A 57,296-nucleotide genomic window follows, 5' to 3' on the forward strand; every position below is an offset into this window, starting at 1 on the left:
GAGCGACGCGACGTCCGTCTTCATCGACCAGGGCACCTGGGCCGCGCGCCTGAACTACACCGCGCCGTTGGACTCGAAAGTCACGCTGCGCCTGGGCGGCGACGTGGACCACAAGCGCGCCATCGTCGACTTCTACGAGCTGAACCCGGATGAGGAGACGGCCGAGTTCGCCCCGGTGGCGCTGGCCACCTTCCTGGGCGCGTGGGCGGAACTGGTGTGGCAGCCCACGCCCAAGTGGTCCGTGGTGCCGGGCCTGCGCGTGGACAACTACCACCTGTCCCCGGGCATCGACCGCACCGCGCTGGAGCCGCGCCTCACGCTGCGCCACCAGCTCACCGACTCGCTCGTCCTCAAGGGCTCCGCGGGCCTGTTCCACCAGCCGCCCACGTCCCTCATCAGCCTGCCGGTGGTGGACGTGGGGAGCCTGATTCTGGGACTCCAGGAGGGAGCGCAGTTCTCGCTCGGCGCCGAGTGGAAGGCCTTCACCGGCCTGGAGCTGGGCATGGACGTCTACGTCAACCCGCTGGTGCGGACGATTGAACTGACGCCCTTCTCCGACGAGGGCCTGGTGGATGACCCGGACCCGTTTCCCACCCCGGACCAGGACCCGGGCATCCCGGACCGCGACGACATCAACTTCCCCGACTTCACCAGCCAGGGCCTCGCGTACGGCCTGGAGCTGCTCATCCGCCACCCGCTGGGCGACAACTGGTTCGGCTGGCTCTCGTACACGTTGCAGCGCAGCGTCCGGCGCACGCGCTTCTACCGGTACGACCTGGAGGGCAACGTGCTGGGCGAGGCGCAGGCGGACCTGCCCTTCGCCTTCGACCAGTCGCACGTGCTCAACCTGGTGCTCAGCTACAAGTTCTCCAACAGCGTCACCCTGGGCGGCGTGCTGCACTTCAACACCGGCCGCCCCGAGTACGGGACGCTGGGCACGCAGACACACCGCGCGGGCCGCGACAGCTCCGGCCGTCCCTCGTGGGTGAAGGTGGACCGGGACTCCGTGGACCGGCTGCCGCCGTTCTTCCGCTTCGACGTGCGCCTGTCCAAGTCGTGGGTGTATGAGACCTTCAGCCTGGAGGCGTACCTGGACATGCTCAATGTCACCATCAGTCAGGAGACGGTGAGCTTCGAGTACGACGGAGGGAGCGGGCGACCGCTGTCCAAGGAGGCCGTGGGCCTGCCCATCGTCCTGCCCATCCTGGGCGTGAAGGGGCGATACTGAACCCGGGGAGTGATGGATAGCGCACGCTTGCCACTCCTCCCCGTGAGCGACCCCGACACGCCGACCGCCAGCACGGTTTGATTCCAGGGGAAGGAGTGTTGATGGGAGCCGGCCCCGCCCCTGGGCCGGATGGACACTCCCAGGCTTCGAAGGTGGACCGCGCCCGACATCCAGGTGAAGACTCCAGTTTCCACGAAGGGATAGCGACGATGGCGGAATGGTTGCGGTGGCGGGGAACTCCGGGGACGCAGGGGAGCTCCAGTGCCACGCTCTCTCCGGACGTCTCCTCCGACAACACCGTCCCCGTGGGCGTCGAGGCCCCGGGCGTGCTGCTGGTGGACGACAACCCCGCCAACCTGGTGTCGCTGGAGGCCATCCTCGAGCCGCTCGGCGTGCGGCTGACGAAGGCTTCGTCGGGAGAGCAGGCGCTGCGCTTCCTCTTGCGCGAGGACTACGCCGTCATCCTGCTGGACGTGCGGATGACGGGGATGAACGGCTTCGAGACGGCCTCCCTCATCAAGCAGCGCGAGCGCACGCGCAACGTCCCCATCATCTTCCTCACCGCGTACGGACGCGACGACTCGGAGCTCGTCACCGGCTACTCCACCGGCGCGGTGGACTTCCTGCAGAAGCCCTTTCCGCCGGAAGTGCTGCGCTCGAAGGTGAATGTCTTCGTGGAGCTGTTCCGCGCGCAGCACCAGGTGCGTGCGCAGGCGGAGCTGTTGCGACAGAAGGAGTCGGAGGCGCGCGAACTGGCGCACCGCGCGGCGGGCCACATCGACCGGCTGCGCGACTTCACCGCGCGACTGTCGGAGGCCAGCACGGTGGCCGAGGTGTGCCGCGCGCTCTTCGAGCAGGGCCTGGTGGCCGCGGGCGCGAAGGCGGGCGCGGTGAATCTCCTGAATGACGAAGGGGACGCGCTCGAAATCGTGGACGCGGTGGGCTACCCCGAGCAGGTGCTGGCGAAGTGGCGCCGGATTCCATTGTCCAACCCGGTGCCGCTCACGGAGGCGGTGCGCGAGCAGCGGCCCATCTGGCTGGGCTCGCTGGAGGACTGGCAGGGGCGCTACCCGCACCTGAACGCTTACGGCATCCACGAGTCCGCCATCGCCCTGCCGCTGTTGGTGAAGGGGCGTGCGCTGGGGGCCATTGGCCTGTCCTTCGCGCGGGCGCGGCTCTTCACGGAGATGGACCGGGCGTTCTTCTCCGCGCTGGCGCACGCGTGCGCGCAGGCGCTGGAGCAGGTGCGCCTCATCACCGAGGAGCGCCGCGTGCACGAGGAGCTGCGGAGGCGCGCGGAGTTCGAGCAGCAACTGGTGGGCATCGTCTCGCACGACTTGCGCAACCCGCTGGCGGCCATCTCCATGTCGGTGGGGCTCCTGGAGAAGAAGGGCGAGCTGTCCGACATGCAGCGGCGCACGGTGCTGCGCATCGGTCAGGCCAGCGAGCGCGCGGCGCGGATGATTCGAGACCTGCTGGACTTCACCAAGGCGCGGCTGGGCGGAGGCATCGCCCTGCACCGCCAGACGACGGACCTGCGGGACGTGGTGACGCAGGTGCTGGACGAGGTGCAGGGCGCCCACCCCGGGCGGCACGTGCAGGTGGACGTGGCGTCGGACGTGCGAGGGGAGTGGGATCCAGACCGCATCGCCCAGGTGCTGACGAACCTGCTCTCCAACGCGCTGGCCTACAGTCCGCCGGACGCGCCGGTGCGGCTGCGCACCTTCGGAGAAGCGGGCCACGCGCTCGTCAGCATCTACAACGGGGGGGACCCCATCCCCCACGAGCTCCTGTCGCGCCTGTTCGAGCCGATGACGCGGGGCATGTTGAAGGAGGGCCAGTCCAGCCGCAGCATCGGCCTGGGCCTCTACATCGTCCGGGACATCGTCCGGGGCCATGGCGGCAGCGTGGACGTGGTGTCCTCTCCAGAGGATGGCACCACCTTCACGGTGCGCCTGCCCCGGCTCCAGGGCTGAGGCTCGGGGGCGGGTGGGAGTCACGCCTTCCTGCCCCGTGGGGCAGTGGCGGTTGTCACCCAGGGTGCACTTTGCTCTCGGAGACGGGTGGGGACGGGGGACGTGGCGCGCGCCACACAGTGCTTACGGGTGAGCACTGCGGGAATCGCTGTACCCGAGGACAAGTTCGCGACACCTCGGACATGGCACTCTCTGCCAACGCGCGTTCCGCCCCTCAGTCTCCGCACGTGGACTGGCGGGGTGCTGGGCGCCGGGGGGAAGTCGATGGTGAGCCTGTCGTCGTTGCCAGGGAATGCCTTGGCACGGTCGCTCCATGCCGCAAGTCCCGCACCGTGCATGCGCTTGGAAGCGCTGCGGGGACCGGCGGGCGAGGTGCTCGACTTCCAGGGGTCGTCGCTCAACGCGGCCGCGGAGCACTTCGTCCATGACTGGGGCGTGCCCTCCTGTGTCTCTCGCTGGGTGCAGCAGGGCATGCGCGGCGTGGAGCTGGAGGCGTGCGTGCGCGTCTGGGCCACCGGCGTGCCCCTGTCCGCGACGCTGCGGCTGTCCCGGGACGGGCTGGAGGCGTGCTTCCAGGTGGTGGGCATCAAGGAGTCGGAGGGCCTGGCCCTGTGGCTTCTGGAGCCGTCGCCGGAGGACGCGGCGGGGCTGCGCGACACCTTGGAGCGGGAGCGCGAGGCTCGACGGCGCGCGGAAGGCGCACTGGAGGGCGCCAGGGACTTGCAGGCCCGCGAGGAGCTCCTGCGGCTGGCCCTGTCCAAGGCCCGCATGGTGGCGTGGGAGTGGACGGAGGCGCGGCGCGCGGTGACGTGGTCCCCGGACGCGGAGGCGTTCTTCGGTCAGGCGCCCGCGTCGCTGGGCACCTCGCTGCCGGCCTTCCTGTCCTGCGTGGTGGTGGAGGACCGACCCAAGGTCGCGCGCGGAATCGAGCAGGCGCTGGCCGTGGACGGGGCCTATGCGCTGAAGTTCCGCTGCCGTCATCTGGACGGCACCACCCATTGGTACGAGGCGGTGGGGCAGAGCTTCCACGAGGGGGAGCGGCCGCACCGCATGGTGGGCGTGGTGGCGGACTGCACGGAGCGCGAGCAGGCGGAGGCCACGCTGCGGGAGGCGGAGGAGCGCTACCGGCTGGCCGCGCGCGCCACGCATGACGTGCTCTGGGATTGTGATTTGGCCACGGGGCGGGTGCGGTGGGACGCGGGGCAGGAGGAGCTGTTCGGCTATGGACGCGACGCCTCGGACCATGACCTGGGCTGGTGGACGCAGCGGCTGCACCCGGACGAGCGCGACGCGGTGGCCACCAGCCTGCGCGACTTCACGGCGTCCACCCGGGCCGCGTGGCAGGCCGAGTACCGTTTCCTGCGCAACGACGGAACCTGGGCGCACGTGTTGGACCGGGGCGTGCTGTCGCGTGACGCGGCGGGCCGGCCGGTGCGGATGATTGGCTCGATGATGGACATCACCGAGCGCAAGCGCGCGCTGGAGCGGCTGGCGGAGGAGGCGGAGTTCCGCGAGCGCTTCATCGGGATTCTCGGCCACGATTTGCGCAACCCCCTCAACGCGATAACCCTGTCCGCCCGGGCCTTGCGCCGCCGCGCCGCCATCAGCTCCACCCAGCAGCAGATGGCTCAGCGCATCGAAGCCTCCGCGGAGCGGATGGGGACGATGATATCGGACATCCTGGACCTCACGCGGGCCCGGCTGTCCGGGGGCATCCCCTTGCAGGTGGCGCCCGCCAACCTCTCCACCGTGTGTCAGCAGGTGGTGGAGGAGCTGTCCGCCGTCCATCCGGACCGCTACATCGCCTTCGACGTGGACGGCCGTTGTGACGGGCTGTGGGACGCGGACCGGCTGGCCCAGGTGCTCAGCAACCTGGTGGGTAACGCGCTGGAGCACGGCGCCCAGGATGCTCCCGTGCTGCTGCGGTGTCTGGATTACGAGACGCGCCAGGTGGTGGAAGTCACGAACCCCGGGGCGCCCATCCCCGCGCCGCAACTGGCCACCCTGTTCGACCCGTTCCGTCAGGCCGGCGCCGCGCGCGAGAAGGGCCGACGGCGGGGGGGGCTGGGACTCGGGCTCTTCATCGTCCGGGAGATTGTCCACGCGCATGGTGGCAGCGTGGACGTGCGTTCCTCCGAGCTGGATGGGACGACGTTCACCGTGACGCTCCCGCGTGACGCGCGCCGCGCGCCGCGGTGATGTTTCAAGGGCGTCTCGCGGTGTGTCACTGACAGTGAATCAGCGTCAACCGTGAGTCGATACACGGCTGAAACGTCAGCCGTTTATCGAAAGCCTTGTCGGACGCACGACCCCAACGGAAGAATTGCACGTGAGTACACCTGTCGCCCTGGGCGGGAAGCACTACCCGTTGTCTTGGCCGCGAGAAACCGCGCGGTCACCCCCAACGCGGAGACAGTCACATGCGCCAGTGCTTCAGCCGTTTCGAGTCCCGTCCGTCCTTCCTTCGTGAATTGACCGCGTGGGGGTTGCCCGCGCTCCTGAGCATCACCATCGGATGCGGCCCGGCGGGGCTGGGAGGGGGCGAGCCGAGCGAGTCCCTGGGCGCCCACGAAGACGGCCTGGTGTCGATGAATGGCTTGTCGACGAACGGGCTGAGCACGAACGGTTTGTCGACGAACGGGTTGAGCACGAATGGCCTGTCGACGAACGGTTTGTCGACGAACGGGTTGAGCACGAATGGGGTGTTCAATACATGGTTCACCGCCAATCCAGCCGAGGCGGAAATGCTGATGCGGTATGTCGCCCGCTGTGCATTGTCTTCAAATCAATCCCTGACGTACACTCATGGCGGAACGACGTACTCATGGCCCGGCGCGTTGGGGCTGGCGCCGGGGTGGACGGGGAGCGCGTCGGGCTCGCAGCCGCAGCCGGCGACGGTGGCGGAGCAGCAGGTGGTGTCCGCGTGTCTGGCGGCGCACGCGAACAAGTTCGGCGTGCACGTGAACATCTCCGTGCTGGGCAAGGGCGCGACGAACGTGGCGATTCCCTCCAGCACGGAGGAGATGCAGCTGTTCAGCCAGAAGGAGGCGTGCTTCTTCGGCAACCTCTTCAACAACGAGGGCCTCTTCGCGGCCAACGACACCAGCTACCTGGCCTATGACCAGAGCACGGTGCGCACCTGCGGCCTGTCGTCGTGGAGTGGCGACTCCGCGTGCGCGCCCGCGATTACGCACGTGGGCTCCTGCCTGGACTACTGCCAGCTGGATGCGTCGCGGACGTCGTACAAGAGCTGCACGTTCAACGGGAAGGTGTACCGCCCCATCAATACCCGCATCCGTCCCCAGGACATCTACCAGTGCGGCGACGGCGTCTGCCAGATTTCGGAGAAGTGCGGCACGGGTGTCACCGCGAACAGCTGCGCGGCGGACTGCGGCGCCTGCCAGTAGGGGAAGCAGGCGGACTTCGGACCCGCGGCTCCCCCCGCCGCGTGGGTCCATGAAGGGCTGGCCGGAGCTCCTCCGGCGGCGATATGTCCGGAAGTCGCAGGCGTTCCCGCCCCGAAGCACCCTGGGGGCGGAGGTTCATTCCCGCCGCGACAACATGCCACACGGCGTTTGCTCCCGGGGCTGGTACTCCTGCAGTCCGTAGCGGTGCGCTCCTCGCATCCGCCCCCGTGGAGGTCGATTCGATGAACGCCGTCTGGAAGCCCGCGTCCTGGGCCCTCGTGCCCTTCCTCCTGCTCACGCAGGGCTGCGGTGACGACGAGAAGAAGAGCGACAAGACCTACACCGTCCGTTTCAGCCCCCAGGTGCGGCAGGAGGCCCTGCGGTGTGGGACCACCTACCCGGATATCGGCACGTCGCGCGGCGTCATCGAGCTGCTCGACTTCAAGATGTACCTGCGTGACGTCACCCTGGTGCGCGCCAATGGCGAGCGCCACGCGCTGACGCTGGCGCAGGATGGGACGTGGCAGCGGGACGCGATTGCCTTGCTGGACTTCGAGGATGGCACCGGGGCGTGCACCACGGGCAGCTCGGAGACGCACCGCGAGGTGGTGGGCACGGCGCCGGAGCACGACGACTACACGGGCCTGGAGTTCAAGGTCGGCCTGCCGCCGGAGCTGAACCACCTGGACGCGGAGGCCGAGCGCGCGCCGCTGAACGTGGCGCCGATGTGGTGGAGCTGGCAGGGTGGCTACAAGTTCGTGGCCCTGGACATCCGCTCCCAGGCGAACGAGAGCTTCTACTTCCATATGGGGGCCTCGGGGTGTCGGGGCTCGGTGCCGGACGGCTTCACCTGCACGGCGGACAACCAGGCGACCATCACCCTGGCGGGCTTCGACCCGGAAGAGAACCACGTCGTCCTGGACCTGGCGGGGCTGTACTCGGAGCTGGACGTGAATCGCGTCCCGAACGGAACGACGGACATGATGCCGGGGTGCATGTCGGGCGCGAGCGACCCGGAGTGCCCGGTGCTCTTCTCGCAGTTCGGCCTGGCCGCGGATGGCAGCCCCAAGGCGCTGCCGACGACGTTCTTCCGGGTCCGCTGACCTCCGGCGGGTGACATGAGGAGTGCCAGGATGTTCCACGCATGGAAGGTGGGCGCCGCGTTGGGCGCGCTGATGCTGGTGGGGTGTGGCGGCGAGGAAGGCGCGCCGCCTCCCGCGCCCTATGCGTGGAAGTTGCCGGTGGGCTTTCCGGAGCCCTTCGTTCCGGCGGACAACCCCATGTCGGACGCGAAGGTGGAGCTGGGGCGCCACCTGTTCCACGACAAGAGGCTGTCGGGCAACGGCACCATGGCGTGTGTGAGCTGCCACGAGCAGGCGCGGGCGTTCTCGGATGGCAAGCCGACGCCCCGGGGCTCCACGGGAGACCACGTCGCGCGCAACTCGCCAGGGCTGGCCAACGTGGCGTACCTGGCCACGTACACCTGGGCGAACCCGCTGCTGGAGACGCTGGAGTCCCAGGCGCTGGTGCCGCTGTTCAACGAGTTCCCCACGGAGATGGGCGTGGCGCCCCGGCTGGAGGAGGTCTTCCAGCGGCTGAGGGACGATGTGAAGTATCAGGAGCTGTTCCGCGAGGCGTATCCCGGCAAGGCGGAGCTGGTGGACCGCGAGACGGTGGTGAAGGCGCTGGCGTCGTTCCAGCGCACGCTGTTGTCGGGCAGCTCGCCGTATGACCGCTATCTGCGGGGCGAGCGGGAGGCGCTGACGCCCGAGGCGCGGCGGGGCATGGAGCTGTTCTTCGGGGAGCGCGCGGAGTGCTACCACTGTCACAGTGGGAGGCATCTCTCGAACTCGTTCCGTTCGAAGGACTCGGTGCTGCCGAACATGCAGTTCTTCAACACGGGGCTGTACGACTTGGATGGGCGGGGCGCGTACCCGTTGGACAACCCGGGCCTGTTCGAGTTCACCCAGCGGGTGGAGGACCAGGGCCGCTTCCGCGTGCCGCAGCTGCGCAACGTGGAGCTGACGGCGCCGTACATGCACGACGGCAGCATCGCCACGCTGGAGGCGGTCCTCGACCACTACATGGCCGGTGGGCGCAACGTGACGGAGGGGCCGTTCGCGGGAGATGGCCGGGCGAACCCGAACAAGGACCCGTTGGTGCGGCCGTTCGAGCTGACGGAGTCGGAGCGCGCGGACCTCATCGCGTTCCTGAAGAGCCTCACGGACGTGGAGTTCACGCGCGACGCGCGGTACTCGAACCCGTGGGAGTGAGAGAGGTCAGGCTTCGTCGTCGGGGAGCAGCCTGCGTAGAAGCTCGTCGTCGGGTCCGAGGGGACGCCATCCCGCGGGCGGTGGATTGGCGAGAAGGGCATCACCCGCCAGTTGCACACGGGTTTCATGCGTTTCTGGGACGATGCCGGACCAGAGCCCGAGCGCCTTGGCGACCCTGAAGCGGTTGTCGTCATCCAGCACGGCCGGCCAACCCTCAGGGAGGCTTCCCCACAGCTCGCGCACGAGATGTCCGCGAACCAAGCGGGTCACTTTCTTGCTGCGCACCGCTTCGGCCACCAATCCATCGTACACCTGAACTCCGGCAACGTCGTCCGGACCCAGTTCCTCGGCCAATGCCACCAACGATGCGGTGGGACGGGCCTCGGCAAAGGCCGTGAGTGAGTCGTAGCCGCGCTCACGGACGCGCTCATACAAGCGGGCCTTCCAGTTCTCCCGCCATGAACGTCCGTCGGTCATCGGCTCCTCCCCTTCGTGAACATGAGTGGGACTTTGTAGAACTGCATACGCTCCGCGACGATGTCCAGGACCTGATTCCGCGTCAACATCCGGCCTGCCCTGGACTCAGCGTCGCGTAGCGTCTTCATGATCATCCGGTTCCACTCACCGGGCCACACGCGCCCCAGCTTCCAGTTTCCTCCGCCGTGAATGGCCTCGTGGTGGGCCTGCTCCAGCCGGACGCAGAACTGGTCGATGTCCATGTCGCCCTTGAAGCCGCGCTGCTCGAACCACTCCCGGTGCTCCTTCGGGAGGACGTGGTGCTTCGGAGCGTCGGACATGCCCGCTCCTGCCTTGCCCGTCACCCGCATGCCCCGCACCTCCGGACTGTCCCCCAGCGCCTCGCGCACGCCCTCGGGCAGGTCTTGATGGGCCTGAGCCATCATCACCTGACCCCCGTGGATGCGGACGGCCGTGCTGACGGCGGGGAGGGAGATGACGCCCGCCTGTACGAGCCTTCGCATCAGCTCCACCCACTCGGCGGAGACAACGATGCGTGAGCCCGCCATGACACCCCCTGAACTCATCGCGAGGCCCACGCCGAGCGTCGCGGGTGCGGCCGGGGGAAGCCGGGGCAGCGACATCTTCAGCGAGGAAATCAGGGTGACCATCTCCAACACCTGCACGGCCACCAGAACCTTGCCGCCGTCCTCCATGGCCGACTGTCCATCCGAATGAATCGCGTTGAACTCCCGGGTCAATGTCCCCATCAGCTCGGGCATCGCGAGTGCCGCGGCCTCGACACGGTCCGGGTCCTGGGAAGCGAGGTCCGCCAACGGGGGCTCCACCAGACCCCGGACACGGTTGAGGTCCACGAACTGCTTCTCGAAGCTGCAGATGAAGCACTCCCGGAGCAAGGCATCGGTGAGCTGGAGGAAATCAACCCAGGTGGAGAGCAGCAGTGTGCCGAACATCGCGGCCTGGAGCCGTGGCCCCGTCATGCGCAGGACGCCCAGCTCCATCTCCGGGTTCTCCACTTCCGACGCGGCCCCAGCCATCACCGTCGCGCTTCCGAGCGCACCGCGAATCCACGTCACCTGTTTGGAGCCAAGGCGGAGAAAGCGCATGAACACCTCGCCGTTGATGGCCCGGCCATCAAAGCCGGGCCGACGCGTCGCAATCATGGACAACGCGGACTCGACCCTCTCCAGCGAGCCCTTCATCTCGTCAATGGACTCGAGGATTGCTTGTCGAGTCAGCGTGGCGCTCCGCGCTCCGCCTCCGATGGCTCCAGCCACAGTGCCAGGCCCAGCCCGCGTTGCGTCGCTTCGTGGCCCCCGATGCCGCCACAACCGTTGTCCTGCTTCGGGTCCCGCGATGGCGTGCGGGCGTTCGTCGCTCGGCTCCCCTTCCCAAGCGGGGGACGAGGCTGCACGCGGCGCGTGGTTCAGCGTTCCGTCGCGCCCGGGCGCATGAGTCACCGAGGCGCATCCCGTGGCCAGCAGCACTATGGCCAGCAAGGCGTTGGCGCGCATGGCCCACCCCCAACTTGAGCGTGCTGAACCAGCTCTCCATGGCCGCGTTGTCGTAGCCGTTGCCGCATCGGCTGATGCCGTGCCTCGCCAGAACGTGCGGGTAGTGCTCACCGGCGTATGTGCTCCCCTGGTCCGTGTGGTGCAATAGCCTACCAGTCCGCCGCGCTGTACGGCGACGCCGGAGGGGCGCATGAGTTGACGGCGCGGCGGCACGCCATGGCGCCCGTGCCTCGACGCAATACCTCCCGAGGGGGATGTCCGTCCCCGGAGTCTTCGGGTGTCATCCCCGGAGATGAGGCGCATCGCTCGTTGATGCGCTGACGGCTGTCTTCTGGGGCCATCCATGAGAGTGTTGGGAGTTCTTGCGCTGCTGCTGCTGGCGGGCGGCTGTGCGTCGACCCGTGTCGTGCGTCTGGATACGGGAGGGGGAAAGTCAATCGCATACACGCCCATCGAGACCGAGCCTGTCGAGATGGACGAAGAGGAGTTCAAGGGCGCCGTCGCGCGGCTCGTACCCGACCTGCGGCTGGACGCCGTGTTCAAGGAGGTCGACCAGGAGGACCGTCGCTCCTCAAGCGTGTCCCACGGGAGCGGCGGTGACGGGGCGCTGGGGCGGGCTGTCTCGTCGGCCCATGAGCGCGTCTGTCAGCGTCAGGAGGACCCAATGGGCTGTCTGGGCATGATGACCGGTGGACTCACACTGGGGCCGATGGAGCGCAGGATGCTCGCGCTCTACTTCGCGTTCGATGGCGCCTGGGACGACGTCGAGGAGGACCTCCGCGACACGGTGAATGTCGCGGCCCTGCGGGGCCTGGTGACGACGATGTCCGGGGCGGCACTGAAGACGCTGGTGGCTCCCGAGCCCATGACGAAGCCCATCTCGCTGGCCTGGGCGGCCTCGCTGATTGCGTATCTAGGGACGGAGCCCGTCTGGAAGCTCGGGCAGGGCTTCTCGCGGCTCGTGGAAGAGTCCCGGGACGCGGCGAGCTTCGAGGAACTGGAGCGCGTCGGACATCGCTTCGGTGATGTGCTGGGCGACAACGGGGCCCGCGTCCTGGTGGTCGTCTCCTTGTCGGTGCTCGGCGGGAGGAACGCCATGGCGGTGCGAGGACCGAAGATGCCGGGCTTCGCTCAAGCCGCGATACGCGCCCAGACGGAAGCGGGCTTTCAGCTCGCGGGTGCCCTGTCTGGAGACGTCCGGTCGATTGCGCTCACGTCCGGAGGAGAGCTGAAAATGACGCTCGCGCCAACGGCGGTCGCCGCGGTCGCGATGGGACCTGGCGCGGCTCCCATGGGGACAGTGGGTGGCATCCCGGGGGACGCGGAAGGCACGGTGCACCCCATCTGCGCGGGCAAGGGCACGGCCTCTGAATCGGATGGCGGCCCGTGGGCACAGCGCTGCCAGGAGCTCTTCATCAAGGCAGGGATGCGCCCGGAGGACCCGGCGAACCTGATTCGAATCAAGGGCCATCGAGGGCCCCACCCCGAGGCCTACCATGCGCGAGTCTTCGAGTTGCTGAACGACGCGACGGGAGGATGCCGGGGCGCTGGCGGGTGTCGGGCCGCGTTGACGCGCGAGCTCGCCAGGGTTGCGCGAGAGCTCGTCACGAAGGGAACGGAGTTGAGGACCCTCGTGACCCGAAATGCCGAGGAGTAGGCGGGAACGCTTCCTCACGAGCTTCAAGGCGCAGGCGTCCCCGCGTGGCTCTCGACTCCGTGGGAGTGCGGGCAAGGCCGCCTTCCGCTGCGGGGTTGCGAAGCATTACGTGGTGGACGCCTGCCCTGTCGCATGGGGAAGAGGCCCACGGCCCTGGTGGCTACGCTGAAGGTCTCATTCACAGGAGGCTTTCATGCGACGTCCGGTCGGTCTGTTGAACGCGTGTGTCCTGATGATGCTGGGATGTGGAGCCTTGGAGGAACCCGTGCTCACGGCGCCAGATGAAGGCTCCGTGGCGGAGACGTCGGAGGCGGCGCTGGACCTGGGCCCCGTCCTCGTCACCTGTCCGGTGGGAACGAGTCAGGCCTTCTACTCGCCAGGGCTGAAGAACACGCCCCAGGATGTCACGGTGTCGGGGCAGGCGACCCTGAGCAACTGCGTGACGGTGCTGGGTGACCCGGTGACGTCTGGCACCAACAGCCTGACGTCGAGCGTGGTGCGGGGCTTCTCATGTGGAGACCTCCTGCTGCCCAGGGCCGTCACCCAGACGGTGACGTGGAACACGGGGAGACCTCGACGATGGTCTTCACCCAGCTTCGCGTGGGCGTGCAGGGCACGCTGTCCGTCTTCGTCCTGACGGGCACCGTCCGCTCCGGAAAGTTCGTCGACGCGACGGCGGTCCGGACCATCTCCTATGTCACCGTCGACCTGGAGGACGGTTGCGCGTCCCCCGAAGGGCTCACCTCCCTTTCGGGCCTCACGACGCTCTCCCTGACGAAGGTGCTCTGAGCCCTCTACGAGCGTGAGTCGATGTCGTGGCGGCGAGCCCCTCGCCCCACGACGCCTCACGTGCATGGGGCTGTGTCCGTTGCGACAGGCCGCGCGTGGATGTTGGTGTCCGACACTTCCCGTGGCAGGTGCGGCACATCGCCCCGGTCTCGCGGGGAGGTGCGAGCGTCATTCATTGTCTCTTGTCGTCTTTCGCGGATGGGCTTGTGCGCGGTGGATTCCTATCTCGGCAACGGAAGCGTTATCGGGAGCGGAAATGCGCAGAAGCCTGTTGGCGGCGGTGGTGGTCATTCTTTCCGCACTCGCCCTCACCTCGACATTCGACGTGTCGGCGGGGAGTGGCGAGGAGGCCCCCGCGCCCCGGGAGCCGGCTGCCTTGGCCGCCGCGCCGCGCTCTGACAGCCCCGGCCCCGTCGTCGTCACCTGTCCCGTCGGCATCACCCAGGCGTCGTACATGCCCGGGTTGGGCGAGCTGACGAAGGACGTGACGGTGGCGGGGGCCACCACGCTCAGCAACTGCGTCACCATCCCCGCGACGCGGGTGACGTCCGCGCGCCTGCCGCTCGATTCGAGCCTGCTCGCGGGCTACTCCTGCGCGGACCTGATGACGCCGCGCACGGTGCGCCAGGTGGTGCAGTGGAACACGGGCGAGACGTCCACGCTGGTGTTCAGTCAGTCGAGAGAGCTGGCCCAGGGGCCGCTCACCGTCTTCACGCTGACGGGCACCGTGGAGTCGGGCGCCTTCGCGGAGGCCACCGCCATCTGGACGGTGACGTACCTCAACTCCGACATCGAGAAGGGCTGTGCGTCACCCGGTGGGCTCATCTGGCTGAGCGGGCCGTCCACGCTCGAGCTCATCCGCACGATGACGTGAGTCGTTGGGAAGATTGGAAGGAGGCTGCTCATGCGTGCGATGTCATGGAGTGTGAGGGGGCTCGTGCTCGTCGGGCTCTGTGGCCCGTTGGCTTGTGGAGACGGCGGAGGAGGCCCGGGACGTGGGGCGCTGGAGGGGCCGGGAGCGATGACGATTGAGCGGCCTCCGGAGAAGGTGCTCATCACCTGTCCCCTCGGTCATGGGGAGGCGAGGTACGGCACGGGCGTGAAGGCCGAGCCCCGCGACAGCGCGGTGTCGTTCCAGGCGACGGTGAGCAACTGCGTGACGGTGCTCGGCTCGGCGGTGAAGTCGGCGACGCTGGGCACGGAGGCGCCGAGCCTGATGCGAGGCCTGTCCTGCACGGACCTGGCGCGAGCCGGAGCGGGACGCCAGGTGGTGACGTGGAACACGGCGGAGACGTCCACGGTGCTGATGAGCCAGTCACACCTCTCCGTGCAGGACGCGACGACGCTCGTCACGCAGACGGGGAGGGTGCTGTCCGGCAAGTTCCAGGGCGCCACGGCGGTGAGGACCACCACGTTCCTGAGCACGGACATCGACAATGGCTGCCGCTCCGAGGAGGGGCTGACGTACCTGAAGGGACCGGCGACCTTCAGCGTGACGTACCCCTGAGTCCTGGCGCCGTGGGGACTGCGCGGGGCGGGTGAAGCATTGCATGATGGCTCCCGCCCGAGGTCGAGCGAGGAGCCGCATGTCCGTCCCCCGTGAGTTTCAGAGCAAGCCCCTCGACAGGTTCCTGGAGAACCGCCCTCCACTGGATTGCCTGGGGCAGTGGGATGAGACCGTCCACGACGCGTTCCTGCTGAGTGGCCGGCTCGACACCCCCGCCGAGACGGCGTGGTTGAAGGAGACGTTCCTCGCCCTGCGCAAGCGGGCCAGCGCGGACCTGGTGTCGTTCCACGACGAGCTGATGGTGACGCCGTACGGAGGGGCGGACGTCGCGTGTCCGGAGGGGTACTCGCCGTGGCGGGTGGAGTTCGGCCTGTCGCTGTTCCCCAAGCGGGAGCAGGGCTTCGCGCGCCTCGAGTGCGTCGTGGAGTTCAGTCTGTACGAGACGCGCCTCGACGCCTTTCGCGTGCTCAAGGTGTTGCCGGAGGCTGGCGCGGAGGTGAAGGCGTGCGCGGAGCCTCGGGGCACGCTCCAACTCGAGTCGCAGCGCCCGGCGCGGCTCATGCTTCCCATGCCCAAATCGCGGCGGGCGTCGGAGGTCGTCGTGGAGGTCTACGGGAAGTCGGGTCCAGGGCCCTATCTCCACGATGCGGTCCGGACGTGTGTGACGGCGGAGGCGCTCGGGGACACGGCGGCGCGCTGGCGGTTGGAGGGGCCCTCACCGAGCCGCGAGCCGGGCGCGGAGAGCCACACGCTCTCGGTCATCCTCGCCGTGAGGCCGGATGCTCCCGCCATCCAGGCCGCCGGGAGCCTGCTCGCATTCAGCAAGGAGAACTGGCTGGACGCCGTCGTGGGAGACCACTGGCGGCAGTTCCTCACCAGCGTGCGCGAGTTCCAGGGGAGCGGCGCGCCCGCGGAAACCTACGGCGAGTGGATGGACCTCCTCGTGCCGCCTCCGCCCAGGGCCTGAGTCACGAGAAGGGCGCGAGGCAATCCATGTATCCTGCCCCGCAATGCGCTCGACCCTGTTCCTGCTGGTGGTCCTCTCCGCCTGCGCGACCTCTCGTCCGACTGCGAAAGGAGACGCGGGGCCGGCTCCAGGCGAGCCCTCCACCGCGCCGCCAGTCGGACCTTTTGGAACGGCGCATCGCTTCAACCTGATGGAGGCGTCCGCCGACGGGCGGTGGTTGATTGCCTGTCAGGCGCGAGAGGACACGGACAAGAACGGTCGAATCGACGAGGACGACCACACGTTCGCTCACCCGAGGTTTGGCGAAGGGGATAGGGCCGTCACGTATCTCTTCCTCGATTCAGGCCTGGGGACTCCCATCGAGGACTTCCTCGGCGCGGACGTCTCCGGTCGCTACCTCGCGGTGGTTCGCAATCAGACCCTCATCCTCCTCGACGTGTGGACGCGAGATGAGCGGGAGTTGGTGCGATACAGCGTCCCTGATTCGACCAGACCTGACGCGCTGTGGCCTCCGCCTGTCGCGCGCTTCTCGTCCGACTCAAGGCACATGCTCTACCTGCGAGAGACGCAAGGGCGCGTGTCCGCCGTTGTGCGGGAGCTGTCCTCGGGCCGCGAGCAACAGGTGGAGTCGGGGGCGGGTGAGCTGCGGAACGCGGACTTCAGCGATGCCGGTGACTGGGTGAACCTCTGGGTCCACACCGAGGACATTCCCGAGGGTGAGCCTCGCGAGCGGCCGGTCCATTCGTCCTCGCGGCTCCGCGGGTCGTGCAAGCTCGACCCGAAGGGGGAGCGCTACCGCATGAATGAGGACATGCTGGTCTGGCGCGCGCGTCGTGTGGAGGGAGGGCCTTTGCATGAACTCAGGGGCGCGGCGCGCATCGATGAAAGAGAGCCCCTGACCTTGCTGCTGGGACGCTTCATCCTGCGGCGGGGAGAGGCCGGTGAGCTGTTCGCCGAGGACGGCTCGGGGCGGCGCACCGAGTGGGTTCCCGCCTTCTGCGAGGGCCGAATCCTGGTCGCGGACCCTCGGCGTGAACTCGTGGTGGTGGCGTGCACGTACAAGGGGCCTGAGTCGCTGGCCACCGTCGAGCTGCATGGGGCCGAAATCCATCAGCCGCTGGACTTCCACGTCACCTATCGAGACGAGGACTCAGCCTTCTCCCCCTTCCCGATTCCACGGCTCGTCTCCCTGCCCGAGGGGTTCCCGGAGTACCTCGCTCCCGACGGGCAGGTGGCTCAATTCATCGATTCGAGGCGCGTCCTCATCGACCTGGAGACGCGGGCCTTGCACCGCGTCGATGACAACATCGTGACGACGCGAGGTCTTCTCGCGCTGCTCTGGGCCCCGCTTCACTTCGAGCCCCATGAGGTGACGAGAGACCGTGTCGCCAACAAGGAACTCGTCAAGAGCCGCCGCCGCCCCCTGTCCTTGTGGGATGTCGAGACGGGCAAGCGGACCTTGCTCGCCGAGCATGCGACCCACTGGGTTTTCCAAGCGGGCTCGCTCGTCCTGGCCGGTGGCCTCGTTGTGGACATGGAGTCGCGACAGGTGGTGGGCAGGCCCTCCGTGATGGACACCACGGTGATGGCGCTCGACAAGCGGGGGCGCATCCTCCGTGGGAAAGCACCTCCGCGGGAGCAGGGCCGGCGTGAGCCCCTCCGAGATGTCTGGGGACCTGTCTCTTGGGAGCCCCTGGTCCGGTAGTCGTCTGATTGGCACTGGAGGACCGCATGAGGTGCTGTCATTGCTGAGCACGTCACCCTCCGCTGATGCGCCGGGCGTCCGATGGAGCCCTCCCCGTGAGGTGAGGGGCCGTGGGTCGCCTGATGACCGGGGACACTCGGCTGATGACAGGTGTCATCAGGGCGAGAGGCTCGGTTGTCCTCCTCGGGCGTGCGTCTGCTCGGAAAATCCAGGGGTTGTTCGTGCCAGGCCCGCCGCCTGAGGCTGGCACACGCGCTGCTATGGGCTCCCGGGACGCATCAATCCGCCTCCCATCCCCCGAGGGTCCCGCCATGAGCATCTCCCCCCTGCAGAACTCCTCTGTCCCCCGCTCCAGCGTCTCTTCAATTCGCGGCGGTGGCGTGGAGTCCTCTTCCTTCAGTCCGTCGACGGGCATGGGCGTGAAGAGCGCGCCGGGCCTGGCCGCGCTCCAGAAGGACGGCTTCGAGCTGGGGGGCTCGGGAGGAAAGGCGCACCTGGGCAAGCTCCTGGAGAGCACCCTCTCGGTGATGAACACGCTCGTGCAGGTGATGTCGCAGATCGCCGAGCAGGGCGGCGTGCAGGCGCCCCAGGGTGCCAAGGGCGCGTCCAAGAGCTCGTGCTTCGGTGGTGACAGCGGCTTCTCTCCGCAGGCGTCCTCGGGGCGGCCTCCGCTGGACCTCAATCCCACGCCGACGGGCCCCAGCGCGGCGCCGAGCTTCGATGCGGCGCCGAGCGTCGATGCGGCGCCGAGCGTCGCGGGTGGGAAGAAGCTGGGCGGCAACCTGCCTCCGGGGTTGGAGAAGCTGCGGAGCACCATCGAGTCGGCGGCGGCCAAGACGGGCGTGCCGGCGGAGATGCTGGCCGCGCAAATCTGGCAGGAGTCGCGCGGCAACCTGGAGGCCGTCTCCACCAACGGTGGCAATGGCCTGACGGACACCGGCCTGATGCAGGTCAACCCCAACACCTTCAAGGAGCTGCAGTCGAAGCACCCCGAGCTGCAGGGCAAGGACCTCTCCGACCCGGCGACCAACATCCTCGCGGGCGCCTGCTACATGAAGGACATGAAGGAGCAGTTCGGGAGCTGGGACCTGGCGCTGCGCGCCTACAACTCCGGCCCGAATGGCGTGGACCGCAACAACGCGAACGCGATTCCCGCTGGCACCGGTGACGCGACCTACGTGACGAAGGTGAAGGACTTCATGAGCACCCTCTCCACGGGCGAGGGCACGCTGCCGGCGTGAGCGACCGACGCCCACCATTCCACGCACCTCTGACACGCCAGGATTGCAGCGGCGCGTCGCGACATTTCCCCAGGATTTCCGTTCATCGGGTGTGCGGCTGAAGTGACATCGGATTTCACCTGTCCTTCGGCTGCATTGACTCAACGTGAACCAGGGCCACACCTGGTCGGCCGCCATGTCGCGGTCGCGTGCAACGGGAGAACAGGGACATGAAGTCCATCAATGGATGGTGGGGCGCGGTGCTCGTGTCGGGACTCATCGGCTGTGGGCAGGAGGCGAAGGAGCCCGCGCCGGAGCAGGCGGAGATTCGTGCCGCCGAGCAGGAGGCTCGCTTCCTGACGCCGCCCGCGGGCTGTACCGAAATCACCGTGGGAGAGATGGTCAACGGCATCGAGCTGACGCCGGTGCAGTACGAGCGGCAACCGACGTTCCGTGGCGACTTCTCGAACACGGGAGGCGCGCAGCGGGACGAACTGCGCATCCGCCTGGACATGAACACCCAGCCGGGGCTGTATGACTTATCGCTGGGCGGGGCGAACACCTTCACGTGCGACCAGTGCGTCTTCGGCTACCAGGACATTGGAACGACCTCGCAGAAGCTGTTCGTCGCCGACGCGGGAGCGCTGCTGCTCGCGCTGCAGGTGTCGCCGCAGCAGACGGTGGGCGCGCTGTCGAACGTGGTGCTGCGGGAGTCGGTGCTCGCGACGCCCACCTCGGGGCCTTACACGGGTTCGTCGGTGGTGTCGGGAGGCGAGTGCCGGTGGATTCGCTTCGCGACGTGGAACACGGTGCGCCCGGGCGGGTGTGACCCGCGTCAGGGTTCGCTGACGTCGAACCTGCATGACACCGCGTGTGTCTCCGACGACTACGCGGCGACGGACGGCACGTTGCAGCGCGCGCTGGGGACGAAGACGCAGGGCGAGGCCTGCACCGCGACGCCCGCGGAGAGCGAGCACTCGTTGACGACGACGGACTGCGAGCAGGGCTTCGCGTGCACGGACCTGCTGAGTGACGACGCGCAGTGCCTGAAGACGTGTGACTTCATGACGGCGACGCCGGGGTGCCCCACGGGCACGGTGTGCGGCGTGTATGGCCTGTGCATCGAGCAGTCGGTGCTGGAGCCGATTGGCTTCGCGTTCGACACCGCGCTGATTGGCGAGGCGTGCTCGGCGTCCTTCACCGAGTTCTGTGGCGTCGAGGGTGCGCGTGGAACGTGCTTCGACCCGGACGGCGCGGCGGGTCCGGCGGGGGCGACGTGCCACCGCTACGCGCGTGCGCGCTCCGAGTGCGGAGCGGGCGAGGAGCTGGGCTACATCTACTACCCGCTGTCGGGTGGCGGTGGAGACCGCGGCTACGGCTTCTGCTACTTCGACGGTCGCTGAGTCGGCGTGACATCTCCCCGTCCGGTGTGCCCGGACGGGGAGGGCGCGACGTGTGTCAGGGTGCGGAGGCCCTCTCGCCGAGGGCGCCTTCGTAGCCTCTCTGGAAGGCACCCCGCATCAGAGCGCGCTCACGAAGTCGAGCAGCATGCCGCGCTCGTCCCTGGACATGGCCTTGAAGCGGTCCCGGCTCGCGCTGCCCTGCCCGCCGTGCCACAAGATGGCCTCTTCGAGGGTGCGGGCACGCCCATCGTGGAGGAAACGCGTCCCGGGATTGGTGTGCTCGAGCAGCCCCAGGCTCCACAGCGGGGCCGTGCGCCATTCCTGCCCGGTGGCGACACCTTGCGGGAAGTTGTCTCCCAGCTCGGGCCCCATGTCGTGCAGCAGCAGGTCCGTGTACGGACGAAGGGTCTGCTCGCGCAGCTCGGCATAGCGGTGTCCGGTTCCCGTGGTCAGCGTCGCCACGTGGCACGCATTGCAGCGAGCCTGCGTGAACAGCACCGCGCCGGTGGCGACGCGCTCCTGCATCCGACGCTCGTCCGCTTCGTCCGCTCGCATCTGCGCCAGCTCGGCCTGGAGCTTGGAGGGGTCCGGGTCCTCGACCAGGTCTCCAAAGTCCACGGCGTAGTTGCGCAGAGGCTGCTCACCGGGGAAGTGGCGCTGGGGAGGAACCGCCAGCAGGCTGGTGTAGTCGACGATGAGGCGCAGGTGCTCGTCGCTGAGCTCCGGGGCGGCGGAGTTCGCATTGCGGCAGTCCTCGTCGTCCGTGGCCAGGCCGCAGTTGTGGGTGGGGAACATCGACGTCGTCACGCCCATGTCGTTGTTGAGGGCGCCCGCGACCTGCTCCTCCACGGTCGAAGCCGTGCCGCGCCAGCCGAAGCGACCCACACGGGTGATGGACGGGAAGCGCGGGTCCGGAATCAACTGAAGCTTGCCGACCGCACCGTCGGGGTCCTGTCGGCTCGCTTCGGCGAGGGCCTTCAACTGCTTCTCCGGCACCGCCTCCAGCAGGCCCATCCCCACCATGTGCGGAGCCGTATGCACCGACATGCGAGCAGGCAGCTCCAGCGCGTTGCCCTGCCGGTCCGTCAGCGAATAGACGGGTGCTTGCAGCGTGTACGCGGTTCCATCCGGGTACTGCCCCGGAGTCTCCCGATACGAGGTGACCTTCAGCACCGCGTTGCGTCCGTCGTACTGGGTCTTGCCGTCGTTCACCACGCCCTGCCAGAGGTGCCCGCCGAAGCGGCTGTCCGGCACGAGCTTGCCGGTGGCGTCCACGTCCGCGGTGAGCACCACCATCGTCGACAAGGGCGTGTTGAGCGCGGGAGAGCTCTTGCCGTTGTTCACATGGCAGTCGATGCATGAGGCCTGCTGGAACCGGGGGCCCGCCTTGTTCATGGCGGTCGTGACAGCCGGATTGCCGGGCTCGTGGTGGCCTCCCGTGAGGAAGGAGGTATGAATCAGGCGCCGCCCTTCGGTGAAGGCCTGGATGTTGCGACCCGCGATGTTGAGGCTCGCCTGCATGAAGTTGATGTGGGTGAACCCCGAGGTGTTCTCCTGGAGGGTCATCATCTTGCCGCCCGCCAGGGCGCTGTCCGGGATGGGCGTCGAATCCCAGGGAATCGCGGGGGCATCACAGCAGGGGCCCCGGTACCAGGGCACGATGCCGGGAGTGCCGACACGGTAGACGAGCGCGTCCGAGTAGTAGTTGAAGCGACCGAGCGCGTTGCCCTTGGGGCCGTCCAGGAAGATGCCGAGCTCGAACTCATACAGGTCGCCCTCGCGCAGGTCCCGATTGAGCGCGGCTGAGCGCGTAATCTGCTTCACCAACACGAACTCGCCATCCGCGAGCGGGACATTGAGGTCCCGAAAGCCGCTGGGGCTGTTGTTGTCCGGCAGGGCGTCGTAGTTCTTGATGGGAGTCTCCAGCTCCTGGTCCCTCCGAAGGGTTCCGGGGGGCAGTTGCTTCATGCCCCCGTTGTCCCCATAGAGCGCCACCGACATCGGCAGGTAGGGCTGCTCTCCTCGCCGCCCGATGTACCCACCGCGGAAGTTCGTCCCGTACAGCCACCACTGCGGACGCACGACGAGCGTCAGGATGCGGGTCCCGGGCTTCTTGGGGTCGGGATTGGGGTTGTCGTAGAGGGTGATGTCGTGGGTGCGGCGCTCGAAATAGTGCGCCGCGAAGGTCATGTAGTTGTCCCCGCCCAGTGGATTGCCCTTCGGAGGCATCTCGCGTGCGTGGCGGTCGCGTGTACGTCCGCCAAGCTTCGTCACGAGCGTGCCACCGGGGAGCGTGTAATGGGTCGTGGGCTGCGGGTCGGCCCAGGTCAGCTCGGCATAGCCATCGGGACCATTGCCTTCAGGTTGAGTGGGTCCGCCCGGCGTTGGCCCTTCGCCGACCTGCACGGTGCCGGAGTTGCAGGCGGCCGTCAGACATGCCCAGGCCACCACCGCGAGCAGCGTGGGCCGGGTGCTCACTGCCTGCTTCGGATTCCGACCAGGGATGGCCACCTGCGAGGAACTGCCCGCGGGGGCGAACATTTCAGGAACGCAGCTCACGGTTCGACTCCTTTCAAGAAGGTTGGACACAGACATCCGCTCAAGGTGCATAGAGGCGCTTGAGTGCCTCGTATGCGGGCCGCGTGTTTCGGTCGACGTCGACGATGCCCCACCACTCCTCATTGAAGGTGCTGTCGGGGTAGGGGCCACCGCCCGGGGCCGAGCCACCGTTGTCGTGCTGGGAGGGATTGCCGGCCTTCCACCACTCGTCCGACCACTCGAAGACGGTGCCGCCGGAGCACACGCCTCCTGTGTTCGCGGTCGAGTGGTCGAGAAGCTCCTGGGTCAGGGCGTGGGTCGCCTTGGCCTGGCTTTCGGGGTCGTATCCGGGGAGCTTCGCGTTGAAGGCATCCGCACCGTACTCGGCGAGGAACATGGGCTTGGTGCTGAGGTCCTTCCACTGGGTGAAGGCGTCTCCGAACGTGATTCCGCGATACATGTTCAAGCCCCAGACGTCGATGTCCGGCATGGCCGCGATGGTGGCCCTGGACGGCATCTCGCCATAGACGGTCGCGATGGGGTGCTTGGAGTCGAGCGCCTTGATGGCCGCGGCAATCTGGTTCAGGCGCGCCATCGAGTCATTGAAAGACACGTTGGTATACAGGCCGTTGTAGTTCCATTCGTTGCCAAGGGACCACATGAGGATGGCGGGGTGGTCCTTGAGCGCCGCGACGTGCTGGGAGGCGCGAGCAGCGGGGTCGCCGCCGTAGGAGTACACGCTCATGACCACGCGGATGCCCGCGGCGTGCAGCTTGTCCAGCACCACGGTGTCGCGGATGGTGTCGTAGGTGCGGACCACGTTGATGCCCGCGGCCTTCATCAGCGCGATATCCTTGTCGGCGAAGGCGGCATAGTCCCCCCTGGGTGGGTGTTCGCGCCCCTTTCCGACAGGGTTCCAGCAGACGCCCTTCATCTGGATGGCCTTGCCACCGACCTTGATGGCTCGCCCGTCCACGGAGACTTCACCGTCGCCCCAGTCGCTGGGGCCTCCATCCGGAGAACCCGCGTCAGGACTGCCTCCATCCGTGCGCGGGGACCCGCCATCCTCGCGCGAGGGCCCGCCATCTTCACGCAGGGGCCCGCCATCCCCGTTGAGGTCGCTCGGCTCGCTGGAGTCCCCTGAACAGGACTGGATTGCAATCATCAACAGGCTCAAGACAAGGCCACGAAGTTTCATGAACGCCTTTCAAAACGATGCGCCCAACGTCCAGTTGAGGCCGGAATAGCGCTCCTGGGAGATGCCTCCCCCGGTCCATTCCGTTCCCGCTCCGGAGAAGGTGTCTGCGTATTTCTGGAAGCGGTAGCGAACGCTGTACTCGAGCGGCCCGACGAGCTCGCCGCCGACTCCCGCCTCGAGCCCGAAGCCGCTGCTCGACACCTCGGGACCATAGCGGTCCTTCTGCTCGCGGCCCGGCTGAGGCCGGATGAAGTACAGGAAGCCCGCCTCGAGCCGAGCCAGACGGGCCAGGGTCACCGACACATCCAGCCCCACCGCCGCATGGGTGCGGCCCGTCTTGGGAAACAGCGCCTGGTATTCCTCGGCCACCTCGAATGCGTGGGAGATTCCGCCTGCGCGAAGCCCCACGAACGCGGGGAGGGGCGTGGCCGTGAACGACAGCGGGAAATACAAACGATAGGTGCCGAAGAGCGACCCATACGTGTCCACGGCGCTCGCGGTTCCCCCAGGTCCGCCTCCCTGGATACTGACCTGGGTCCAGCGACGCGACAGCTCGGCGGTGACGCCCAGGCCCTTCAGCGCCGTGTCTCCCAGGAGCGCCAGCGGAAACGCGTCGAGCCCGGCGCTGAAGCCCGAGTACGGACTGGGCGTTCCGAACAACAGGGAGCGCTCCGGCCTCTCCGCCTCCGGCTGCGACTCCAGTTGTCCGCACGACCGGATGCCCGGGCCCGCGCAATAGGACCGGAAGGTGGTGGCGCCACCGAGCCTCACGGAGACCCATCGAGGCCCCACCACTGGCGAGGGAGCCTTCACGAGTGCCACGTCCTCCACTGGCGCCGCCGCGACCTTGGCCGTGGGCTTGGGGGGAGGGGCGCCACTCGAAACCCGTGCGTCCGCCGTGGCCGTGGGCCTGGGGGGAGGGACGCCACTCGAAGCTCGTGCATCCGCCGTGGCCGTGGGTTTGGGGGAAGGGACGCCACTCGAAGCTCGTGCATCCGCCTTGGCCGGGGGCAGAGGAGCAGCGTCCTGTGACATCGAAGCGACCGGCTCCGCGGGCTCAACGGACTCCTGGGGGACGACCTCCGTCGCGGCTTCGTGCAACGTCGTCAGGATGGCGTCCGCGGCCCGGAAGGCGTCCTTCTTCGAGAGCCTTCCCTTCTTGAGCGGATACGATTCGGTTCCGAGCAAGCTCCCCGACGCGCTCACCACTTCCACGGTGAGCGCACGCCCCGACACGGCGCCCCGGACGGTCGCCGCGAGCCCGAGCTCCCTTGAGAGCGCGACGATGGCCGCATCCGTGTGGGCCTCGCGTCCCCGGAAACCCAACCGTCGCGCGCGGGTTGCATACAGCTTGCCCTTGATGACGTCGGAGCCCTTGGCCTGCAACGAGCGTTCGAGCTGTTTGCGAACCGCGTCCCGACGGTCCCCGGTGAGCTCGAGCACCGCGACCCGCTGCTCCGCACGCGCCCAGAAGGACGTCAGGAGCACGCACAGCAACATCACTGCATTCAACCACTGGCCGCGAAGAGTCACTTGTCCCATACCTCTGTCACGTCGACTTCAAGGGTGCACCGCGCTCGCCCATCACCTGGGCAGCCGCATGGTCCGGACTGCTTCGACGGTCGACGCCTCCATCCGGGCCGGCAATCCGGGGAGCAGCGCGTCGACCGAGGCGGGAACATTGAGCGGATGGATGAGCGCCAACTGGACGGTCCGGCTTGGAACGTCGAGGAGAATCAAGAAATAGCGATAGCCAGACACCGGACGGCGCAGGGCCGCACCGGGCCCACGGGCAGGGCTGGCGACCGCGCCCCTCGCCGCTTCGGCGCTCGTCGCTTTGTCGATGAGGTCGGCTTCCCCGCCCAGGGTGCTGACGTTGCACTTCGAGCCACAGGGGCCCTCGCCGACATAGCCGCCATAGCCAAACATGTTGGTGCTGAAGACGTCGAGGTTCCGGAAGTCGTTGTTGTCGTTCACGACCTCGAAGACATTGAACTGGCCGCAGCCGTCACCCAGGTACCACTTGTCAGGCTCCTTGGCGTAGCAGTGGCAACCGCCGAAGGCGCCCGCGCGCACGAGCTCTCCATGACTGAGGCCCACCCACGGGGCATCGAACCAGTTTCCGTTCGAGCCCTGCGAGCACGCCTGTCCGAGCGAGCCCGCGTGGGGCATGGTGGCGAGCATCACGAAGAGCTTCGAGCCCGACCAACCCCAGGTCTTCTTCTTTCCGCTCCCTTGCGGTGGGCAGTACGGCGCGCTTCCAGGACCGCACGTGAAGTCCTCGCTCGTCGAGACGTCGACCAGACACTCGGTCCCGATGACGCCGTCGAAGCCCTTCGCTTCGGTGTTGTTCCCCTCGAAGTGGAGGCCCTCCGGGCTCTTCGGGCTCCGTGCGTCCCAAGATGACACCAGGTTCCAGGGCCCCTTCGAATCGCCCTCCGGTTGATACACGGCGAACTGCTTGACCTTCATCGGGCCTCGCAGCGTCACGATGAGGTCCTCGTCCCAGGGGGTCAGCTCATTGCCTTCGATGGTGTGCTTGCTGAGACAGCACCCCGTGCCCTGATAGGCATCACAGGGCCCCGTCGCGGGGTCCCTCCGACTCGGATACCAACCCGGCGCGCCGATGGACTCGAAGGTGAGCGTCCCGCCGTGTGAGGCCGGGTCCAGCTCCGAAGGGTCCAGATCCGCTCCCAGGCCGCCATCGACGGGACCTGGCGTGGGACCGGGGTTCTCGGTCGAGGGACCGCCATCCGGCGACCGTGAGCCGGAGCCTTGCGAGCATGCGCAAAGCAGCGCCAGGAGCAGGCTCGTCACTTCGAGGCGCCGGCGGCGCCGACGACCCCGGAGGAGCAACACCGGAGCGCCGAGCAGAGCGAACGCGGTAGGCGCCGAAGCGGCCGTGCATCCAAAGCCATACTGGATGGGGGGCGCATCCAAGGGAACGACGCCCGGCGTGCCTCCATCCGTGGTCGACCCGAAGAAGAGGTCGGAGCTTCCATTCGAGGAGGCCACGTTGGGATTGCGGCCCGCCGCCAGCTCGTCCCAATCACCGGTGCCGTCGCCATCCGTATCCGCCCGGTCCTCTTTGACTCCGTTGAGCGCCGCCTGAAGAGACTCCGTGTCGAACGCTCCCGTCAGTCCGTGCTGCCGCAGCGTCTCCGCGAAGGGTTGGGTGGCGGTCCCTCGCCCGCCAATGGCGGTGGCGTGGCAAAGGATGCAGGGCGGCGTGTTCTCCATCGCCGTCGCCGTCCGAATCACCGAGGGGAAATTGCTGGTGGCCCCCGCGGTGGTGCCAAGGAAGAGCGCGACCAGCACCATCGGTCGGGCGAAACGGGAAGGGCAGAGGGCGCTTGGCACGATGGGACTCACAGGTAGAAGTGCAGCAGGAGGACGCTGCCCAGGTTGGAGATGGAGGGCTGCCCCTCGACAGGCGTCTGCCGGGCGAACCCGTCGAGCCGGACCTCAAGGCCTCGCGCGGCGAACCAGCTCAATCCCAGCCAGCCCCCGAGTTGTATCCCCGTCGCTCCGCGCTGGTCCTCTCGAAGGACCTCGACGGTGCCCAGCAGGTGCAGGCCACGGACGACCTCCAGGTCCGCCTGGGCGTACCCCACCACGCCCATCTGGGTCCCTCCCTGCTGGCTGCCGCGCACCAGCGCGTCCAGCTCGGCGACCAATGCGAGGTCGGGGGACGGCGCATAGCGGGCAAACAGTCCATGCGCCTGGCGCAACGTGTTCGCCTCCAGGTTCAGGCGGTCGAAGCGGGCGAAGGTGACCAGGCTGGACACACCCGCGGTCAGGTTCGGTGCGAAGGCGTACTCGAGGTAGCCGGAACCTCCCCGCTCGCGAAAGCCGTCCGGGCCCACCTGGAAGTTGCCGGCGATGGCCATCACCTCGGTGCGGAAGTTCTCCGCCGACCAGGCCACCGCCACGCCGTGCTGCTGGGTGTCGTTGAAGTCCGTGCGGGTCACCGCCCTGGCCCAGAGCGTGTGTTCGACGGAGCGGAGTCCAAAGGGGAGCGTCAGACGCCCGGCCCTGATGAACAGCGCATCCTCCAGCAGGGCGGCTCCCAGCCAATAGTCGCGACTGACGAGCTTCGGCCCGTCGATGTCGCCGACAGGGGTCAGGCTGGCCGCGAAGGCGCGGCGGGGTGCCACACCGAGCGAGGCCATGGCCCTGAAGGCCCCCACCACCACCGCTGCGCGGACATCGGCGGCCATCACCACGGGGACCAACACGTCGCGGACCTGCCCCTCGTTGCTCGTAGCTCCGAGGTTCACCGAGCGCGTGAAGAGGCCCCCCGCGCGCACCGACACCTCCGGCAGAAACCACTCCGGGCGCGAGGACCCGAGCGCGCCGTAGAGGAATTGGGTGTCGGAGTCCGCTTCACCTTCCGGGTTGTGCGCCCCCCATTGGGTTTCCAGGAGGGTCTGCTGCTGCGCGCGCCCGTAGTCCGTCATCACGCCGCCACCGCTGGGGTCGACGTGACAGGACTGGCAGCCCGTATAGTTGTGTTTGATCATCCAAGGGAACGCCAGGGCCGCCCGTGGATGGACCAGCAGGCACAACGCAAGCGTCCAGGTGAGCACTCGAACAGACACGTCTGGGTCCTTCTCTCAGCGCTCACGAACGGCATTGTCCGCCGACGCGCGCGAATGTTCTCAGGCCTGGGTGATTTCGAAGGCGACGTCGACGTCGATGTCTGGTTTGACGGTGATGCCCATGTAGCTCGGGACGGCGACGCCGAAGTCCTTGAAGTTCACCTTCACCTGCGAGGTCACCTTCGTCGTCTGTGTCGCCGCTCGCTCCGCTCGGTACTGCACGACGACTTCTCGCGTCTCGCCGTGCAGGGTGAGCAGGCCCTTGGCTTGACCGGACTTCGTCTCACCCTTGGCCGGCACCAGCAGCTCGCCGCGCTTCACCACGAGGACGGCCTGGGGGAACCGGGCCGTCTCCAGGTACTTCTCCTTCATGTGTCGATTGCGCAGCTCGATGCCCGTATCGAGGGAGTCCAGCGGCACCGTGAAGGTGAGGGACTGGCCGTCGTCCTCGAGCGACAGCTTCTCGGTAGCCCCCACCAGCTTGAATCCGGCGGGTCCCTTCCCGGTGAATGAAACCCGGCTCTCTCCCTGAAGGGTGAACCCAGCGGCGGAGGCGACCCCCGGAGTCCCCAGGAGAAGCCCCAGCGACAGCACCACCAGGAGCGCGCTCACGCGAGAATCTCCGTGAGCTCCGCGTTCGCCACGCCTCGCACGTCTTCTCCGAACGAGGTCACGGGCATGCCGAAGACGCGCCGCATGAGCGTGAACCACAGGTCACGGAGCTGTCGGTCATTGCCCACCGAGTCATAGGAGATGTGTGTGTTCTGCTTCAGGATGCCGTTGCCGCCGACGATGAGGATTGGCAGGTCGAACGCATCGTGGTCGTGCGTGCGCATCTCGCTGAGGAACACGAGCGTGGTGTGGTCGAGCACGGTGCCATCGCCTTCGGGGATGGCGTCCAGCTTGAGCGCGAGCTCCGCCACCTTGCGGCCCATCCAGGCGTTGATGGCCGCAAAGCTGCGGTTGCTCGGCTTGATGATTTTGTACTGACCATTCTCCACCGTATCGGCGAGCTCGCCCTCTCCGTGCTGGCTGCCGTGGTAGTGGAGGCTGGAGCCCGCGTTGTACGAGAGCCCCACGCGCGTACGGTCCGCGGCCGGGATGTTGCGGTATTCGAACTCGGAGCGCGCGTCGTCGAGCAGGTGGGTCACCACGCGCGTGCGGTCACACTCGAAGGCGAGGGTGATGAGGTCGTTCATCACATCGGCGTGGAGCTCGTGGTCGTACCCGTCCTGTCCCTGGGACAGCCCCTGCTGCGGGCCGGGCGGCTCGGGCACCGCGCCAGGCGCGGCGAGCGCGCGGCAGGTGGACGAGACTTCATCGGCGGCGAGCTCCAGGCTCCGCACGGTCGTCAGGTACTGGTCCAGCACCTGCTGGTCCCGGCTGCTCACGCGCTTCTTGATGCGGTTCATGTCCTCGCGGACCGCGTCCAGCACGCTCTTCTCTCGCGCCTTGAGCCTGGCGAGTTCGGTCGGAGTCTGCGCGTTGCCGCTTCCGACGAGCGCGTCGAAGATGACGCGGGGATTGACGTTGCGCTTGAGCGGCTCGGTCGGCGACTTCCACGACAGCACCTGGTTGTAGGCGTAGCTGCGGTAGTCGAAGAAGCCTGGCTTGACGCCCAGGCCGGTCTGCATCGAGTTGAGGCCCGTCTGTCCCTGGAGGGTCTGCGCGATGAGCTGGTCCACCGAGGTGGTGCTTCGCACCGCGGAGTCGAGCGGGAGCTTCGCCTTGCGAGCGACTTCATCGGCGTCGATGCAGGTGGTGACGGCCGACATGCAGCGCGCGTGTGACGGCTCGACGCTCGGGGACGGTGACTCGCCGTTGTGGCTCCACGTGTAGTTGCCCAGCCGGCTCACCATCATCAGCTTGTGCTTGAGGGGCTGGAAGGGCGTGAGCACGTTGGGCAACTGGAACGCGTCACCGGAGACGGACTTTCCGAAGGCGGGAGCCGTGCTCCACCAGTCGTGCGGAGCGCCGTTGGGGAAGGCGCAGACCAACAACCGGCGAGGCATGCTCCCGGCCGCGGCGCGGGCGACGCGAGGCGCGAGTGCCTCCAACCAGGGAAGGAACAGCGCGACACCTGCTCCGCGCAGCACGGTCCGGCGCGACATTGAAGTCTTCATGGAGCCTCCTCTGCGTGCCCACGGAAGGCGGGCGAAACCACGACGTGGTGAAGGAGCTCGCGGAGCGTTCCCGCCTTCCAGGTGGCTGACAGCCTGGCGACTCGCGGCTCGTCTTCCGGCACCAGGCTGCGGCGCATGGCGAAGCTGTACAGCTTCCTCGGCGCGCAATCGCCGAGCCGCGAATCCTCCGCGAGCAGCGGCAGCAGCTCCGACACGTTGGCGATGGGGATGCCCTCGTAGACGCCGCTCGAGTCGATGGGGTGCCCCTCGTCCAGGGTGCGGTAGCGGCCCACCGGGTCGAAGTTCTCCAGGCTGAGTCCGAGCGGGTCGAGCATGTTGTGGCAGCCCGCGCAGGACGGATTGCGCCGGTGCGCCTCCAGTCGCTCGCGGACGGTCCTGGGCGACTGGCCCTCCTCCGGTGGAAGCTCCGTGACGACTCCTGGCGGAGGCGTCATGTCGGTGCAGAAGAGCGACGTGATGACGCCCTTGGCGCGAGCGGTGGGCGAGGTGCGGTCGCTGTGTGAGCTGAGCGCCAGGTAGGCCGGCAGCGTCAGGAAGCCGCGACGCTGAAAGGTCGTCGGGTCGGCGGCGAGCAGCGGCTGGATGGCCGTGTTCGCGGGGTGCGGGGCCAGGAACACCTCTTTCCAGGGTGTGGTCCCGGTCACGAAGCCGGACAAGAAGGCGTTGGCCTGCGCCTCGACTCCCTTCGCCACCTCCGGCGTCCATTGGGGGAAGCGGTTGGTGTCCACGTTGTGGCTCGACAGGCGCACGGTGCCGAGCCACTGGCCGAGGAATTGGGAGACGAAGCGCTGACCTCGAGGGTCCTCGAGCATCTTGTCCGTCATGGCGATGAGCTCCGCGTCATCGTCGAGCTTGCCGCTCTCGGCGATGGCGAGCAGCGCATCGTCGGGCATGGAGCCCCAGAGCAGATAGGAGAGGCGGCTCGCCAGCGCGGCGGACTCGAGCGCGTCCTTCCGAGGTCCGGGACGTTCGATGCGCAGGAAGAACGACGGACTGCTGAGCATCACCCGGAGCACGTGTGCGACCGCGTCCACGTGGCCCATCTCCAGCGACTGCCTCGCCTTCTGGTAGGTCGCCAGGTACGCGGCCACCTCTTCGTCGTCGAGGGAGCGGCGAAACGCGCGGCGACCCAGCGTTGTCACGAGGGACTTCGGACATTCAGCGTCCGTGTCGCTCGCGGGAGTGCAGGTAACCAGACGCGCGGTCAGCTCGGGGGACTCGAAGGCCTTGGCCACCACGTCGCGAGCGGCGTTGAAGACCGCTTCACTTTGAACCTCCGACAGGGAGGCGAGCACGCCCACGTTCGCGTCGAACTCGGACGATGAGGCCGCTGGGAAGTAATCGGCCGGACGCGATGTGACTCCGAGCAGGTCCTGAACCGTCGCGTTGTATTCCGACGCGGTCAGCAGATGCGCCGGCATCGTCTCGCCCTCACCTCGGTTCGAGTCCGACAGGGAGAGAAAGGAAGAGCCCTCGCATGCCGAGAGCCCGAGAAGAAGACAGACCCCCACACGTTTGGAGGCTGAGTCGAGACGCATGGTCGCTCCTTGCAGAGACGCGGAGGGGGACGAGCTTCCTGGTTGTGGAGTCGAGCGGGGGATGGCCTCTGCAACGCTGCTGTAGAGACTCGGGCCGCGGATTTCGGCTCAACAAAAGCGACGAGACGGAGTCGCTCGTTCAAGGAGTGGAGGCAGGCGGCGCCTGGTGTAGGGGAAGGAAGCACTTGCCTCCGCCCTCGACACAGGCCTCCCTTTCGTCTTCTCTCGCTTGGCTGGTGTGAGCCGTTTTGGGCGGTAGTGTCTCTAGAGGGCCATGTCCGTACCCGGGCGACTCATTCCATTGCACCAGGACGCCGCCGAGGTGGAGGTTGACCCGGCCGACCTCACCGCCGTGGTTCGGGCGTACCGTCCCTATGTCGCGGGGGTGGTGAAGCGCATGTTGGGGCGTGACGACGAGGTCGACGACATCGTGCAGGACACCTTCGTGCGTGCCATCGATGGCCTCAAGCGGCTCGAAAACCCCCTGCGGGTGAAGCCCTACCTGGCGTCGACCGCGGTGCGACTGACGTTGAGGCGGCTGCGCAGGCGGCGGCTGCAGCGCGCTTTCGGCCTGTGGGAGCGTTGGCACCCCACGCTGCTCTCCACGCCCCGCGCCAATGGCGAGCACATGGCGCTGTTGAGTGACGTGTACCGGGTGCTCGACAGCAGGTCCGCGGATGAGCAGGTGGCGTGGAGCCTGCGCTATCTGGAGGGTGAGCGGTTGGAGCGCGTCGCCGAGCTGTTGGGCTGCTCGGTCTCGACGGCCAAACGACGCATCGCCGCCGTGGACGCGGCGATGGAGGAGGCGCACCGTGACTGAACGGCACCAGCGTTGGGCTGAGGCGGCGCGCTCGCTCGAACCGCAGTACTCGACCCATGAGGCGACGCTGTTCGAAGCGGAGGTGCGCCGGCGCTACCGCCAACGGGGGGTGCGCCGGCGGGTGGCGCTGTCCGGGGTTGGTGTCGCGGCGCTCGTGCTGGTCGCGCTCTTCGTCCCTTCGATGTCGAGCGGGCCCGGCGTTCCCGAGGTTGTGATTGGTGAAGACGCGCGGGTGGTGATGCCCATCGGCGCGCCGGTGCGCACCCTCCGCTCGGAGCCGGGACTCTTGTGGTTGGAGCTGGAGCGCGGCGCCATGCACTTCAGGGTCGCCCCTCAGCACGGGCGGCTGGTGCGGGTGTCGGCTGGCGCCGTGGAGGTCGAGGTGGTCGGCACCGCGTTTACTGTCACCCGCGAAGACCAGCAGGTGAGTGTGGTCGTCACCGAGGGCCGCGTCCGGGTGCGCGCCGGAGTCCGGGAGACGCTGCTGGCGGCGGGCGAGCAGGGCACCTTCCGCGTCGAGGCGCTCGTCCCTGAAGCCGTTGACGCGCCCGTTGTGCCTGATGAGGTGACGGCCGAGGCGAGCGGGGACGAAGGTGTGCCCGCGATGTCCGAGGCGCCGAGCGTGGCGCCTGCACCGCGGCCCCCGGGCAGGAAGAACGTGCGTCGTCCGGCCACCTGGCGCGCACATGCCGAGCAGGGCGATTTCCAGACGGCCTGGTCGGCGTTGCAGCGCGAGGGTGCTCCCGAGGACGAGCCTGGAGATCTGCTCCGCGCCGCCGACGTGGCCCGTCTCAGCGGGCACCCCGAGGCTTCGCTTGCCCCGCTTCGCCGGGTGCTGTCGCGCTTTCGCGGTGACCCGCGCGCGTCGCTCGCCGCCTTCACCCTCGGTCGGGTGCTACTGGATGACCTGGGCAACCCGCGAGAGGCGGCTGACGCGTTTCTGGAGGCGCACGCGCTGGCTCCGAAGGGCCCGCTCGCCCCCGACGCACTCGCTCGCGCTGTCGAGGCCCAGGCCCAGGCGGGAGACGTCGCCGCGGCCCGTGGTACCGCCGAGCGCTTCATCGAAGAGTTTCCGCAATCTCGGCGGGTCGACGCCGTGAGACAGTGGGGGAGGCTCGAAGCACCGTGATGTCCCTTCTTCCGTCCGGGTCCTCCGGCGCTGCGCAGGTGGCCCTGGCGTGATGGTCGCAGTGGTGTGGTGGGTGGCCGCCGTCTCGCTGTCGGGCTCGGGCAGCGTGGCGATGAGCGCCACCGGTTGCCCGCCCGGCGTCGAACCGGAGCTGCGCCGGCTGCTGGCGATTGAACTCAAGGTGCCCGTCGACGCGGCGTCCGGCGAGGGTGACACGCGGGTGACCGTCGACTGCACGGCGCCGCGCTACACGGTGGCACTCGAGGTGTTGGACCGAAAGCCCGAGCAGTTCGAGGTCGACATCTCCGACGTCAGCGCGTTGGCCGTTCCCCGGACGGTCGCGTTGTTGGTGGCCGAAGCCGCCGCGCGGCTGTGGTCTTCGCCGCCCGCCGAGCCGCTCCTTCCGCCGGTCGAGCCTCCACTTGAGCTCCCGCCTCCATCAGAACTCTTGCCTCCTCCCGAGCTCCCGCCTGTCGTCCAGGTCCCGTCCACGCTCGAGGCCCCGCCTGTTCCCATCGCCGAGCCGGGCCGGTTGCAGTTCGGTCTGTTCGGCGTTGGCCGCTTGGGGGAGTTGCCGTTGTTGGGGGGAGGCCTCGCGGCCGACGTGAGGCTTGGGAGTTGGGTGGGCCTGCGCTTCGACGTGGCGGCGCTGCGAGGGCGCGCACAGCGGGCCTCGGGCTCGGTGTTGGCGACGCTGGTCGATGGCGGGGTCACCTTCGATGTGCGGACGGAGCGAGAGAGGTGGATGGTTCGGGGCGGCGTCGGGCTGCGTTGCGGACTCGGGGAGCTCGAGGGCCTGCCGGCGGAAGGGCACGTGGGGGCAGTCACGCGCGGCGTGCTCTGGGGTCCCCAGGCGGGAGTGAGCGGCGAGTGGCGACCGTGGGGGTGGCTTGGACTCGGGCTGGGCCTCGATGGAGGCGTCTGGGTCCCGCGCCTGGATGGCACCGTGGTGGGCGAGTCGCCTGTTCGCGTCGTCGGCGCCTTCGGTGCGCTCTGGTTCTCGGTCGGCGTACGCGGGTGGTAGATTGGCGAAACCGATGCGCGGACGGTCGCCCGACATGTTGGTGCTGGCGCTGATGCTGGCGGGGTGCGAGTCGGTCACGCTGGGTGGCGCTGGAGTGGTGCTCGGTCCTGGCCCGGCGCTGTGTCGGCAGGCGTCACTCCCGCAGGTGACTCCGCTGTTCACCGAAGGTCCCGCTGAGACTGGCCCCATCGTCCTCCGTCGGGAGGACGGTGTCCTCGTCACCGAGGTCGCCGGGCGGGTGCGCGGCCGTCATGAGCGAGAGGATCGCTCCAGTTTCTTCACCACGCGCTCGTTCGAGAACCGGAGCTACAGGCTCGTGGTCGAAGACGCTGTCGCCGCTGGCCGTTCCGAAATCAAAATCACCTACTACCCCATCGTTGACGTCTCGATGTACGGCCCTGGCACCAACTTCCGCAGTTGGAAGATGTATGGCCTCGAGGGAGACCAGAACGGGGGCTACACCTTTCACGTCAACCAAGGGATGCGTCAGGTGTCGCCGCGGCAGCTCGAGCAGACGGTGACCGACAACGCCCGAGAAGGCCGGCCGTTGCGCGTGGGTGACATCCTCGACTTCGAGCTCGGCATCTACCTTGCCGGCGCCGATGCCATGGACCCCAACCCCATAGTCGGCGGGTCGGCCTATTTCTCAGACACCTTCCGCTACCAGGTCGGCCTCGGTGGGCTCACGCCAGAGAACTTCGACTCCACGGGCATGTTGGGGCCTTCTGTCGAAGCCCGTCTCGGCGGGGGCACCACCGTGCCCTTCGTCGCCCTTGCCGACGGCACCCCGGTCGCGCCGCAGTACGCGCTCTCGCAATTGGCGCTCAACATCCAGTGGCCACACCCGCAGGGGTTTCTCGAAGGCCGCCGGCTCTTCTACACAGCGCTCGACACGGGCGCCCACGTCGAGGCGGGCAATCCTCCCCTCCCGTTGCAGGGCGTTCTGGGGCCGCTGTTCAACGCAAACAGTTGCGTCGCCTGCCATGCCTTCAATGGCCGTGGCGTGTTGCCACCGGTGGGAGAGCAGGTGCAATCGCTGGTGCTCAGGCTGACTGGCGAGCCGGACTTCGGAGACCAGCTTCAGCCTCAGGAGGCCCCTGTATGGCTTTCGCGCATCGAGCCGCAATCGGTGACGCTCAGCGATGGTGAAGTGGTGACGTTGCAGCGGCCGGTGTTCGACGCCGGCCGGCCGTTGCGCGCGTCGGCGCGACTGGCACCGGCGCTGGTTGGCCTGGGGCTGCTTGAGGCGGTCGACGAAGCGACCCTTCTGGCGGCCGCCGATGAGAATGACTGCGACGGGGACGGCATCTCGGGTCGTCCTGGGCTGAGCAGGGGCTCGCCGGGTGAAGAACCACGGCTCGGTCGCTTTGGCTGGAAGGCCGAGTACCCCTCGGTCTCCGCGCAGGTCGACGCCGAGCTCGCGGCTCACCTCGGAGTGGGAGGGACGGCAAGCGCGTTCGGCGGCGAAGAACGGTCTCGCCTCGTCACGTATCTGCGGCTGCTCGGCGTCATGCCACAGCGTGTGACTTCGCCGGAGCAGGTCCGTCGCGGAGCCGAGGTGTTCGCCGCGGTGGGGTGTGGTGCCTGTCACCTGCGCGAGCTGACGACGGGGGGGCGGCACCCGTTCGAGGAACTCCGCGCGCAGACGGTGCACCCGTACACCGACCTGTTGCTTCATGACATGGGCGCGGGGCTGGCGGACGACTCAGGCCTGCCCGAGGCGAGTGAATGGCGCACGGCTCCGCTGTGGGGCCTGGGCTTCACGGCGCAGGTCTCTGGCGCCGTCAACCTGCTGCACGATGGGCGGGCCGGCTCGGTGCTGGAGGCGGTGCTGTGGCATGGCGGGGAAGCGCAGAGGGCGCGGGACGCAGTGGTGGCGCTGCCGCGAGAAGACCGCCTGGCGCTGCTCGCGTTCCTCGACAGCCTCTGACGCGCCAAAGCGTGCACTGGCGCTACGGGGCTGCTCCCACATTCACGAGGCGTCCGTGGTTGTGCCGCCATACTGCGCCGATGGCTTTCGTAGATGCCTTGACGCCTCTTGGACTGTTCCTCCTGCTGCAGGGATGCGCCACTCCAGCCGCGCCCTGGAAGGGTGAAGTGCCGTGGCCGGACGAAGGCTCGTCCAGAACCGTTGTCGAGCGCATGAACGCGGGTGCCGCGCTCGCGGCCGCAGGGGCCATTCGTGAGGTGGTGAGAACCCATCTGTTTCCCAACCTGTTCGCGGGATGCGCGAGTCCAGAGCAGGGCCTGGATGTTTCCGTCTTCGCGGGTCCGACGCCAGGCCTGTACTTCGTGGTGGTGGACCAGGGTTTTCACCGCTGCGGCGGTCCGAGTGGACGTGTCCTCGATTGGTGGGAAGTCTATGCGGTGACCAACCAGGGCGTTGTGGTCGATAAAGCCCCGACTCCGACTGGCGATGTCCCTGCCGATTCATTTCAAGCATCAAGATGGGCTCTGGCATGCACCATGAGCACTGCACCAAGACGTGCCGCGAAGAGTTCACCCGGTGCATCGAGGCGCAAGCGGAACTGGAGAAACAAGATTCGCAGAAGAAGGAGCTGCACTTCCCCACCATGGATGCCGCGCTCGTATGGATCAGGGCCCACAAGGGTGAGGTGGCGATTGGAACTATCGTCATCGTCGCAGGCGTGATTGCCGCTCCCTACGTCGTTGCCATCGCGGCTGGTGGTGCGCTGGTTCTTGCCCCACTGTGAGCGGATGACGGATATCAGGTGACGCCATGGCAAAGACGCCCGGTCTCGATTTGGACGACATGCTCCTCGCGCTGAACCCCTTCATCGACGGCCAGTCGGAGGGCTCGAAGGAACGAGCGGCGCTCGAACTTGCCCAGGCCGCGCTGCTCTACATCCGCGACCGTGGGCAGGAGGCCGACTTCGCCACGTACTACGCGCGATTCTCCGACACAGCCTTCACAGTCGAAGTCTCCCACGAGTTCGCGACGCGAGAAGCAGCGGACCAGTGGCTCGCCAGTGGCACGGCCCGGGACTCCGAGCGTGTGAAGATTGCTGGCAAGGGCTTCATGGTCGTTGAAGCGCAAGGACGGCGACTGTTCATGGTCGCGCCTCTTCCTGAAGAGTTGAAGGCCGACCCCGAGTAGGTGTCCCGCTACCTCGCCGGCGGGTACTTCTGGAGCTTGCGCTGAAGCGAGCGGCGGTGGATGCCGAGCTTGCGCGAGGCCTCGGAGATGTTCCCCGCGCAGTCCGCGAGCACTCGGTGGATGTGCTCCCACTCCGCTCTCGCCAGCGAGGGCGCTTCGAATGTCTCCGGCGCCGCCAGCGACGGCTCGCCCGAAGCTCGCTCGAAGGCCGCGAGGATGTCGTCCACGTCCGCCGGCTTGGGCAGGTAGTTCACCGCCCCCAGTCGAATCGCATCCACCGTCGTCGCGATGCTCCCATACCCCGTGAGCACAATCGCCTTCGTGGATGCGTCCACCGCCAGCAAATCCTTCACCACTTCCAATCCACTGCGCCCCGGCATGCGCAGGTCCACCACCGCGTACTCCGGTGACTCCCGCCGCGCCGCCGCCAGCGCCTCGTCGTAGTCGCCCGCCGTGGTGACTTCCCACCCGCGCTCACGAAACGCTCGCGCCAGCCGCTCCCGCAGCGTCGCGTCGTCATCCACGAGCAACAAGCTCGGGTGATGCCCATCACCGCCCACCGCGCTCACGACGCCACCTCCGTGGCGGCCGGCGCTCCGACAGGCAATGCCAGACTCGCCACCGTCCCCTGTCCCGGCGTGGACCGCAGCTCCAACGAACCGCCGAGCTGCTCCGCCAACGTGCGCGCCAGAAACAATCCCAACCCCATGCCCTCACCCGGCGCCTTCGTGGTGAAGAAGGGCTCGCCCGCCCGCGCCAGGATTTCCGCCGGCATCCCCGCGCCCCCATCGCGCACCTCCAGCCGCGCGCCTCCTCTCCCCGCCACCACCCGCAACTCCACCGACCTGGACGGCGGCGACGCCTGGAGCGCGTTCTTCACCAACCCTCGCACCACCCGCGCCAGCGCTCGCGGCGGCCCCTGCACCCGCCACGCGCTCAACTCCTCGGGCAGCTCCACCCGCACCCGCTCCACGCCCGACAGCTCCGACAGCGAGTCCTCCACCAACCGTCCCAGCGGCATCGGATGGAAGGCCTCTCCCGTCGTCTGCCCCGCGTCCGCCGACATCTGCACCAGCACGTCGCGACAGCGGTCCACCTGCTGACGGATGAGGCGCAAGTCCTCACGCACCGCCTCGGAGGTCCCCGCCGCCGTCAGCGCCCGCTCCACTTCCTTCGACACCACCGCGATGGTCGACAGCGGCGTGGACAACTCATGCGCCGCCCCCGCCGCCAGCGTCGCCAGCGAGGCCACCTTCTCCCGCCGCGCATGCTGCGCTCGCGCCTGCGCCAACTCCTGCTCGCGCTCCTCCAGCGCCCGCGTCACCCGCTGCACGAAGTACACGATGAAGCCCGCGGCCACCGCGAACGCCACCCACATTCCGTTGATGTGCAGCCGCATCAGCGCCGCGTGGTCCGGCCGCGACAGCCCCGGCACCAACACCACGTCCTGAAGCAGGAACAGCGAACCGAACGCCGTCAGCGTGAAGCCCAACAGGCTCCACATCCACCGCGAGGGCAACAGCACCGTGCCCAGCGCCACGTTCACCAGGTACAGCGTGGTGAAGGGGTTGTGCGTGCCACCACTCAGCGCCAAAAGCCCCGTGAGCACCAGCGTGTCCCACAGCATCAGCTTGCCGATGGTGCCCTCGGTCACCCGCGCCCGGCCCAGCCACGCTCGCACCGCGAGGTTGGTGATGCCCTCCAGCGCCAGCAGCCCCAACAGCACCGGCACCGGCAACGCCAGCTCCAACCCATACGCCGCCATCGCGATGACCAGCGCCTGGCCCAGCAACAGTCCCCACCGCAGCTTCAGCAGCCACTCGAGGTTGATGCGGGCGCGCGAAGCGGGCTCGGTGGGGACGGGAGGCGTCATGGCACGACAGCGGACTGCAGCGAGGCGGAGCGGGCCACATTGCCCAGCAGGTCCACGTTGCGAGGCGACTCGCCCGGACCCACGCCATCCAGCCACGAATCCCACGCCAGTGTGAAGACCCGCGCCGCCTTCGGCGCGTCTTCCGTCAACTCAAGCCCCTCCAGCAGCACGTCCACCGACGAGGTGCCCCGCGTCTCCACCTCGAACCCGCGCTCGCCCTCCGCCAGCGTGCCCCGGACATGCAGGCTCAGCCCCAACATGTCCACCGGCACCGCGCCCTGCGACGCCGAGGACAGTCCCTCCGCGTCCGCGTCCGCCGGCTCGAAGGTGAGCCGCGCCCGGCAGTAGCGCCCCGGCGGTGGACGCATCACCCCCAGCGGCAGCACCGCTCCATCCGTGTCCCCCAGCGCGACGACGTGCGGCGTGCCCATCCGCAGCGCGTTCGACACCGAGTGCGCCCACGCCGTCCCCACAGGGGACAGCTCGTTCCACAACCTCCGCCAGCCCGTCGCCTCGCACGGAATCAGCTCCACCTTGCCCAGCGTGACGAGCGCCCCGGAGAGCGTGGCCCGCGCGCCCTCGTCCGTGACGAGCGTGCGCGCCCCCGCCGCCTCCGGCACCCCGCGCGCCCGAGCGGTGGTAATCCCCAAGGTCAGCTCCATCCCCTCGATTCGCTCACCGCCACCACAGCCGGCGAGACACAGAAACAAGGCGGGCAGGGCAAGGGACTTCACGGACACAGGCATGGCTCAGAGGTCATACGCGACGGACATCATCGCGATGGGAGTGGGCGCCACGCGTCCGTGGAGCCGGTTGAAGAAGGGGACGCGCACGCCCGCGGCCACCACGATGTCCGTGCTGGGGCTGAAGAGGACGTCGGGCGACGCGTAGCCGATGACGCCCCCTCCGTTCTCCTCCTTCTCGCCGTCGATGTCCGCCGCCGCCTCCATCCGTCCGTCCAGCCCCAGCCGCACCGCCCACTTGGGCGCGGGCTGATACTGCGCGGCCAGCGTGGTGCGCACCGACGGGCCCGCCTTGAAGCCCAGCATGCCGCGCAGGGGCAGGAAGCCCGTGGCGCTGACCAGGAAGGACCAGTCCCCCCGGAAGTGCTGGTACGCCACGCCCGCCAGCGGGTCCACCGAGCCGCTTCCGAGCTGTGTGTCCAAATCCAACAGCGTGCCGTCCTCCGCGCGCAGCCGGGGCGCGGTGGGCAGCTTCACCCCCGCGAGCACGCTGAAGAGATGATCCGCGGAGAACTCGCGGTCCTGGTACAGGAACGCCTTCGCGCTCACCTCCACGTCGCCCACGCCCCACCCGCGCTCGCGGGCCAGGCTCACCGAGCGCACCTCGCGCGCCTGCAGGGGCAACGTGGCCGACAGGAACAGCCAGGGCAGCGGCGCGTACGCCACCGCCACGTCCATGCGGGCCTCGCGCAGCCGCAGCGCATCCACGCGCTCCTGCCCCACCGTGTGCCCCCAGGCCCGCAGGGTGGTGGACAGGCGCAGTCGTCCGGAGAACGGCTGCTCGGTGCCCATCGAGGTGAGCGTCGGGTCCCCACACGCACACGTGGCGCAGGCCCAGGCGGGGGAGACGGGCGCCAGCACGGCGCCGCAGAAGAGAAGGAGGGCGAGGGAGGCTTTCACGACGGCGAAGACGATACGCCCCCGTCCGCCCCCGCCGCGTGTGGCGTGTTGTCGCAGTCCGTCGAGGCGACCCACGGCCCGCGACGCCCCCTGGAAGGCGAGCGGGGAGGCGAGCCCCGGCTGCCTCGCGGGAAGTCATGGGCAGGTTGAGAATGACTTCCACGCCCCGGCGTTGGTGGGAAACAGGAGGCCTTACATGGGAGTGCTCGCGCCGCTTGGTCGGCTGCTCTTTTCCGCCATCTTCATCACCAGCGGCCTGAATCACTTCATCCAGCTCGACGCCCTCACGGCGTACGCGCAGAGCTCTGGCATCCCCGAGCCTCGCTGGGCGGTGTTGCTGTCGGGCGTGGCGCTGGTGCTCGGAGGGCTGTCCGTGCTGCTCGGCGTGCTCGCCCGCCTGGGGGCCGCGGCCATCGCCATCTTCCTGCTGTCCGCGGCCTTCATGGTCCATCGCTTCTGGCTCATCGCCGACCCGGTGCAGGCGCAGGATCAGCTCATCCACTTCATGAAGAACCTCTCCATGGCCGGAGGCGCGCTCTTCATCGTCTACTTCGGCTCCGGCCCCTTCAGCCTGCGTCGCGGGGGACGCAAGGAGGGCCTCCTCGGCGGGGGACGACTCGGCACGCCGCTGAGGCCCTGAGGGCCCCCGAAGCTCGGAGGCTCGCGAGCCCGAGAACTCGCGAGCCCGGAGGTTCAGCCCGCCGCCGCGACGGCCGTCGCGGCGCGCAGGGTGAAGAAGGCGACCTCCGGCTCGCTGCCCCGGCGCAGGTACGGGCCGCCGAAGCCGAAGCCCAGCCCGCGATTCACGTAGAGCTGGTTGCCGTTCACCTGGTAGTGGCCGCGGATGTATGGCTGGCCCGCGCGACGGAACAGCCGCTCGGTGAGGCCCTGGACGATGAACTGCCCGCCGTGCGTGTGCCCGGAGAACTGCACCAGGTTTCCCTGCGCGGGCAGCTTGTCCACCGTGGGCGGCGTGTGGGCCAGCACCAGCCGCGTGCCGGATTCGGGTGCACCTCGGAAGGTCGCCTCCACGTCGTCGCGCCCGGTGCGCCCGTCATCCACGCCCAGCACCGTCACCGGGCCGCCGCGCACGTGGACGACGCGGTGCTCGTTCTGGAGAACGGTGTAGCCCAGGTGCTCGAAGGACTGGCGCAGGTAGGGCGCGTCCACCCAGTGGTCATGGTTGCCCAGCACCACGAAGACGCGGCCCTTCAGCCCGGAGAGCACGTCGCGCACGCGCGGCAGCGGCTTGGGGCTGTGGGTGACGTAGTCGCCCGTGAGGAACACGAGGTCGGGGGACTCCGAGTTGACGGCCTCCACCGCGCGGCGGATGCGCACCTCGGACGTCGCCTGCCCCACGTGCACGTCGGAGAGCTGCGCCACGCGCAGGCCGTCATGACACGCCGGCAGGTGCGGCAGGTGCAGCACGTTCTCCGTGAGGGTGAAGTGGTCCCTCCAGCGCAGCCGTCGCTCCGGACGAAGCGGATCCACGCCACTCCAGGCCACCAGCTCGTTGCGGCCTCCCTGATGGGACTCCAGATGCGGTCCTCCGGACGAGGACGACGAGGGGCGACGGCGGGCCAGACGTCTCAAGCGCATGCGATGCGGTTCCTTTTCCGGCCGGAGGCGGTGAGCGCCCGATTGTACGGAGCCGGGGGAGGTGGGTTGAAGCAGGTGTCCCGCGCACGCCTGCCCTCCTTGCGGCCAGCGAGCGGGGTGAGGGGAAAACCGTCATGATTCCGGGAAGATTCCAGGGGAGCCTCCGGGCTTTCTTCCACCATTGGACACACAGCCGGGGGGCATGCGGTGACGGCGTCCGACGAGGTTGGTACACACGCGGAGACGATGAGCCCCCGGCTTGGGACGGCCCCCGACATGGGCCCGGATGTGTTGACGCCAGCCGGTGAGACGGGCCGTGGAGGGCAGGAGGCCTTGCCTGTCGGCTCGCGCCCCGTCGCCCTCTCCGAGCTGATGGGCACCATGCCCCTGGGCATGGCGGTGGTGGACCGCGAGCTGCGCTTCGTCGAGGTGAGCGAGGCCCTGGCCTCCCTCAACGGCCGGCCGCGCGAGGCCCACCTCGGACGGCACATGGACGAGGTGATGAACCCCCACTCGTCCCTGGGCGACACCTCCCGCCGGGTGCGCCGCGTGCTGGAGACGGGCGAGCCCCTGGACGGCGTGGACATCATCCACCGCGAGCCCGGCGTCGGCGTGGAGCGCACGCGCGTCTTCCGCGCCAGCTACCACCCGGTGCTCCGCGACGGCGAGGTCATCGCCGCGTGCATCTACGTGGAGGACCTCACGGAGCGCCGCCGCGTGGAGGCCCAGCGCGACGCGGGAGCCGCCCGGGAGCGCGCGGTGCGCGAGCAGTCCCTGCGCGAGACGCAGGAGGCCGTGCGCGCCCGCGACGAGTTCCTCAGCGTCGCCGCCCATGAGCTGCGCACGCCGCTCACCAGCATGCGCCTGCACCTGCAGCTCCTGTTGCGACAGGTGACGAGCGCGCAGCCCGAGCTGGGCCGGGAGCTGGCGCCGCGCGGTCAGGTGCTGGAGCGGCAACTGTCGCGGCTGGGCAGCCTGGTGAACACGCTCCTGGACGTGTCCCGGGTGGCGGCGGGCAAGCTGAGCCTGGAGCCGCGCGAGCTGGACCTGGTCCAGGTCGTCCGGCAGATGGTGGACGCGTTCTCCGAGGAGTTCGCTCGCGCCGGCTGCGAGCTGTCCGTGCACGTGTCGGGGACGCTGCCGGGCCAGTGGGACCCGCTGCGCGTGGAGCAGGTGCTGGTGAACCTCCTGTCCAACGCGGCCAAGTACGGCGCGGGGCGGCCGGTGGAAATCTCGCTGGTGGGCGAGGGCACCATGGCGGTGCTGGCCGTGAAGGACCACGGCATCGGCATCTCCGAGGACGGCATGGCGCGCCTGTTCGGCAAGTTCGAGCGCGCCGTCTCCGAGCGTCACTACGGCGGCCTGGGCCTGGGCCTCTACATCACCCGGCAAATCGTCGAGGCCATGGGCGGCAGCATCACCGTGCGCTCCGCCCAGGGCCAGGGCTCCACGTTCATCCTCCGCCTGCCCACCCAGCCTCGCACGGCGCCCGCCGTCGCTCCGACGGTGGTGGTGGGCGGCCGCGCGAAGTAGCGATTCACGAGGGACGGGCGCCCCCCTTCCGGAGGTCCGGAGGCGAGGCGCCCGTCGAATCGGCTCGAAGCGCGAGCGGCTCGGGTGGGTCAGTACCCGCGCAGCACGAACAGCCGCCCGTCAATCAGGACATACAGCGCGGAAGGCGTCACGCGAGGGTCATAGACGAGCTGCTGCACTTCGCCGCCGCTGACGCCCGTCACCTTCTCCATCTGCTTGTCCGGCGTCAGGCGCCACAGGCCGCTGTACGCCGTGCCGACGAAGAGCGAGCCGTCGTCGGTGGCCGCGAGCGAGGTGTAGTCGTTGGTGTTGGCGCCTTCGATGCGGACGTAGTGGGTGTCGCTGAGCTTCTTCGGATTGCCGCGCTGGGGCGTCCCGGTGAACTGCCACAGGCCCTGGCGGAGGCTGGCCACGTAGTAGAGGCCGTCCTTGGTCTGCTGGAAGCCGCGCCAGAAGTTGTGGGGCGCCTCCACGTCGCGGTTGTCCTCGGGGCCCGGGCTGACGGGGTCCACGAAGGTGTTGAGCGAGTAGACGGCGGGCTCCACCGAGGCGGGCATGTCCGGCTTGCGCTCCTCGGAGTCCCACCACTCCAGCGCCGCGTTGGGCGGGATGATGCCAATCTTGAAGTCGTTGGCGATGAGCACGTGGCCCTCCTGGGAGAGCCCCAGCCCGAAGGTGTAGCCCGCGCGCTGCGAGCGCTTCGTTGCCCCCGTGTTCGGGTCCGTCGTCACGAACATGTACGTCGGGTGACGGTGGCTGCTGTACTCGTAGCCCCGGATGCGCGTCACGCCGTGGTTCGTGCCGATGTAGACCTCACCCTCGTACGCGCCGCGCATGACCCGAGCGCACGAGTAGACGGAGCGGTCCTCGTCGTAGTGGTAGTCGTTGCTGTTGCGGATGCCCAGCGGCTCGTTGCGGCTGGGGCGGCTGCTGCCCGCGGAGCGGTAGAGGTGCTCGCGCAGCACCACGTCGGTGCCCTCGCCGTTCACCCCCACCACGTCCAAATCGCCCTTCTGGAACTCGAAGTAGTGCAGCTCCGTGAAGTCCGGCTCGCCGCGTCCGGGGATGCGCTGGCCCTGGGTGATGACGTCGTTCGTCATGTAGCCCACGTAGGCCTCGCCCGCCTTGCCGCCGCAGATGACGGTGGAGTTGGTGGCGAGCTTGTCCGCCTCCGGGCCCAGGCCCAGGCTCGCCTGGCCAATGGGCTGGCGGGTCCACAGCACCCGGTCCGTACCCGCGCGCAGCACGCCAATCTGGCTGCCGTTGAGCACCCAGATGTTGTGCGCCGCATCCACGCCCACCGAGCGGACCTTGGGGATGTCGTACTTCGCGCTGTAGTTCGTCAGCGCGTCCGTGGGCCACGGGCCCTCGGGCGTCGTGGGCTGCGTGCCGCCGTCCGGAATGGGGTCCGTGCCGCCATCGCCGGGAAGAGGGTCCGTGCCGCCGTCACCGGGAAGGGGGTCGGTGCCGCCGTCGCCGGGAATGGGGTCCGTGCCGCCGTCTCCAGGTCCCCCGTCGTCCGTGCCGCCATCGTCCGAGGGTGACTGGATGTCGCCACCGTCGTCCTTCGGCCCCGTCTCCTTCGAACTGTCGCAGGCTCCCGCCGCCATCACCAACGCCACACCGACACACGCGCCCAACAGTCGTCGAATCACCGAATCCTCCCGTCCCCGGTGTGGAGCAAGCGGCGTACCGGGCTCGGCGCGGGGACATGCGGGCGAAAGAGGGAAGCGCGCTGCCCACCGTGGGCAAGGCGCGGCATCGACGTGTCGCCGGAAATGACCAGGCCCGCCCCCCGTGAGGGAAGCGGGCCTGGGAGCCTGTCGGCTGGGTGACGCGCGAGACGTCAGTGGGTGGCGTCGTCCACTTCCTTCTTCATGTCATCGCTGGTCTGGTCCGCCTTGTCGGAGGCCTTCTTGGCCTCGTCCTTCGCGGCGTCGGTGGTGCCGGAGCCGCCCGTGGCCTTCTCGCCCTTGGGGCTCTTGGCGCGCAGCTCCACGGCGACGATGTCGTCACCGCTGAGCTGGAAGCGGGCGTTCACCTCCGCGCCCTCGGGGAGCTGGTCGGCCCGCACCTTCTTGCCGTCCAGCATCACCACCGTCTGGGGCTTCACCTCCAGCTTGGCGTCCGGCAGGTACTTGCGCGTCAGGTCCACGCTGTCGTTGCCCGCCTTCTTCACGGTGCCCTTGATGTTCAGCGAGTGCGCCTTCTTGAAGGTGTTGTCCACGCCGGGGACCTTTTCGGCCTCCTTCGTGGCGCCGTTGATGCCGCGGCCCACATCGGTGGCGTCCACGCCCGTCTGGATGCGCGCCCCGGAGCCCGGAACCTGGTTTTGCGAAGGTTGCTCGGAGGGCTCGCTCTGGGCGAACGCAGCGGAGCCAATGCACAGCGCGAACGTGGCGATGAGCTTCTTCATGGGGTTCCCTCTCCCTTGAGGTCGGATGAATGACTTCTGGGAGCAAGGGTGGGGAGGCTGCCCCCCTTTCGCCAACCTGTCCGGGGCGCCACCACGTCACCTCGCCCGGAGAGCATGCGAGCGGGCGGGCGGGGTTCAGCCGGCGTGGCTCAGGCGCTTCACCGTGGACAGCAGCTCGTTCAAGTCCAGCGGCTTGCGCAGACACCCCGCCACGTCGAGCTCCTTCGCGGCGGCCTCGAGGTGCAGGTCCGCGCTCGCCACGACGACGGGGATGTCCGACAGCGAGGTGTCATGGCGCAGCGCCTCGCGAAAGGCGAAGCCGTCCATCCTCGGCATCATCAAGTCCAACAGGATGAGGTGCGGCCGCGAGCCCTGCTGTCGCAGGTGCGCGAGCGCCTCCAGGCCGTCCGCGGCGAGCAGCACCGAGTAGCCCTCCAGCTCGAACGCGTCCTGGAGCGCGTCGCGGATATCCAAATCGTCGTCCACGACGAGCAGTGTCTGAAGCGCTTGCACCGGTCCTCCCACCCTGGTCCGGGGCGGACTCGCTCCCACACCACGCCAACGATGGGGCCGCCACCGTCCAGGCGGAAGCGCTTCGCTGGCGATCTGGGTCATTCAGTGCTCACCACCCGACGGCCCGCTTGCCCCAGGACCGCGCTCCCATTGTCCAGAATTGTAATGGAGTTGCGTTAATTCAAGTTACACGAAATATGAACCTGTGCTGGTTTGCTCGTATTACGGGTTGGGTTGAAGATGCGCCCGGCTGCCCGTCCCCTCGGCGGGCGCTCAATCCTGGGAGCTGTCTTCATGCACACCATTGGTCGAAGTGGAGCAGGGAAGCTGTTCGCGTCGTTGCTGTGTACGGTGTCCGTCATGGCCTGTGGGCCGGCGCCGGAGGCGGGCAAGCCCGAGGCGGGCCAGGAGACGGCGCCGACGGGCACCACCGAGCAGCCGGTGGTCTACGGCACTGACAACCGCACGGATGTCTACGCGCACGCGAATGCGACGCTGCGGCAGCGGGCGGAGAAGTCCACCGTGGCGCTGATGAGCCCGTCCGACTACACGGTGGGCTCCAACGGCACTGTCACGTTCAACGCGCCCACGCTGGGCTCGGCGTACGGCCTGTGCTCCAACCAGCGCTTCCTGAGCGACCTGACGCCGGCGTTCTGCTCGGGCACGCTCATCGACGATGACCTGGTGCTGACGGCGGGCCACTGCATCACCAGCGCGTCCGCGTGCAGCAGCACGCGCGTCGTCTTCAACTTCTACCGCACGTCCGCCACGGGGATGCAGACGGTGACGTCCGCGGACATCTTCTCGTGCACGTCCATCGTCGTGCGCCAGCAGACGTCCGGCACGCCCAACCTGGACTACGCCATCATCAAGCTGGACCGCGCCGCCACGCCGCGCTTCGAGCCCGCGCCCATCCGCGCCGGCAACGCCGCGCTGGCGGTGGGTTCCAGGGTGACGGTCATCGGCTCCGGCAGCGGCATCCCCTTCAAGATTGACGACGGCGGCTCCGTGCGTGACGCGCGCGCCGGGACGCTGGACTACTTCGTCGCCACCACCGACACGTTCGGCGGCAACTCCGGCTCCGGCGTGTACGAGAACACCGGCTACACCGTGGCGGGCATCCTGGTGCGCGGCGAGACGGACTACGTCACCAGCGGGAGCTGCCGCATCGTCAACACCTGCACGGAGACGGGCTGCCGCGGCGAGGACATCACCTACGTGCGCCCGGCGGTGAACGCGTACTGCAACGTGGCCGGCAGCCTGCGGCTGTGCGGCACCACCAACCCCCCGCCCACCACGACGTTCGCCTTCACCGCGACCAACACCGCCAACGCGACGGTGAACACCACGGACAAGACGGTGACGCTGGCCGCGGGGCAGACGCTCCAGTTCGGCACCTGCACGCTGCCCGGCGCCTCCGGCTCGGGTGACACGTACCTGCGCCTGACCAACTCGGCCGGCACGTCCGTGGCGAGCAACGACGACTCGTGCAGCCTGCTGTCCTTCGTCTCGTACACGGCCCCGACGGCGGGCACGTACACGATGCGCGCCGGTTGCTACTCCAGCAACTCGTGCAGCGGCACCGTGGCCTACACCATCCAGTAGTCGCCGCCGGATTCACCGGGCGCGGGAGGAGACTGACTCCCGCGTCCAGCGATGCGCTCGGGCCCTCTGCTTGCGTGAACCCAAGGGCCCGGGCCGTCTTCACCTCGCGGCGGCCAGGCGCTCGGCCCGGGAGCGCCCGGGAGACTTCAGGCGCAGCGGTCGCAGACGCCGCGCAACTGCACGTCCACGCTCTTCTGGGCCACCGCGCGGGGCACGCCCTTGGAGGACGCGATGCGGATGGACTCCTCCGGCAGGCAGGCCACCGTGCCGCAGTCGGTGCAGGTGAAGTGCGGGTGGTTGCCGCTGTGCTCGTCGCCCGAGCGTCGCAGCTCGAAGCGCCACACGTGGTCTCCCAGGTCCGCGCGCACCACCAGGCCGGCCTCGGTGAGGTCCGTCAGGTTGCGGTAGATGGTCACCCGGTCATAGCCCTCGTCACCCAGCGCATCCACCAGGTCGGCGTGGCTCATTGGCGCGGTGGCGGACTCCAGCTCGCGAAGCACCGCCACGCGGGGCGCGGTGCTGCGAAGACCCGACGCGCGGATCCTCTCCTGGAAATCAGCGAGCTTCGGCTGCACGGCGATTCGTTTGGCTCCCATGATATCTTTTCGCATAACCGATCTGCGGGACACTTTCATCTCGACCGTGTTGCGACGTTCGATGTCGAGGACTGGAGTGGCTTGCCCGCCGGGTCCCCCCAGACTCCCTGATACGGAAACAACAACCGGGAGTCCAGGATACTGGTGCAATCCTTGTGCGGAACGACTGTCCGCGCTTCCTGGCTTCCACGGCCCTTGTTCTGGACGCTCCTGGACCCCGCCAGGTTCCAGGTGGCCACACCGCTCGGGCGAACCGCTCTCAGGATGTCTCGAAGCGCCCTCCGGATGTCTCAAGGATGACAGTCGGCACCGCGCGTCATGGAGGGGGCCAGGCGGTTGAATCAGAAACAGGAAGTCGTGTGAGTCCCGGGTGCAGGTGCAACTCATGAGTCACCGGTGACGCGGTGCCGGATGCGCCAGGGTTCGCGCCGCGTGCGGCCCGGCTCGGGCACTGCGTCAGGGGCGAGTCCGGTCGGCATGGGCATGGGCACGAGGCCAGGGAAGGAGGGAGGGGCGGTGGCGTCAGGTTGGTTGTCGTATCTGTGTTGTAAAAGCATCCAAGGTGTTTTTGTCGCGGAGTTCGCGCGCCGGGGCGGGGAAGGGAGGGCGCCGTGGGCCGCTCGGGGGGCGAGGCGGGTGTTTGCCCGGCCAACACTTGGACACGGGTACCTTGACTCACTGCGACGAGTGCACACACTTGCGCCTTTTCGCTCCTCGGGGTGCTGGGATGGCCCTGTTGCTCGTGTCTCCGGGTCCCCCTCGCCGTGACGAAGCCCAGCCTGCTGCTCATCGAAGAACCCAGCGTCGCCCGGGAGCTCCAGGTGCTCGCGCTGGAGAGCCAGGGCTGGCAGGTCGTCGCGTTGGCGGACGTGGGGGCGGCCGCCTCGCTGCTCCAGGCGCAGCCGGTGTTGCTGGTGATTGCCGCCGCCGGGCTGCTGGCCGCGGGACAGGAGGGCCTGGCCGCGTTGCGCCGGGCGGTGGAGGCGACGGCGGTGGGGCTGTACGTGCTGGCCTTCCCCGCCGAGGAGGAGGTGGTGCGTCGGCGCTCGCTGCCGCTGACGGGCTTCTTGTGGCGGCCGTTGACGCTGTCGGGGCTGGTGGAGGGGGTGAGGCAGGCGCTGCCGGAGCAGGAGCCGGGTACGCGCCGGCCGCTGGTGCTGGTGGCGGATGACGACCCGGTGTCGCGCAAGTTGTTGCAGTTGCTGCTGGTGCCGCTGCGCTTCCAGGTGGTGTCCGCGTCGGATGGCCAGCAGGCGCTGGAGGTGGCGCGGCGGCGGCGGCCGGACGTGGTGCTGGCGGACGCGCTGATGCCGCGCCTGGATGGCTACAAGCTGTGCCTGGCGCTGCGGCAGGACCCCCGGCTGTCGCGCGTGCCGCTCATCCTCACGCACACGCTGGCGCCGGACGAACTGGACCTGCGCATGGCGCACAACGTGGGGGCCAACGGCTTCGTGCGGAGCACGCAGGACGGGGACGCGCTGGTGGGCACACTCCTGCGCGCGCTCAAGGCGGGGGGCCCCGCGCCGCTGGTGCCAGGAGGAGAGCTGGCCACCGAGGACCACCTGTATCGGGTGGTGCGGCAGTTGGAGCGGCGGGTGGGCCTGTTGGAGCAGGCGGAGCGTGGCACGCGCGAGAGCGAGGAGCGCTTCCGGCGGGTGGTGAACGGCTCCTACGACGGCTTCTGGGACTGGGACCTGCGGCGGGGCTCGCTCTACTGGAGCCCACGCCTCCTGGAGATGCTGGGGCTGACGCCGGAGGCCTTCGCGGGCACGTATGACGCCTTCGTGGAGTTGTTGCATCCGGAGGACCGGGCGGGCGTGCTGGCCGCGCTCACCGAGCACCTGGAGCGGGGCGCGCCGTACGACGTGTCCTTCCGGCTGCGGCACGCGACGGGGGGCTACCGCTCCTGCGTGAGTCGCGGGAAGGCGTCACGCGACGCCCAGGGCCAGCCGGTGCGCATGGCGGGCATCATCGGCGACGTGACGGAGCAGCTGCGGCTGTACCGCGAGGCGCGCGAGGCGGTGCGCGCGCGCGACGACTTCCTCAGCGTGGCGGCGCACGAGCTGCGCACGCCGCTGGCCGCGCTGCGGCTGAGGGTGCAGGGCGCGCAGGGGGCGCTGCGGGTGCTGGGCGTGGCCCAGGCCATTCCCCGGCTGGAGCGCGCGCTGGAGGCCGCGGACCGGCAGGTGCAGCGGATGTCGGACCTGGTGGAGTCGCTCCTGGACGTGTCCCAGTTCCAGGGCGGGCCGCCGCACCTGCACCTGGACGTCGTGGACCTGTCGGTGGTGGTGCGTGACGTGGTGTCGCGCTCGGAGTCGGCCGCGGCGCGCGCGGGCTGTGAGCTGGTGCTCGGGCCGCTGTCACCCACGCGGGGCCGCTGGGACGGCGCGCGGCTGGGGCAGGTGGTGTCCCATCTGTTGTCCAACGCGATGAAGTTCGGCCCCGGCAGGCCCGTGGAGGTCGCGCTGGAGCGCGAGGAGGACACGGCGACGCTGTGGGTGAGGGACCATGGCATCGGCATCGCCCCGGAGCGGGTGGAGGGCCTGTTCCGCCGCTTCGAGCGCGCGGTGCCGGTGCGCCACTACGGCGGGCTGGGCCTGGGGTTGTACCGGCTGCGCCGAATCGTGGAGGCGCACGGCGGCGAGGTGTCCGTGGCCAGCACGCCCGGCGAGGGCTCCACGTTCCGTGTCCGCCTGCCGCTGGAAGGTCCCCCCACCGCGCGCGCCTGACTTCAGCCGCTGGAGGGCCCCCACCGCGCGCGCCCGGCCTCCTCAGAGCGAGTCGAGGAAGGTCACGAGCGCGTCGCGCTCCGCCTTCGCCAGCGCGCGCACGGCCTCTCTCGCGGACTCGGCCTCTCCGCCGTGCCAGAGGATGGCCTCCAGGGGCGTGCGCGCCCGACCGTCGTGCAGCAGGCGAGAGTGTCCGCTCACCGCCCGCGCGCGGCCCAGGCCCCACAAGGGCGCGGTGCGCCACTCGCGGCCGGAGGCGAGGAAGTCCTCGCGCCCGTCGGCCAGCGCCTCGCCCAGGTCATGCAGCAGCAGGTCCGAGTAGGGCCAGATGAGTTGGTTGGACAGCTCCGGGTAGCCGGCGAGCGTGCCGGTGGTGACGGATGGCCGGTGGCACTTCGCGCAGCCCACGCGGTGGAAGACGGCCTTGCCACGCAGGACAGGGGCCGCGTCCACGCCCGCGCGAGTGGGCACCGCCACGGTGTGCGAATAGAAGTCGAGCGCCACCCGCTGCCGCTCACTCACCTCGGGCACACCGCCGTGGGGCGCGGCCCCGCATGCGGCCTGCGCCAGCGTGCAGTTCTCCGTCGGGAACAGCGTGGTGGTGAGGCCGAGGTCGCCCAGGAGCGCCGCCGCGTTCTGGTGTTCGATGTCCGGCTGGTTCGCCTTCCAGCCGAAGCGGCCTTGCACCTCGCGGCCCAGCAGGTGGTTCCACACGCGGTTGGGCCGGCCGGAGATGCCGTCGTCATTCGAATCGTGCGGGTCCGCCCAGGAAAGCCACGTCGCTTCGTCCACCGCCGCCAGCAGGCCCAGGCCCACCATGGGCTGCGCCACCCGCGCGGACGTGCGCGTGTCGGGCGACAGCGGACCAAAGGCCAGGTCCGTCAAGAGCAGCTCCGGGGACTGGAGCGTGTACGCCTCTCCGTCCACGAACGTCCCCGGCACGTCGGTCCACGCCACGCGCACCTGTCCCTCGGCGGGCACGGCGCCGACGCCTCGGGGCTGGAGCTGGTCGCCATAGGTGGGCTCCGGCATGGGCCCACCGTGCGTGTCCTTGCCGGGCACCGACAGGCGCACCAGCAGCGTGTCGGCGACCTCGCCTCCTTCTGGAGGCCGCCCCCGGCCATTGCCCAGGTGACAGGCCAGGCAGGAGACGGAGTGGAAGACGGGGCCCAGCCCGTCGCGCTCGGGGTTGGTGTTGTTGGGAGAGGCCACCCAGTTGGCCTCGAAGACGGACTCCCCCACGAAGAACTCCGCGCGCCGCGAAAGCGACAGGTTCCCCGCCGGCCGCGTGAAGGCGGCGGCGCCGGAGTCATTGACGCTGGTGTCACCGCCGGGCCTGTCCTCTCCTGTCTCCACCACGTCGAAGCGGGGTTGCTCGGGCTGCTCGGGCTCGGGCACTTCGGGCTCGGGCTCCGTGGGAGGCGGGGTGAGGGCCTTGGGGTCGCCGTCGCAGGCCGCGACGCCGAGCAGGGCCATCAGGAGGAGGACAGGCGCGGCGGGTTGTTTCACGGCAGGGGCACCGGGATGGGGTCGGTATAGGACCAGCGGTCGATGATGCCATCGGGGCCGAGCGAGCCGTTGAGATTCCAACCCCAGGCGAAGACGGAGCCGTCCGCGCGCACGGCGATGACGTGGGTGGCGCCCATGCCCATGGAGGACAGGGGGGCGACCTGCGACGAGGACGCCGTGGGCACCGGGTGCGTGGCCTCGGTGATTCCCAGGCCGAGCTGGCCGTTGAAGTTCTGCCCCCAGCCCATCAGCGAGCCGTCCGCGAGCCGCGCGAAGCTGTAGTTGCCGTTGGCGAAGACGGCGCGCGCGGTGGTGACGTTGAGCACCTTCACGGGCGTGGCGCTCTCCACGTTGGTGCCCACCGAGCCGTCGCCCAACTGTCCGCTGACGCCCAGGCCCCAGGAGGACACCGTGCCGTCCGCGTGCACCGCGAGGATGTGGTCTCGGCCGTTGGCGATGTCCACCACGTCCGCCAGGTTCGGCACCTGGCTGGGAAGCGGGTGGTTCTGCGTGTCGGCGACGCCGTTGCCCAGGTTGCCGTAGTCGTTGCGGCCCCACACCCAGACGGTGCCGTCGCGCTTGAGGGCCACCGAGTGCATGGAGCCGCCCATCACCTTCACCACGTCCGTCAGGCCCTGCACGACGACGGGGTAGTCCTTCGCCACCGCCGTGCCGTCGCCCAACTGGCCGTTCGTGTTGTTGCCGAACGCGCGCACCGTGCCGTCCTCCATCAGCACCAGCGTGTGGCGGAAGCCGGGCGCCACGGAGACGGCGCCCGTCAGGCCGGGCACCCGCGTCGCCGCGTAGCGCGGGGTGACGTCGAGCGTGTGGGGCGCACCGTCCACCGGCGGCGTGCCCATGCCGAGCTGGCCGTCCGAGTTCTCACCCCACGTCCACACCGTGCCATCCGCCGCCAGCGCCGTGGCGAAGTTCTGGTTGAAGGCGATGGAGGTGGCGGACTCCAGGCCTGGCACCGCGCGGGGCTGCGTCTGGTCCGTCGTCACGTCCGCGCCCAGGCCCAGTTGCCCCCGGTTGTTGCGGCCCCACGTGTAGACGCGGCCTCCGCGCACCGTGCCGCTGTGCAGGCCGCCCGCCGAGGCCAGCCCGCCGAAGTGGAACGTCACCGTCTTCTCGCCCGTGTTGCCCTGGGCATCCCGCGCGCGCACCACCACCTGGTTGGCACCGGGGCGGGGAGCGACCTCGAAGGAGAGCGTGCCCTCGGCCGTGGCGGACGGCGTGAGCTGCTGCTCCTCGCCCCCGTTGAGCGTGTACGAGAGCTGCGTCACCGCCGCGTTGTCCGTGGCCACCGCGTCCACGCGCACCCGGCGCACGGTGAGCGACAGCCCCTCGTCCGGGGACAGGACCTGGACCTTGGGCGCCTCGGCGTAGCGCAGGTGCATCACCCGCGCGCTCGTCCCGCCAGTCTGATCCACCGCCTCCAGCCGCACCTCGTTGTCGCCCTCGGGCAGGGTCAGCTCCACCGTGAAGACGCCCGACGTGGCCGTCTTCTCGGTGACTTCCACCGCCTGGGCCGCGCCGTCGTTCAGCCGCGCCGTCAGCCCGGCCAGCTTGCCCGGCGCGCTCACCTGGCCGGTCAGCCGGACCACGGGCTCTCCGGTGGTCTCACCCGAAGCGTGGGACGTCACCAGCAGATACGGCGAGACGGGGACACCGGGCGTCGACTCCACGTCGGACCCGCACGCGGCGAGCCAGAGGGCCACGAGCGCCAGGACACAGGCACGGGACTTCATGGGGAACTCCTGAATTGTTGAGATTGATTTGCAGAGTCAGAAAAGCGCCCGGCCTCATACCGCTCGCGGCTCCGGGCGCGCAAGCGACGGAGGGCTCATTTCGGCGGGTGCCCCCATGGATTCCCCGAGGGAGAAGCGTGCGCGGGAAAGCCCGGGAAGCGCTCCAGGCGTCAGGGCGGGTCCTTCTCCACGGGCTCGGCGGGCCCTGGGTTTTGTGACCGGGGACCTGGGAGGTGTGGGACACTCGCACCAGCAGCACGGGGAGGCGGCCGAGCCCTCCCACTGCCGGTCCCTGTCCCAACGTACGATTGTCCTCCACCGGAAGGTGGCGGGGAGGACGCCGAGACGTTCTCTATGCAGGCCGGGGAATCGCTCTAGGTTCGGCGCACGTCGCCAGGGGAATTCATGCCAGAGGTGCTCGTCGTCGATGACAGCAAGGTGATGCGGGACATGGTGGTGGCCTGCCTCAGGCCCTACCCGGGCCTGAACTTCACCCATGCGTCCAGCGGGCTGGAGGCCATCGAGCGCCTGTCGCTGAGCCCGTACGACCTGCTGGTGCTGGACCTGAACATGCCGGACATCGGCGGCATCGAGGTGGTGGAGTTCGTGCGGAGCCAGGACCGGCTGCGCGCGCTGCCCATCATCATCGTCACGACGCGTGGAGACGAGGCGTCGCGCACCCGGGCCCTGTCCGTCGGCGCCAACCGCTTCATGACCAAGCCCTTCACGCCCGATGCCATCCTCGCGGAGGCGCGGGGCCTGTTGGAAGAGAAGCCGGTTTGACGGCCTCCGTGGACCTCGCGGACTTCCTCCCCGCCTATCTGGCGGAGGTGGAGGAGCTGCTCGACTCGGCGCACCGCCACTTGATGGCCGTGGAGGCGAGCGCGCGTCGTGGCGCCGCCCATCCGAAGTCCGTGCGGGAGCTGTTCCGCGCGCTGCACACCATCAAGGGCCTGTCCGCCATGGTGGATGTGGAGCCCATCGTCTCCATCTCCCACTGGATGGAGACGTCGCTGCGTCAGGCCGACCAGGCGGGCGGGCGGCTCCCCGAGTCCAGCGTGGAGCCGCTGATGGAGGGGCTGCGCGCGGTGGAGCAGCGCATGCGCCAGCTCGCCTCGGGCAAGGACGCATCGCCCGTGCCGTCCGGGCTGCTGGAGCGACTGGAGGCCCTGGGGGTCTCCACCTCCGTCGTGACCGGCACCGCTCGGCCCGTCGCCGTGACGCTCGATGAGGGCCTCGCGCTCGCCTCCCGGCTGACGCCCGTCGAGCGCGAGCAGCTCACGACGGGCGCCGGCC

Annotated in this window: 48 protein-coding genes and 1 pseudogene (2 of these 49 running past the window's edge); 27 read left to right on the forward strand and 22 right to left on the reverse strand. The window is 68.9% G+C overall.

The annotated features are described in order from the left end of the window. The 6 genes from G4D83_RS38825 to G4D83_RS38850 all read left to right on the forward strand — a co-directional run. Positions 1–1,228, forward strand: the final stretch of a protein-coding gene (locus G4D83_RS38825; RefSeq protein WP_205522831.1) for a TonB-dependent receptor domain-containing protein. The gene continues 1,535 nt to the left of window position 1, outside the view; the window shows 1,228 of its 2,763 coding nt (coding positions 1,536–2,763); the start codon falls outside the window, past its left edge; it ends in the stop codon at positions 1,226–1,228. Between the two features lie 209 nt (positions 1,229–1,437). After that, positions 1,438–3,204 (forward strand): hybrid sensor histidine kinase/response regulator, encoded by a 1,767-nt coding sequence (locus tag G4D83_RS38830; protein WP_176434119.1) that lies wholly within the window; start codon positions 1,438–1,440, stop codon positions 3,202–3,204. 336 nt (positions 3,205–3,540) lie between these two features. Continuing rightward, positions 3,541–5,403 carry a sensor histidine kinase gene (locus tag G4D83_RS46625; RefSeq protein ID WP_240357068.1) on the forward strand — a complete coding sequence of 621 codons (1,863 nt, stop codon included), beginning with the start codon at positions 3,541–3,543 and terminating at the stop codon, positions 5,401–5,403. 221 nt (positions 5,404–5,624) lie between these two features. Further along, positions 5,625–6,611, forward strand: a complete 987-nt coding sequence (locus tag G4D83_RS38840) for a hypothetical protein (protein ID WP_163869970.1) — start codon at positions 5,625–5,627, stop codon at positions 6,609–6,611. A gap of 242 nt (positions 6,612–6,853) precedes the next feature. Further along, entirely contained in the window at positions 6,854–7,714 is an 861-nt protein-coding gene (locus G4D83_RS38845; RefSeq protein ID WP_163869971.1) for an MbnP family copper-binding protein, read from the forward strand. Between the two features lie 30 nt (positions 7,715–7,744). Further along, the gene (locus tag G4D83_RS38850) at positions 7,745–8,884 is read left to right on the forward strand and encodes a methanobactin export MATE transporter MbnM (protein WP_163869972.1); all 1,140 of its coding nucleotides are present in this window, start codon (positions 7,745–7,747) and stop codon (positions 8,882–8,884) included. Between the two features lie 6 nt (positions 8,885–8,890). Here G4D83_RS38850 and G4D83_RS38855 read toward each other — a convergent pair whose 3' ends face one another. The 3 genes and pseudogenes from G4D83_RS38855 to G4D83_RS46630 form a co-directional block, all read right to left on the reverse strand. Further along, positions 8,891–9,361, reverse strand: coding sequence for an NUDIX hydrolase (locus G4D83_RS38855; protein WP_163869973.1), 471 nt, complete (start codon positions 9,359–9,361; stop codon positions 8,891–8,893). Continuing rightward, entirely contained in the window at positions 9,358–10,524 is a 1,167-nt protein-coding gene (locus G4D83_RS38860) for a DUF2380 domain-containing protein (protein WP_338041968.1), read from the reverse strand. Before G4D83_RS38860 ends, G4D83_RS38855 begins: the two co-directional genes overlap by 4 nt. 364 nt (positions 10,525–10,888) lie before the next feature. Continuing rightward, positions 10,889–11,023: pseudogene (locus G4D83_RS46630) on the reverse strand (IS3 family transposase); the annotation flags it as partial. 195 nt (positions 11,024–11,218) lie between these two features. On the opposite strand from G4D83_RS46630, the gene G4D83_RS38865 reads away from it, so the two are divergent. From G4D83_RS38865 to G4D83_RS38905, 9 genes are all read left to right on the forward strand, one after another. Beyond that, entirely contained in the window at positions 11,219–12,532 is a 1,314-nt protein-coding gene (locus G4D83_RS38865; protein ID WP_163869975.1) for an AHH domain-containing protein, read from the forward strand. Positions 12,533–12,725: 193 nt separating this feature from the next. Next, a complete protein-coding gene (locus G4D83_RS38870) occupies positions 12,726–13,169 on the forward strand; it encodes a hypothetical protein (RefSeq protein WP_163869976.1) in 444 nt (147 codons plus the stop codon). Next, positions 13,112–13,321 carry a hypothetical protein gene (locus tag G4D83_RS38875; RefSeq protein WP_163869977.1) on the forward strand — a complete coding sequence of 70 codons (210 nt, stop codon included), beginning with the start codon at positions 13,112–13,114 and terminating at the stop codon, positions 13,319–13,321. Before G4D83_RS38870 ends, G4D83_RS38875 begins: the two co-directional genes overlap by 58 nt. A 256-nt stretch (positions 13,322–13,577) precedes the next feature. Beyond that, complete coding sequence (locus tag G4D83_RS38880; protein WP_163869978.1) at positions 13,578–14,195, forward strand: hypothetical protein; 618 nt, start codon at positions 13,578–13,580, stop codon at positions 14,193–14,195. Positions 14,196–14,225: 30 nt separating this feature from the next. Further along, on the forward strand, positions 14,226–14,828 hold the full coding sequence (locus G4D83_RS38885; RefSeq protein ID WP_163869979.1) for a hypothetical protein: 603 nt from the start codon (positions 14,226–14,228) through the stop codon (positions 14,826–14,828). A 79-nt stretch (positions 14,829–14,907) separates the two neighbouring features. After that, entirely contained in the window at positions 14,908–15,795 is an 888-nt protein-coding gene (locus G4D83_RS38890) for a hypothetical protein (protein ID WP_163869980.1), read from the forward strand. Positions 15,796–15,838: 43 nt separating this feature from the next. After that, positions 15,839–17,500, forward strand: a complete 1,662-nt coding sequence (locus G4D83_RS38895; protein ID WP_163869981.1) for a hypothetical protein — start codon at positions 15,839–15,841, stop codon at positions 17,498–17,500. 311 nt (positions 17,501–17,811) lie between these two features. Further along, the gene (locus G4D83_RS38900) at positions 17,812–18,741 is read left to right on the forward strand and encodes a lytic transglycosylase domain-containing protein (RefSeq protein WP_163869982.1); all 930 of its coding nucleotides are present in this window, start codon (positions 17,812–17,814) and stop codon (positions 18,739–18,741) included. 209 nt (positions 18,742–18,950) lie between these two features. After that, positions 18,951–20,123, forward strand: a complete 1,173-nt coding sequence (locus tag G4D83_RS38905; RefSeq protein ID WP_163869983.1) for a hypothetical protein — start codon at positions 18,951–18,953, stop codon at positions 20,121–20,123. 117 nt (positions 20,124–20,240) lie between these two features. On the opposite strand, the gene G4D83_RS38910 is transcribed toward G4D83_RS38905, so the two are convergent. From G4D83_RS38910 to G4D83_RS38945, 8 genes are all read right to left on the reverse strand, one after another. After that, on the reverse strand, positions 20,241–22,682 hold the full coding sequence (locus G4D83_RS38910) for a di-heme oxidoredictase family protein (RefSeq protein ID WP_163869984.1): 2,442 nt from the start codon (positions 22,680–22,682) through the stop codon (positions 20,241–20,243). A 40-nt stretch (positions 22,683–22,722) separates the two neighbouring features. Then, on the reverse strand, positions 22,723–23,859 hold the full coding sequence (locus tag G4D83_RS38915; protein WP_163869985.1) for a glycoside hydrolase family 2 TIM barrel-domain containing protein: 1,137 nt from the start codon (positions 23,857–23,859) through the stop codon (positions 22,723–22,725). Positions 23,860–23,868: 9 nt separating this feature from the next. Next, on the reverse strand, positions 23,869–25,401 hold the full coding sequence (locus tag G4D83_RS38920) for a hypothetical protein (RefSeq protein WP_163869986.1): 1,533 nt from the start codon (positions 25,399–25,401) through the stop codon (positions 23,869–23,871). A 42-nt stretch (positions 25,402–25,443) separates the two neighbouring features. Beyond that, positions 25,444–26,676: a DUF2403 domain-containing lipoprotein gene (locus G4D83_RS38925; protein ID WP_420826692.1), complete on the reverse strand. Its 1,233-nt coding sequence runs from the start codon at positions 26,674–26,676 to the stop codon at positions 25,444–25,446. A gap of 551 nt (positions 26,677–27,227) precedes the next feature. Then, positions 27,228–28,460: a hypothetical protein gene (locus G4D83_RS38930; protein ID WP_163869987.1), complete on the reverse strand. Its 1,233-nt coding sequence runs from the start codon at positions 28,458–28,460 to the stop codon at positions 27,228–27,230. Between the two features lie 60 nt (positions 28,461–28,520). After that, positions 28,521–29,072, reverse strand: a complete 552-nt coding sequence (locus G4D83_RS38935; protein WP_163869988.1) for a YceI family protein — start codon at positions 29,070–29,072, stop codon at positions 28,521–28,523. Next, positions 29,069–30,583, reverse strand: a complete 1,515-nt coding sequence (locus tag G4D83_RS38940; RefSeq protein WP_163869989.1) for a DUF1552 domain-containing protein — start codon at positions 30,581–30,583, stop codon at positions 29,069–29,071. The genes G4D83_RS38935 and G4D83_RS38940 overlap by 4 nt, the downstream gene beginning before the upstream one ends. After that, positions 30,580–32,025, reverse strand: a complete 1,446-nt coding sequence (locus tag G4D83_RS38945; RefSeq protein WP_163869990.1) for a DUF1588 domain-containing protein — start codon at positions 32,023–32,025, stop codon at positions 30,580–30,582. Before G4D83_RS38945 ends, G4D83_RS38940 begins: the two co-directional genes overlap by 4 nt. A gap of 391 nt (positions 32,026–32,416) precedes the next feature. Here G4D83_RS38945 and G4D83_RS38950 point away from each other — a divergent pair, with 391 nt between their 5' ends. The 6 genes from G4D83_RS38950 to G4D83_RS38975 all read left to right on the forward strand — a co-directional run bounded on the left by G4D83_RS38950 (position 32,417) and on the right by G4D83_RS38975 (position 38,233). Then, positions 32,417–32,962: an RNA polymerase sigma factor gene (locus G4D83_RS38950; RefSeq protein WP_163869991.1), complete on the forward strand. Its 546-nt coding sequence runs from the start codon at positions 32,417–32,419 to the stop codon at positions 32,960–32,962. Continuing rightward, on the forward strand, positions 32,955–34,091 hold the full coding sequence (locus G4D83_RS38955) for a FecR domain-containing protein (protein WP_163869992.1): 1,137 nt from the start codon (positions 32,955–32,957) through the stop codon (positions 34,089–34,091). The genes G4D83_RS38950 and G4D83_RS38955 overlap by 8 nt, the downstream gene beginning before the upstream one ends. A gap of 49 nt (positions 34,092–34,140) precedes the next feature. Then, entirely contained in the window at positions 34,141–35,115 is a 975-nt protein-coding gene (locus tag G4D83_RS38960) for a hypothetical protein (protein ID WP_163869993.1), read from the forward strand. Between the two features lie 34 nt (positions 35,116–35,149). After that, positions 35,150–37,045 carry a di-heme oxidoredictase family protein gene (locus G4D83_RS38965; protein WP_163869994.1) on the forward strand — a complete coding sequence of 632 codons (1,896 nt, stop codon included), beginning with the start codon at positions 35,150–35,152 and terminating at the stop codon, positions 37,043–37,045. 529 nt (positions 37,046–37,574) lie between these two features. After that, entirely contained in the window at positions 37,575–37,829 is a 255-nt protein-coding gene (locus tag G4D83_RS38970; RefSeq protein ID WP_163869890.1) for a hypothetical protein, read from the forward strand. 26 nt (positions 37,830–37,855) lie between these two features. Next, positions 37,856–38,233, forward strand: coding sequence for a hypothetical protein (locus G4D83_RS38975; protein WP_163869995.1), 378 nt, complete (start codon positions 37,856–37,858; stop codon positions 38,231–38,233). Between the two features lie 8 nt (positions 38,234–38,241). Here G4D83_RS38975 and G4D83_RS38980 read toward each other — a convergent pair whose 3' ends face one another. Genes G4D83_RS38980 through G4D83_RS38995 form a run of 4 tightly spaced genes read right to left on the reverse strand, consistent with a single transcriptional unit; the run spans position 38,242 to position 41,749 of the window. After that, positions 38,242–38,802 carry a response regulator transcription factor gene (locus G4D83_RS38980; protein WP_163869996.1) on the reverse strand — a complete coding sequence of 187 codons (561 nt, stop codon included), beginning with the start codon at positions 38,800–38,802 and terminating at the stop codon, positions 38,242–38,244. Next, a complete protein-coding gene (locus tag G4D83_RS38985; protein ID WP_163869997.1) occupies positions 38,799–40,106 on the reverse strand; it encodes a sensor histidine kinase in 1,308 nt (435 codons plus the stop codon). Before G4D83_RS38985 ends, G4D83_RS38980 begins: the two co-directional genes overlap by 4 nt. Then, positions 40,103–40,852, reverse strand: coding sequence for a hypothetical protein (locus G4D83_RS38990; protein ID WP_163869998.1), 750 nt, complete (start codon positions 40,850–40,852; stop codon positions 40,103–40,105). Before G4D83_RS38990 ends, G4D83_RS38985 begins: the two co-directional genes overlap by 4 nt. Positions 40,853–40,855: 3 nt before the next feature. Continuing rightward, the gene (locus G4D83_RS38995) at positions 40,856–41,749 is read right to left on the reverse strand and encodes a transporter (RefSeq protein WP_163869999.1); all 894 of its coding nucleotides are present in this window, start codon (positions 41,747–41,749) and stop codon (positions 40,856–40,858) included. Between the two features lie 196 nt (positions 41,750–41,945). Between G4D83_RS38995 and G4D83_RS39000 the strand changes: the two genes are divergently transcribed. Next, positions 41,946–42,389, forward strand: coding sequence for a DoxX family protein (locus tag G4D83_RS39000; RefSeq protein WP_163870000.1), 444 nt, complete (start codon positions 41,946–41,948; stop codon positions 42,387–42,389). Positions 42,390–42,442: 53 nt separating this feature from the next. Here the strand turns inward: G4D83_RS39000 and G4D83_RS39005 are convergent, their stop codons facing one another. Continuing rightward, on the reverse strand, positions 42,443–43,348 hold the full coding sequence (locus G4D83_RS39005; protein ID WP_163870001.1) for a metallophosphoesterase: 906 nt from the start codon (positions 43,346–43,348) through the stop codon (positions 42,443–42,445). 246 nt (positions 43,349–43,594) lie between these two features. Between G4D83_RS39005 and G4D83_RS39010 the strand changes: the two genes are divergently transcribed. Then, complete coding sequence (locus G4D83_RS39010) at positions 43,595–44,881, forward strand: sensor histidine kinase (protein ID WP_240357069.1); 1,287 nt, start codon at positions 43,595–43,597, stop codon at positions 44,879–44,881. A gap of 89 nt (positions 44,882–44,970) precedes the next feature. Here G4D83_RS39010 and G4D83_RS39015 read toward each other — a convergent pair whose 3' ends face one another. The 3 genes from G4D83_RS39015 to G4D83_RS39025 form a co-directional block, all read right to left on the reverse strand. Further along, the gene (locus G4D83_RS39015) at positions 44,971–46,536 is read right to left on the reverse strand and encodes a hypothetical protein (RefSeq protein ID WP_240357070.1); all 1,566 of its coding nucleotides are present in this window, start codon (positions 46,534–46,536) and stop codon (positions 44,971–44,973) included. A gap of 191 nt (positions 46,537–46,727) precedes the next feature. Then, positions 46,728–47,297, reverse strand: a complete 570-nt coding sequence (locus G4D83_RS39020) for a hypothetical protein (protein WP_163870002.1) — start codon at positions 47,295–47,297, stop codon at positions 46,728–46,730. A 135-nt stretch (positions 47,298–47,432) separates the two neighbouring features. Further along, on the reverse strand, positions 47,433–47,810 hold the full coding sequence (locus G4D83_RS39025; protein WP_163870003.1) for a response regulator: 378 nt from the start codon (positions 47,808–47,810) through the stop codon (positions 47,433–47,435). A gap of 294 nt (positions 47,811–48,104) precedes the next feature. Here G4D83_RS39025 and G4D83_RS39030 point away from each other — a divergent pair, with 294 nt between their 5' ends. Further along, positions 48,105–49,415 (forward strand): trypsin-like peptidase domain-containing protein, encoded by a 1,311-nt coding sequence (locus G4D83_RS39030; protein ID WP_163870004.1) that lies wholly within the window; start codon positions 48,105–48,107, stop codon positions 49,413–49,415. 146 nt (positions 49,416–49,561) lie between these two features. Here the strand turns inward: G4D83_RS39030 and G4D83_RS39035 are convergent, their stop codons facing one another. Next, positions 49,562–50,011: a Fur family transcriptional regulator gene (locus tag G4D83_RS39035; RefSeq protein ID WP_163870005.1), complete on the reverse strand. Its 450-nt coding sequence runs from the start codon at positions 50,009–50,011 to the stop codon at positions 49,562–49,564. A 764-nt stretch (positions 50,012–50,775) separates the two neighbouring features. Here G4D83_RS39035 and G4D83_RS39040 point away from each other — a divergent pair. Further along, entirely contained in the window at positions 50,776–52,740 is a 1,965-nt protein-coding gene (locus G4D83_RS39040) for an ATP-binding protein (RefSeq protein WP_163870006.1), read from the forward strand. 42 nt (positions 52,741–52,782) lie between these two features. On the opposite strand, the gene G4D83_RS39045 is transcribed toward G4D83_RS39040, so the two are convergent. Together G4D83_RS39045 and G4D83_RS39050 are read right to left on the reverse strand one after the other, a co-directional pair. Then, the gene (locus tag G4D83_RS39045; RefSeq protein WP_240357071.1) at positions 52,783–54,249 is read right to left on the reverse strand and encodes a di-heme oxidoreductase family protein; all 1,467 of its coding nucleotides are present in this window, start codon (positions 54,247–54,249) and stop codon (positions 52,783–52,785) included. After that, entirely contained in the window at positions 54,246–56,000 is a 1,755-nt protein-coding gene (locus G4D83_RS39050; protein ID WP_163870007.1) for an RCC1 domain-containing protein, read from the reverse strand. Before G4D83_RS39050 ends, G4D83_RS39045 begins: the two co-directional genes overlap by 4 nt. A 405-nt stretch (positions 56,001–56,405) precedes the next feature. On the opposite strand from G4D83_RS39050, the gene G4D83_RS39055 reads away from it, so the two are divergent. Then, complete coding sequence (locus G4D83_RS39055; RefSeq protein WP_163870008.1) at positions 56,406–56,783, forward strand: response regulator; 378 nt, start codon at positions 56,406–56,408, stop codon at positions 56,781–56,783. Beyond that, on the forward strand, positions 56,780–57,296 hold the start of the coding sequence (locus G4D83_RS39060) for a chemotaxis protein CheA (protein ID WP_163870009.1). It continues 1,526 nt past the right edge of the window; 517 of the gene's 2,043 nt are visible here — the first part of the coding sequence; its start codon is at positions 56,780–56,782; the stop codon falls past the right edge of the window. The genes G4D83_RS39055 and G4D83_RS39060 overlap by 4 nt, the downstream gene beginning before the upstream one ends.

It is taken from the genome of Myxococcus eversor (assembly GCF_010894455.1).
Taxonomy (GTDB): Bacteria; Myxococcota; Myxococcia; order Myxococcales; family Myxococcaceae; genus Myxococcus; species Myxococcus eversor.

Excerpts from the sequence above, each read along its gene's own strand:
- G4D83_RS38830 (WP_176434119.1), top strand. The coding sequence starts at position 1,438 with ATGGCGGAATGGTTGCGGTGGCGGGGAACTCCGGGGACGCAGGGGAGC.
- G4D83_RS46625 (WP_240357068.1), top strand. The coding sequence starts at position 3,541 with ATGCGCTTGGAAGCGCTGCGGGGACCGGCGGGCGAGGTGCTCGACTTC.
- G4D83_RS38840 (WP_163869970.1), top strand. The coding sequence starts at position 5,625 with ATGCGCCAGTGCTTCAGCCGTTTCGAGTCCCGTCCGTCCTTCCTTCGT.
- G4D83_RS38845 (WP_163869971.1), top strand. The coding sequence starts at position 6,854 with ATGAACGCCGTCTGGAAGCCCGCGTCCTGGGCCCTCGTGCCCTTCCTC.
- G4D83_RS38850 (WP_163869972.1), top strand. The coding sequence starts at position 7,745 with ATGTTCCACGCATGGAAGGTGGGCGCCGCGTTGGGCGCGCTGATGCTG.
- G4D83_RS38855 (WP_163869973.1), bottom strand. The coding sequence starts at position 9,361 with ATGACCGACGGACGTTCATGGCGGGAGAACTGGAAGGCCCGCTTGTAT.
- G4D83_RS38860 (WP_338041968.1), bottom strand. The coding sequence starts at position 10,524 with ATGATTGCGACGCGTCGGCCCGGCTTTGATGGCCGGGCCATCAACGGC.
- G4D83_RS38865 (WP_163869975.1), top strand. The coding sequence starts at position 11,219 with ATGAGAGTGTTGGGAGTTCTTGCGCTGCTGCTGCTGGCGGGCGGCTGT.
- G4D83_RS38870 (WP_163869976.1), top strand. The coding sequence starts at position 12,726 with ATGCGACGTCCGGTCGGTCTGTTGAACGCGTGTGTCCTGATGATGCTG.
- G4D83_RS38875 (WP_163869977.1), top strand. The coding sequence starts at position 13,112 with ATGGTCTTCACCCAGCTTCGCGTGGGCGTGCAGGGCACGCTGTCCGTC.
- G4D83_RS38880 (WP_163869978.1), top strand. The coding sequence starts at position 13,578 with ATGCGCAGAAGCCTGTTGGCGGCGGTGGTGGTCATTCTTTCCGCACTC.
- G4D83_RS38885 (WP_163869979.1), top strand. The coding sequence starts at position 14,226 with ATGCGTGCGATGTCATGGAGTGTGAGGGGGCTCGTGCTCGTCGGGCTC.
- G4D83_RS38890 (WP_163869980.1), top strand. The coding sequence starts at position 14,908 with ATGTCCGTCCCCCGTGAGTTTCAGAGCAAGCCCCTCGACAGGTTCCTG.
- G4D83_RS38895 (WP_163869981.1), top strand. The coding sequence starts at position 15,839 with ATGCGCTCGACCCTGTTCCTGCTGGTGGTCCTCTCCGCCTGCGCGACC.
- G4D83_RS38900 (WP_163869982.1), top strand. The coding sequence starts at position 17,812 with ATGAGCATCTCCCCCCTGCAGAACTCCTCTGTCCCCCGCTCCAGCGTC.
- G4D83_RS38905 (WP_163869983.1), top strand. The coding sequence starts at position 18,951 with ATGAAGTCCATCAATGGATGGTGGGGCGCGGTGCTCGTGTCGGGACTC.
- G4D83_RS38915 (WP_163869985.1), bottom strand. The coding sequence starts at position 23,859 with ATGAAACTTCGTGGCCTTGTCTTGAGCCTGTTGATGATTGCAATCCAG.
- G4D83_RS38920 (WP_163869986.1), bottom strand. The coding sequence starts at position 25,401 with ATGGGACAAGTGACTCTTCGCGGCCAGTGGTTGAATGCAGTGATGTTG.
- G4D83_RS38940 (WP_163869989.1), bottom strand. The coding sequence starts at position 30,583 with ATGAAGACTTCAATGTCGCGCCGGACCGTGCTGCGCGGAGCAGGTGTC.
- G4D83_RS38945 (WP_163869990.1), bottom strand. The coding sequence starts at position 32,025 with ATGCCGGCGCATCTGCTGACCGCGTCGGAATACAACGCGACGGTTCAG.
- G4D83_RS38950 (WP_163869991.1), top strand. The coding sequence starts at position 32,417 with ATGTCCGTACCCGGGCGACTCATTCCATTGCACCAGGACGCCGCCGAG.
- G4D83_RS38965 (WP_163869994.1), top strand. The coding sequence starts at position 35,150 with ATGTTGGTGCTGGCGCTGATGCTGGCGGGGTGCGAGTCGGTCACGCTG.
- G4D83_RS38970 (WP_163869890.1), top strand. The coding sequence starts at position 37,575 with ATGCACCATGAGCACTGCACCAAGACGTGCCGCGAAGAGTTCACCCGG.
- G4D83_RS38975 (WP_163869995.1), top strand. The coding sequence starts at position 37,856 with ATGGCAAAGACGCCCGGTCTCGATTTGGACGACATGCTCCTCGCGCTG.
- G4D83_RS38985 (WP_163869997.1), bottom strand. The coding sequence starts at position 40,106 with ATGACGCCTCCCGTCCCCACCGAGCCCGCTTCGCGCGCCCGCATCAAC.
- G4D83_RS38990 (WP_163869998.1), bottom strand. The coding sequence starts at position 40,852 with ATGCCTGTGTCCGTGAAGTCCCTTGCCCTGCCCGCCTTGTTTCTGTGT.
- G4D83_RS39000 (WP_163870000.1), top strand. The coding sequence starts at position 41,946 with ATGGGAGTGCTCGCGCCGCTTGGTCGGCTGCTCTTTTCCGCCATCTTC.
- G4D83_RS39005 (WP_163870001.1), bottom strand. The coding sequence starts at position 43,348 with ATGCGCTTGAGACGTCTGGCCCGCCGTCGCCCCTCGTCGTCCTCGTCC.
- G4D83_RS39010 (WP_240357069.1), top strand. The coding sequence starts at position 43,595 with ATGAGCCCCCGGCTTGGGACGGCCCCCGACATGGGCCCGGATGTGTTG.
- G4D83_RS39020 (WP_163870002.1), bottom strand. The coding sequence starts at position 47,297 with ATGAAGAAGCTCATCGCCACGTTCGCGCTGTGCATTGGCTCCGCTGCG.
- G4D83_RS39030 (WP_163870004.1), top strand. The coding sequence starts at position 48,105 with ATGCACACCATTGGTCGAAGTGGAGCAGGGAAGCTGTTCGCGTCGTTG.
- G4D83_RS39035 (WP_163870005.1), bottom strand. The coding sequence starts at position 50,011 with ATGGGAGCCAAACGAATCGCCGTGCAGCCGAAGCTCGCTGATTTCCAG.
- G4D83_RS39050 (WP_163870007.1), bottom strand. The coding sequence starts at position 56,000 with ATGAAGTCCCGTGCCTGTGTCCTGGCGCTCGTGGCCCTCTGGCTCGCC.
- G4D83_RS39055 (WP_163870008.1), top strand. The coding sequence starts at position 56,406 with ATGCCAGAGGTGCTCGTCGTCGATGACAGCAAGGTGATGCGGGACATG.